The organism is Paracoccus tibetensis, from assembly GCF_900102505.1.
Taxonomy (GTDB): domain Bacteria; phylum Pseudomonadota; class Alphaproteobacteria; order Rhodobacterales; family Rhodobacteraceae; genus Paracoccus; species Paracoccus tibetensis.
Map to the genome: position 1 here is coordinate 54804 of NZ_FMVT01000006.1, position 55120 is coordinate 109923.

The following is a 55120-nucleotide window of genomic DNA, read 5'->3' on the forward strand; positions in this document are numbered from 1 at the left end:
TCGGCCTCATCGACGGGGGCGCCGGCAGTCTCGCCCGCGCGCTTCAGCTCGGCCCACTCGGCCGGTCGGAGTATCTTGAACAGCAGCATGGCTGCATTTGCCGCGTCGCGCGGCACCCGGTCAAGGGCAGTGTCACCTCGCCGTCACGCAATATGTCCGCACGTTTGACAGCGCCCTGCGCCCTGCGCCATCTTCGGCTCTGACTTCATCAGGGCCGAAAGGACATCCGCATGACCCGTCTTCTTGCCACCGCCTCCGCCTTTGCGCTGCTGGCCTCGGCCGCGCAGGCCGAAACGGTGCTGCACATCCTGCACACCAACGACGTTCACAGCCGGATCGAGCCGATCAACGCCTCGGACAGCACCTGCAGCCCCGAGCAGATCGAGGCGCAGGAATGCTTCGGCGGCATGGCGCGGCTGGCCACCAAGGTCGCCGAGATGCGCGCCGAGATCGAGGCGGCGGGCGAGCATGTGATCCTGCTGGATGCCGGCGACCAGTATCAGGGCTCGCTCTTCTACACGACCTACAAGGGCGAGGAGGTCGTCGAGTTCATGAACCTTCTCGGCTATGACGCGATGGCGGTCGGCAACCACGAGTTCGACGACGGCCCCGAGGGGCTGGCGGTGCTGCTGGACGGCGTCGATTTCCCGGTGATCTCCAGCAACATCGACGTCTCGCAGTCGAACGTGCTGGGGGACCGGGTGCAGAAGCACGCGATCCTCGAGCTGGGCGACACGCGCGTCGGGATCGTCTCGGCGCTGGCGATGGACACGCCGGAAACCGCCTCGCCCGGCCCGAACGTGATCTTCCAGGACGACGCGGACAGCCTGGCCGCGGCGGTCGAGGAGCTGGAGGCCGAGGGCGTGGACAAGATCATCGCCCTGACCCATGTCGGCTATCTGCGCGATCAGGACTTCGCGGCCGAGGTGTCCGGCCTCGATGCGGTCGTCGGCGGCCATTCCCACACGCTGCTGGGTGACATGGAGGGCGCGCAGGGCACCTATCCGACCATGGTCGAGGGACCGGACGGGCGCGAGGTGCCGGTCGTGCAGGCTTATGGTTACGCGAAATATCTCGGCCACCTGAAGCTGACCTTCGACGATGAGGGCAACGTCACTGCCGTCGAGGGCCAGCCGACCCTGCTCGATGCCTCGGTCGCCGAGGACGAGGGCGTCGCCGCGCGTGTGGCGGAAATGGCCCAGCCCATCGAGGAGCTGCGCGCCGAGGTGATCGGCCAGGCGAACGGCCCCATCGACGGCAGCCGCGAGACCTGCCGGGCGCAGGAATGCGAGATGGGCAACCTCGTCGCCGATGCCATGCTTGACCGCGTGGCGGGGCAGGGCGTCACCATCGCGATCCAGAACGGCGGCGGTCTGCGCGCCTCGATCGACGAGGGCGAGGTGACGATGGGCGAGGTCTACACCGTCCTTCCCTTCCAGAACACGCTGGCGACCTTCGAGCTGACCGGCGCGGGCGTCATCGAGGCGCTGGAGAACGGCGCCAGCCGCATCGAGGAGGCCGCGGGCCGCTTCTCGCAGGTGGCGGGGCTGCAATACACCGTAGACACGTCGGCCGAGGCGGGCGCGCGCGTCTCGGACGTGATGGTGCGGAACGGCGAGGAATGGGTGCCCATCGACGAGGCGGCGACCTATCAGGTGGCCACCAACAACTACATGCGCGGCGGCGGTGACGGGTATGACGTCTTCGCCGAGCAGGGCGAGAACGCCTATGATTTCGGCCCGGATCTGGCCGAGGTGGTGGCCGACTTCATCGCGGCGCAGGATGGCGGCTACACGCCCGCGCTCGACGGCCGCATCACGGTCAACTGAGCCGCGCATCTGGCCGGTTGGCGGGCGACCGCCAATCGGCTAAGCGGCGGGGATGGGACCGCACTTCCCCCTCGCGCCGCCCGGCGCCACCATCGGCCTTCTGGGCGGGTCCTTCGATCCCGCCCATGCGGCGCATCTGGCGATCAGCCGCACCGCCCTGCGGCGGCTGAAGCTGGACCGGGTGTGGTGGCTCGTCTCGCCCGGCAACCCGCTGAAGGCGCACGGCCCCGCGCCGCTTGCCGCCCGCATGGCGGCAGCACAGGCCCTTACCCATGACCCCCGCATCGTCGTCACCGACATCGAGGCGCGGCTCGGCCTGCGCAAGACCGCCGACACCATCGCGGCCCTGCAGCGCCTTTATCCCGGCGCGCGCTTCGTCTGGCTGATGGGCTCGGACAACCTCGTGCAGTTCCACCACTGGGACCGCTGGCGCGAGATCGCGGCGGCGGTGCCGATCGCCGTGATGGCGCGCCCCGGCTCGCGCCTTGCGGCCCGCGGCGCCCCGGCCGCGCAGGTCCTGCGCCGCGCGCGCCTGCCCGAACACCGCGCGGCGCTGCTGGCGCGGATGGCGCCGCCCGCCTGGACGCTGCTGAACATGCCGATGTCGCCGCTCTCCTCGACCCAGATCCGCAACGGGGGCCGCCATGCTTGACCGCCGCATGTTCCTGGCCGCCGCCGCGGCCACGCTCGCCACCCCCGCCCTGGCCGAGCGCCGCCCGCCGCCGAAGCCCGCGCCCGATGCGCGGCGGCTGACCGCCCGGGTGCAGCTGCCGGGGCAGGTGGCCTTCGCGCTGCTGGGCCCGGACGGGCAGGCGGGGCCGCAGGACCTGGCGCTGGCGACGGCCGCCATTGCGCCGGCCTCGACGATGAAGGCGATCACGGCGCTCTACGTCCTCGACCGCGTGGGGCCGGAGCGGCGCTTTCAGACGCAGGTGATCCGCGCAGGCGACATGCTCATCCTTGCCGGCGGCGGCGATCCGGTCCTCTCCACCGACGATCTCGGCGCGCTGGCCGCCCAGCTTGCCGCGCGCGGCGAGGCTGCCCCGGCGCGCTTCGGGGTCTGGGGCGGCGCGCTGCCCACTATCCCCCGCATCGCGCCCGAGCAGGCCGAGCACCTGCCCTACAACCCCGCCCTTTCGGGGATGATGCTGAACTTCAACCGCGTCCATCTGGGCTGGACCCGCGCCGGCGAGATGAGCGTCGAGGCGCGCGGCGCCGCCGCCTCGCCCCGCGCCTTTACCATCACCGCCGCCGCTGCCAGCCAGCCGCAGCTCTTCGCCTATCGGCAGGAGGCGGCGCTGGAGCATTGGACGGTGCAGCGCGCCGCGCTCGGGGGCGGCGGCAGCCGCTGGCTGCCCGTCCGCCTGCCCGAGCTTCACGCGGGCGATGTCTTCCAGACCCTCTGCCGCGCGCGCGGCTTTGCCTTGCCCGCGCCCGAGGTGCTGGACCGCCTGCCGCAGGGCGAGGTGATCGCCCGCCATGACAGCCCGCTGGTCGGCGAGCTGATCCGCGACATGCTGCGCTATTCCACCAACATCACTGCCGAGGTGCTGGGCCTCCATGCCAGCGGCGCGCCGGACCTGCCGGCTTCGGGGCAGCGGATGCTCGGCTGGCTGAACGCGGCGGGCCTCGGGCAGGGGATGGTGCTGGCCGACCACTCCGGCCTCGGCGCGACGAGCCGGATGAGCGTCCTCGAGATGGCGCGGGTCATGGCCGGGCCGGGGCGCGAGATGAACCTCGCCTCGCTCCTGCGCCAGAACCCGCTCGAGGGCGACCCGAGCGGCGGGCCGATCCGCGGCGAGGTCGCGGCCAAGACCGGCACGCTCAACTTCGTCTCGAACCTCGCCGGCTTCGTCACCTCGCCCTCGGGACGGCAGGGGAGCTTCGCGATCTTCTGCGTCGATCCCGCCCGCCGCGACGCGGCCATCGGGCAGGAGATGCCTGCGGGCGTCAGCCAATGGACCCGCAGCGCCAAGGCGGTGCAGCGCGACCTGCTGGCGGCCTTTGCCGCGCGGCTGAGTTAAAGCGTCAGGTGCCGCACGCGAGATGAAAGCTCGATCGCGGCGGCATGGAGGCGCCCGACGTTCAGCTGGTCACGGATCTCGGCCAGCATCTCGATCTCGTTTTCGTAAAGCCGCCCGTCCGCCGCCGCCACGTCGCAGGCCAGCGCGTAGGCGGTCTCGTAGAGCTTCTCGGGCAGCGCGTCGCGGATCAGCCCGAACAGGGCGTCCAGCCCGTCCTCTTCCTCGAAGAGGGTGATGACCGTCTGGCTGACCGCGCGGATGCGGTCCACGTCATAGGCGGCGAAGACCGGCGCGTGATCGACCATGCGCTGGATCGCGACCAGTTCCGACGTTCGCATCGTGCTGTCCGAGGCGGAAACGGCCACCATCACCGCGACCAGCGCGTCGCAGGGAGAGAGGGAGGGCAGGTCGATGGTCATGGGTCGCTCCGGATCGGTTCGGGCGCAGATTATTGACGATCCCCGGGGCATTCAATAAGCGGGCAGGGCTTTCACGAAGGAGAAGCCCATGACCACCCTGCGCGACGCCGCGATTCAATCGAAGGCCTGGCCGTTCGAAGAGGCGCGCCGGGTGCTCAAGCGCTACGAGAAGGCGCCGCCGGAAAAGGGCTATGTGCTGTTCGAGACGGGCTACGGCCCCTCTGGCCTGCCGCATATCGGCACCTTCGGCGAGGTCGCGCGGACGACGATGATCCGCCGCGCCTTCCAGTTGATCAGCGACATTCCGACGCGCCTGATCTGCTTTTCCGATGACATGGACGGGATGCGCAAGGTCCCCGAGAACGTGCCGAACCAGGAGATGCTGCACGCGCATCTGCAACTGCCGCTGACGGCGGTACCGGACCCGTTCGGCACGCATGACAGCTTCGGCGGGCACAACAACGCCATGCTGCGCCGCTTCCTCGACACCTTCGGGTTCGACTACGAGTTCGTCAGCGCAACCGAATACTACAAGAGCGGCCAGTTCGACGCCGTCCTGCTGCGCGCGGCCGAGAAATATGACGAGATCATGGCCGTCATGCTGGCGAGCCTGCGCGAGGAGCGGCAGCAGACCTATTCCTGCTTCCTGCCGATCAGCCCCAAGACCGGCCGCGTGCTCTACGTCCCGATCAAGAACGTGGACGCGAAGGCCGGCACGATCACCTTCGACGAGGACGGCGAAGAGGTCACGCTGCCCGTCACCGGCGGCAACGTGAAGCTGCAATGGAAGCCCGATTTCGGCGCCCGTTGGGCGGCGCTGGATGTCGATTTCGAGATGTATGGCAAGGACCACAGCACCAACACGCCGATCTATGACGGGATCTGCAAGATCCTGGGCGGGCGGCCGCCCGAGCATTTCACCTATGAGCTGTTCCTCGACCAGCACGGGCAGAAGATCAGCAAGTCCAAGGGCAACGGCTTGTCCATCGACGAATGGCTGACCTATGCGTCCACGGAAAGCCTGTCCTACTTCATGTACCAGAAGCCGAAGACCGCCAAGCGGATGTATTTCGACGTCATCCCCAAGGCCGTGGACGAATATCACCAGCAGCTGCGCGCCTATCCGGACCAGTCGCCCGAGCAGCAGCTGGCCAATCCCGTCTGGCACATCCACGGCGGCGACGTGCCCGCCTCGGACATGGTGGTGCCGTTTCAGATGCTGCTGAACCTCACCTCGGTCGCGGGCGAGACGGGCAAGGACGGGCTTTGGGGCTTCATCCAGCGCTATGCGCCGGACGCATCGCCCGAGACGCATCCGGGCCTCGACGCCGCAGCCGGCTTCGCGCTGCGCTACTATGCCGACTTCGTGGCCCCCGCCCGCGAGTTCCGCGCGCCGACGGACAAGGAGCGCGCGGCGATGGAGGATCTGGAGGCGCGGCTGGCGGCATGGGACGAGCCGGTCGAGGCCGAGGCGCTGCAGACCATGGTCTTCGCGGTGGGCAAGGATCACAGCTTCGAGCCGCTGCGCGACTGGTTCGGCGCGCTCTACCAGGTGCTGCTGGGCGCCGATCAGGGGCCGCGCTTCGGCGGCTTCGTGGCGCTTTACGGCGTGGACGAGACGCGCGACCTGATCCGCCGCGCGCTGGCCGGCGAGATGGCGGCCTGAGGCGCTGTTGCGCGGCCCCGGCCGCGCAACGCACGCCCCGTTCAGCGCCCGTTAAAGGTTCATCAACTATTTCCTAACGGTCACGCGCAGGAGGTGCCCCCCTCCGGTGCCTTGGAAACGGCCGAGGGAGATGGACCGATGAACATAGCGATCACGAACGGCCTGCTGCTGATGCCGCCCGCCTTCCGGGCCGGCCTCGCCGCATGGTCCCGCAGCACCGGCGCGCCCGGCACGCCGACCTGGGCGCAGGCGCAGAACGCGGCCCTGGTGCCGGCCGACCAGGATTTCGGTGCCTGCCTCGAGATCGTCAAGCAGCAGACCACCACCAGCATCCGCTTCATGGGCGAGACGCCGATGATCCCCGGCGTCTACCTGCGCGTCTCGGCGCGGGTCAAGGTCGTCGCGGGCGCGCTGGCGAGCGTGCGCATCGCGGGCTGGACCGGGGACGCGCAGCGCGCCGAGGTGACGGGCCTGACGACGACGGGGCGCACCATCGCGCTGCAGAACTATGGCGAGGTGGTCGAGGTCAGCGCCATCGTCGGCGTCGGCTCGCGTGCGGGCGTCGACATGAGCTGGGGCGTGCGTCCGGTCTACGGCCATTTCGGGCTGGACCTCGTCGGCGCCAATGGCGGCGCCTTCCGGATCGAGAGCGTCCGCATCGAGGACATCACCGCCGCCTTCGTCCCCTCGCTGCTGGACTGGGTGGACGTGCGCGACTTCGGCGCGGTGGGCGACGGGGTGACGAACGACCGCTCGGCCTTCCTCGCGGCCGACCAGGCCAGCCGCGGCGGCTCGGTCCTCGTGCCCGAGGGGAACTTCTTCATCTCGGGTGATCTGTCGATCAGCAGCCGCATCCGCTTCCGCGGCCGGATCACCACCCCCGCAGCGACCCGGGTGGCCTTCCTGCAAAGTTTTGACTTTCCGACCTATGCCGACGCCTTCGGGGACGAGACCCTCGGGATGCAGAAGGCGCTGCAGGCGCTTCTGGGCTTCACCGACCATATCTCGCTGGACCTGCGCGGGCGCCGGGTGGACCTCGACGGTCCGCTGATGATGTCCGAGCTGGCGCCCAACATCACCGGCTTCTCGAACCGGCGGGTGATCCAGAACGGCTCGATCCAGGCCAAGCCCGGCCCGAACTGGGACACCGGCCGCTGGAGCAGCGTGGCGACCTACAACCCGGCCAATCCCGACGTGCTGACGAACGTCGCCAACGTCGCCGCGATCGAGGTCGGCAGCCGCGTCGTCGGCAATGGCGTCGGGCGCGAGGTCTACGTCAACGCCCGCAACATTGCCGAGCGCACGTTGACCCTGTCCCAGCCTCTGTTCGGGGGACCGGCCACGCGCACCTACACCTTCGAGCGCTACCGCTATCTCATCGACTTCTCGGGAATGAGCCAGATGGACCGGCTCAACTTCGCCAGCATCGACTTCGGCTGCGAGAGCATCGCCAGCGGCGTCATGCTCTGCGCCAAGGGCGAAATGATCCAGTTCACCGACTGCTACTTCACCCGCCCACGCGACCGCGGCATCACCTCGATCGGGCGCGGCTGCCAGGACCTTCTGGTGGACAACTGCCAGTTCCTGTCCAACGACATGAGCGTGCCCGCCCAGCAGCGCACGACCATCGCGATCAACGTGAACGCGAACGACACCAAGATCCGCAACAACCGCTTCGTGCGCTTCGCCCATTTCATGGTCGCCTGCGGCGGCGGGCACATCATCAGCGGCAACCACTGGTTCCAGGGCGACGGCTCGGGCGAGGGGCTGCGCTTCGCGGGCCTCGTGCTGACGCAGCCGAACGTGCAGACCACCGTCAACGGCAACTACATCGACAACGCCTCGATCGAGTGGACGAACGAGCACAGCGCCTATCCCGCCTTCACCGGCACCGAGTTCAGCTTCGGCGGCCTGACGCTGACGGGGAACACCTTCCTCTGCTCGAACACCGTGCCGTGGTTCTCGTGGATCGTGGTGAAGCCCTACGGGCCGAACCACTTCATCCACGGGCTGAACGTGGTCGGCAACGTCTTCAAGGCGCTCTACGGCAGCATCACCCGGATCGACCGGGTGGACAGCTCGATCGCGGATCTCGACTACAACAACATGCGCAACCTGCAGTTCGAGGCAAATACCTTTAACGGCATTCAGACCTATGTCGCCAACCCGCTGATGATCCAGCACACGCAGAACACGGCGGCGGCGACCTGGACCATCCCCGTGATCGAGGGGCTGCCCTTCCAAGGCTGGACGAAGTCGGTGCAGTCGGTGGTGAACGAGACGGCGCTGACGACATCGAGCGGCGCGCGGCAGGACGTCGCGCCGGTGGTCAACGTGCAGGTGGGGGCGTCGCGGCGGCAGATCAGCCTGTCCTACGGCACGGCGCTGCGGGGGCGCGTCTGCCTCTACGTGCGGATGGACCGCCCGCAATAACGCCCTCCGGTTGAACCCGAAACGGCCCGTCGCGGAGCGTCCCGCGGCGGGCCTTTTGCGTCGGCTGTGAAACGTTGACATGATCAGGCCTTTTCCTGTCAATTTGTTCACAAAAAAATTGTTTGCGTTAAATTACTTAACGCGCGTCGCCGAATGTGCTTAACATTCCTCCAGAGGCAGCTGTTCAAGCAGCAGGCCGACAGATGGCACGACCTGGGCCGGGGGCCCGGAGAGGGGGAAAGATGTGTTCAGAAACGGTTGAGAAACACGCAATTCCGGAAGGGTTCGGCAACGCGCATGTCGGCCCCGAGGACTACGCAAGGCTCTACGCCGAATCGATCAACGATCCCGAGACGTTCTGGGGCCGCGAGGGCAAGCGGCTGGACTGGATCAAGCCCTACACCAAGGTCAAGGACACCGATTTCACGCTCGGGCAGGTCAGCATCAAGTGGTTCGAGGACGGCGTCCTGAACGCCTCGGTCAACTGCATCGACCGACACCTGCCGACCCGCGCGAACCAGACCGCGATCATCTTCGAGCCGGATGATCCGAAGACCCCGGCCCAGCACATCACCTATGCCGAGCTGTCCGAGAAGGTGAACCGCTTCGCCAACGTGCTTCTGAGCCAGGGCGTGATGCGCGGCGACCGCGTCGTCATCTACCTGCCGATGATCCCCGAGGCCGCCTATGCGATGCTGGCCTGCGCGCGGATCGGGGCCGTCCATTCCATCGTCTTCGCCGGTTTCTCGCCCGACGCGCTTGCGAATCGGATTAACGACTGCGGCGCCAAGGTCGTCATCACCGCCGACACCGCCCCGCGCGGCGGGCGCCGCACCGGGCTGAAGTCGAACACCGACGCGGCCCTGCTGCACTGCTCGGACAAGGTGCGCTGCCTCGTCGTCAAGCACACGGGCGACCAGACGACCTGGGTCGAGGGCCGCGACATCGACGTCAAGGAACAGATGAAGCATGTCAGCCCCGACTGCCCGCCGCGGCCGATGGGGGCCGAGGACCCGCTGTTCATCCTCTACACCTCGGGCTCGACCGGCAAGCCGAAGGGCGTCGTGCACTCGACCGGCGGCTACCTGCTCTATGCGGCGATGACCCACCAGATCGTCTTCGACTACCACGAGGGCGACGTCTTCTGGTGCACGGCCGACGTGGGCTGGGTCACCGGGCACAGCTACATCGTCTATGGCCCGCTGGCGAACGGCGCGACCACGATCATGTTCGAGGGCGTGCCGACCTGGCCCGACGCCGGCCGCTTCTGGGAGGTCTGCGCCAAGCACAAGGTCACGCAGTTCTACACCGCGCCGACCGCGATCCGCAGCCTGATGGGCAAGGGGCCGGAATTCGTCGAGGGGCATGACCTGTCGAGCCTCCGCATCCTCGGGACCGTCGGCGAGCCGATCAACCCCGAGGCCTGGAACTGGTACAACGAACATGTCGGCAAGGGCCGCTGCCCGATCGTCGATACCTGGTGGCAGACCGAGACCGGCGGCCACCTGATCACGCCCCTTCCGGGCGCGACCGAGACGAAGCCCGGATCGGCCACGCTGCCCTTCTTCGGCGTCAAGCCCGTGGTCCTCGACCCGACCAGCGCCGAGGTGCTGGAGGGCAATGGCGTCGAGGGCGTTCTGTCCATCGCCGACAGCTGGCCGGGGCAGATGCGGACCCTCTGGGGCGATCATGCCCGCTTCGAGGAGGCCTATTTCCAGCAATATCCCGGCACCTACTTCACCGGCGACGGCTGCCGGCGGGACGAGGACGGCTATTACTGGATCACCGGCCGGGTCGACGACGTCATCAACGTCTCGGGCCACCGCATGGGCACGGCCGAGGTGGAATCGGCGCTGGTGGCTCATGAGAAGGTCGCCGAAGCCGCGGTCGTCGGCTATCCGCACAGCCTCAAGGGGCAGGGCATCTATGCCTATGTGACGCTGATGAACGGCGTCGAGCCCTCGGACGAACTGCGCGCCGAGCTGGAGAAATGGGTCCGCACCGAGATCGGCCCCATCGCCAAGCCCGACCTGATCCAATGGGCGCCCGGCATGCCGAAGACCCGCTCGGGCAAGATCATGCGCCGCATCCTGCGCAAGATCGCCGAGAACGACTACGGCAGCCTCGGCGACATCTCGACCCTGGCCGAGCCAGAGGTCGTGGACGATCTCATCGCCAACCGCATGAACCGCGGCTGACGATAGGGGGGCGGGCCGTCATGGCCCGCCCCCGCAACGCGTCCGGTCCCGCCGCAGGCCGAGACGCAGACAAGCAAGTGCGGCACGAGGGACGTGTCTGACGATGGGGAGGACCACAGGACATGAGCGATCGACAATCATCCAACGCCTACTGGCAGGCCAATCTTAAGATCATCTACATCTGCATCGCCATCTGGGCCATCGTGTCCTATGGCTTCGGCATCATCCTGCGCCCGATGCTGGCAGCGATCCCGATCGGTGGCACCGACCTGGGTTTCTGGTTCGCGCAGCAGGGCTCCATCCTGATCTTCATCGTGCTGATCTTCTGGTACACGGCGCGCATGAACAAGATCGACGCCGAACACGGCGTGGACGAGTGAGGAACGGATCATGAGTCAGTTTACCCTCAACCTCATCGTCATCGGCGCCTCCTTCGCGCTGTATATTGGCATCGCCATCTGGGCGCGCGCCGGCTCCACGGCCGAGTTCTACGCCGCCAACCGCGGCGTCGGCCCGGTCATGAACGGCATGGCCACGGCGGCCGACTGGATGTCGGCGGCCTCGTTCATCTCGATGGCCGGCCTCATCGCCTTCACGGGCTATGACAACTCGACCTACTTGATGGGCTGGACCGGCGGCTACGTGCTGCTGGCGCTGCTGCTTGCCCCCTACCTGCGCAAGTTCGGCAAGTTCACCGTGCCCGAGTTCATCGGCGACCGCTTTTATTCCAGCTCGGCCCGGATCATCGGCGTCGTCTGCCTGCTCATCGTCTCGATCACCTACGTGATCGGCCAGATGACCGGCGTGGGCGTCACCTTCTCGCGCTACCTGGAAGTGTCGAACTCGACCGGTCTGTGGATCGGCGCGGCGCTGGTCTTCTGCTACGCCGTTCTCGGCGGGATGAAGGGCATCACCTACACGCAGGTCGCGCAGTACATCGTGCTGATCACCGCCTACACCATCCCGGCGGTCTTCATCTCGCTGCAACTGACGGGCAACTTCCTGCCGCAGCTTGGCCTCTTCGGCACGCATGACGCGTCGGGCCTCGCCTTCCTGTCCAAGCTGGACCAACTGGTGACCGACCTCGGCTTCCGCCAGTACACCGGCCACCACAACTCGACCCTCGACATGGTGCTGTTCACCCTGGCGCTGATGATCGGCACCGCGGGCCTGCCGCACGTGATCATCCGCTTCTTCACCGTGCCGAAGGTCTCGGATGCACGGAAATCGGCGGGCTGGGCGCTGGTCTTCATCGCGCTGCTCTACACCGTGGCGCCTGCCGTCGGCTCGATGGCGCGCTTCAACCTGACCGCGACCATGTGGCCGGGCGCCGAAACCGGCGAGACCTTCAGCGCCGAGCCGATCACGCTCGAGGCGATCGAGACCTCGCCCGATCTGGAATGGATGCGCCGCTGGCAGCTGACCGGCCTTCTCAACTGGGAAGACAAGAACGGCGACGGCTTCATCCAGTACTACAACGAGGCGAATGCCGCGAACGCGCCGGTTGCCGCCATCGTCGAAGAGCAGGGCCTCGTCGGCAACGAGCTGACCACGGTGAACAACGACATCATGGTTCTCGCGAACCCTGAGATCGCCAACCTGCCGGGCTGGGTCATCGCCATCGTCGCCGCCGGCGGCCTTGCCGCCGCGCTCTCGACCGCCGCGGGCCTGCTGCTGGCCATCTCGGGCGCCGTGTCGCACGACCTGATCAAGGGCACGCTCATGCCCAACATCAGCGAGCGCGGAGAGTTGAACGCCGCCCGCATCTCGATGGCGGTCTCGATCCTGGTCGCGACGCTCCTGGGTCTGAACCCGCCGGGCTTTGCGGCGCAGACCGTGGCACTGGCCTTCGGCCTTGCCGCCAGCTCGATCTTCCCGGTGCTGATGATGGGCATCTTCTCGAAGCGGGTGACCAAGGAAGGCGCGATCGCCGGCATGATCGCCGGGATGCTGACGACCATCCTCTACATCTTCACCTACAAGGGCTGGTTCTTCATCGCGGGCACCAACATGCTGCCCGACACGCCCGACGCCTGGATGTTCGGCATCTCGCCGGCCTCTTTCGGGACGATCGGCGCGGTGATCAACTTCGCGGTGGCCTTCATCGTCTCGCGGATGACGCAGAAGCCCCCGGTCCACGTGCAGGAGCTGGTCGAATCGATCCGCGTCCCGCGCGGCGCCGGTGGCGCGATCGCCCACTGAGCCTGAAACGCCGCGTCCCCTTTCTGGGGGCGCGGCAACCGCAACCGTCCGGGGGCCGCAGCGTGATGTCCGACATCGCAGATTTCATCGCCACGGTGCATCCCTATGACAGCCTGCCGCGGGACGAGCTGGCGCATGTCGCCGGCTTCTTCAGCCGCAGGAGCTACCCCGCCGGCGCGACCGTCTATTCCTATGGCGACCGCCTGCCGGGGCTCTACCTAATCGAGACCGGCGCGATCACCGTCAGCGACCGCAACGGCGACAGCGTCTCGCAACTGGGACCCCGCAACAGCTTCGGCGAGCGCGGGCTGCTGCGCGACGGCCTGGCCGTTACCACTGCACGGGCGGAGGCGGACAGCACCGTCCTCATGCTGCCGCGCGACGAGGTGCGCCGCCTCATCGAGGCGCATCGCGCCGTCGCCCGCTTCTTCGACCGTGGCCGCGGCCCGGCCGATCGCGCCGCGCCCGTGGCGACGCTGAAGGTCGAGGACCTGCTGACCGCGCGCCCCCTGGCCTGCGCGCCCCACACCCCCGTGATCGAGGCGGCGCGGATGATGCGCGCGGCCCATGCCAGCAGCCTCGGCGTGACCGAGGCGGGGCGGCTGGTCGGGCTTGTGACCATCCGCGACATGTCGAACCGCGTCGTGGCCGAGGGGCTGGACCTGACCCGGCCCGTGCGGGACGTGATGACGCGCGATCCGGTCACGCTGGCGCCCTCGGCGCTTGGCTACGACGTGCTCAACATCATGCTGGAGCGGCGCGTCAGCCACCTGCCGGTGGTCGAGGGCGGGCGCTTTCTCGGCATGATCAGCCAGTCCGATCTGACGCGCGTGCAGGCGATCTCGGCCTCGGGGCTGATCCACGAGGTCTCGCGCGCCGAGGACAGCGCCCAGATGGCCCGCGCCACCGCCCGCATTCCCGAACTGCTGGTCCAGCTCGTCGCCGCCCACCAGCGGCACGAGGTCGTCACGCGGATGATCACCGACATCGCCGATGCCGTGACGCGGCGTCTGATCGTGCTGGCCAAGGCCGAACTGGGGCCGGCCCCCGCGCCCTGGCTCTGGGCTGCCTGCGGCAGCCAGGGCCGGCAGGAGCAGACCGGCGTCAGCGACCAGGACAACTGCCTGATCCTGGCCGATGGGGCGGACCCCGCTGATCCGTGGTTCCGCGACCTGGCGCGGATGGTCAGCGACGGGCTGGACGCCTGCGGCTATGTCTACTGCCCCGGCGAAATGATGGCGACGAACCCGCGCTGGCGGCAGCCGCTGGACGTGTGGCGGCGCTATTTCCGCGACTGGACGCGCCAGCCCAGCCCCGAGGCGCAGATGCTGTCCTCGGTCATGTTCGACCTGCGCGCGATCGGCGGCGAGGCCGCGCTGCTCGAGGACTTGCAGCGCGAGACGCTGGAGGCCGCCTCGCGAAACTCGATCTTCGTGGCGCACATGATCTCGAACTCGCTCAAGCACCGGCCGCCGCTCGGCCTCATCGCGGGTTTCGCGACGATCCGCTCGGGCGAGCACCGCCACCACATCGACATGAAGCTGAGCGGCGTGGTCCCGGTCACGGACCTCGCGCGGGTCTATGCGCTGAAGGGCCGGATCACCGCGGTCAATACCCGCGCCCGCCTGCAGGAGGCCGAGAGCCGCGGCGTCGTCTCGGCCTCGGGCGCGCGCGATCTTGTCGCGGCCTATGACATGATCCAGACCATGCGCCTCGAGAACCAGGCGCATCTGGTCAAGGCGGGGCGCAAGCCCGACAACTACCTGTCGCCGGGCGATCTGCCCGACTTCGAGCGCAGCCACCTCAGGGACGCCTTCGTGGTGGTGCGCTCGATGCAGTCGGCACTCGGACATGGAAAGGGAATGCTGGGATGAGCGGGATCGGCGTCGAGATCTTGGGGGTCGTGGCCGTGGGCATCGGCATGGCCGCGGTGCTCTATGCGCTGCGCCACGCCGCGCAGCGCGCCGGCTGGAAGCTGCCGCTTTGGCTGCTGCCGGCAGGCATCGGCGCGGCGATGGTCATGTATTCGGTCTGGAACGACTATGCCTGGTACGACCGGGCCGTGGCGCGCCTGCCGGCGGGGACCGAGGTGCTGATGGTCGGCACGGCCCGGCAGGCCTGGGCGCCCTGGACCTTCCTCGCGCCGGTCGAGGTGCGCTTCGCCGCGCTCGATCCGTCGGCCGTGACCGAGGCCGCCGAGGGCAGGCGCCATGCGCAGATCATGCTGGTCGAGCGGCGTGGCCAGACGCTGCTGGTCCCGCAGGAATTCGACTGCGCCGGCGGCATGATCCGCCCGGCGCGCGGGGACTGGGCGCCGGCGGCGGCGGGCGATCCCGCCTTCGCCGCCGTCTGCGGCGAGGGAGGCGCGTGATGGCCGAGATCCTTGTGATCGAGGACGAGGACAACATCGCGGTCGCGCTGGACTTCCTGCTGACCCGCGACGGCCATTCGCACAAGCGCATGGCCACGGGCGCGGGCGCCGTCGCGCGCATCCGCGAGACGCATCCCGACCTCGTGCTTCTGGACGTGATGCTTCCCGATGTCTCGGGCTACCAGATCGTGCAGGACGTGCGCGCCGATCCCTCGCTGGCCGATGTCCGCGTGCTGATGATGACGGCCCGCGGCTCGGTGGTCGAGCGGCGCAAGGGGCTGGCGCTTGGCGCGGACGGGTTCATCGCCAAGCCCTTCGAGCTGTCCGAGCTGCGGGCCGAGATGTCGCGCCTGCTGCAAGGGCCGTGCTGACGCGGCTGTCCCTGCGGGTCCGGTTCCTGCTGCTCTTCGCGGCACTGGCGGCGGCCGGCCTTGTGCTTCTGGTGCTGGCGCTGTGGCTGGCGGCCGCGCGGCTGGCCGGCCAGGGCGTCGCGCCGGCGCAGATGCTGGACGGGCTGGTGCAGGCCGGGCTGGTTCTGGGCTTCGGGCTGGTGGGCGCGATCACCGCGCTCTGGCTGCTGATCGACCGCCACGTGGCCCGGCCGATCGAGGCGCTGGCGGGCGGGCTGCGCACGGGCCAGGCGCCCGACCCGGAGGCCGCGCGCTATCTTGCCGACTTGGGGCCCGCGGCTGCCGAGGCCGCCGAGGCGCGGGCGGCCTCGGCCGAGGCGCTGGCGGCGGCGGTCAACGAGCACGCGGCCGACCTGGCGCGCGAGAAGGCAAGCCTCGAATCGATCCTTGCCGATTTCGGCGCCGGCGCGGTGATCTCGGACGCCTCGGGACGGGTCGTCTTCTACAACGCTTCTGCCGCGCGGCTGCTGCCAGGCCTTGGCCTCGACCGGCCGCTCGACCGGCACCTGCTGCGCGGCGCGCTGGAGGCGGCCGAGGCGCGGCTGGCGGCGGGCGCGGGGGCGACGGACCTCATCTGCATGACGCCCGAGGGCCAGCGCCTGTCGGGCCGGATGCGCCGGGTCGAGGACGGCACGCTCCTGATCCTGCGCGACCGACCGGCCGAGCGACCGGCCCCGCGCGCGACGCTGGAGGCGCTGCGCCGGCACGCCGCGACGCTGGTGCCGATGCTGGACGCGCTGGACGGCCCGATCCCGCCGCAGCTCGCCCGGGCCATCCGCGACGAGGGGCAGGGCCTTGCCCATGCCACCCGCCAGCTTTCCGAGATCCTGGCGGGCGACGCGCCGGCGGGGATCGCGGGGCTGGACGAGCTGGGCGCCGGGCTGGAGCTGGCCGCGGACCTGCCGCGCGGGCTGCGCTTCCAGGCCGAGGCCGGGCCGCTGAACGCGCTGCTGCGCCATCTCGACCGCTGCCTGCGTGGGCAGGGCCTTGCCCCGCGCCTGTCGCTGGAGGCCGCCGGGGCCGAGGCGCTGCTGGCGCTGGATTGGGACGGCCCGCCTTTGGCGATGGACGCGCTGGAGGGCTGGCTTGCCGCCGCGCCCGACCAAGGCCAGCCCGACATCACCGGGACCGAGATCCTCGCCAGCCACGGCACCGGGCTCTGGCCCGAAGCGGCCGGGGATCGCGCGCGGCTGGTGCTGCCGCTGCGGCTGGTCGTCGGGCTGGCCGACAGTGCCGGGGTGACCTACGACTTCGCGCTGACCACCCGCGGGGCGGCGTCCTCTCGGCTTGCCGATCTGACCTGCGTGGTCTTCGACACCGAGACGACGGGGCTGGAGCCGACGGACCGGATCGTGCAGATCGCGGGCCTGCGCATCGCCCGCGGCCGCCTGACCGGCGAGCGGTTCGAGACGCTGGTCCATCCCGGCCGCCCGATCCCGCCCGCCTCGACCGCGATCCACGGCATCGATGACGCGATGGTGGCCGAGGCGCCCGACATGACGCGGGCGCTGGCGGCCTTCCACCATTTCGCGGAAGGCGCGGTGCTGGTCGCGCATAACGCGCCCTTCGACATGGGCTTCTTGCGCCGCGCCGCGCCCGAGACGGGCGCGCATTTCGACAATCCGGTCCTCGACACGGTGCTGCTGTCGGCGATGGTCTGGGGCCAGTCGGCGCCGCACAGCCTCGACGCGCTGACCGAGCGGCTCGGCATCGCCATCCCGCCCGAGGCGCGGCACACGGCGATGGGCGACACGGTGGCGACGGCCGAGGCCTTCCTGCGCCTGATCGCGGCGCTCGAGGCCAAGGGGATCGAGCGGCTGGAGCAGGCCCTGGCCGAAGGGCGCAAGCACCGGCGGCTGGTCCGCGACGCCAACTTGCCGACGCAAGGCGCGGGCGGCGGCTAGATGTCCAGCTCGGGCTGCGAGGGATCGCGCAGCGGCGCCGGGCGGCCGGGCAGCGCGGGACCGGCTTCGGGCAACAGCCGCTGCAACCCCTCGCCAAGGGGCGGGGGCGGGGGCGCCTCGGCGCGGCGGCGGATGAGGATGTCGCCATTCGCCAGCCGCTCGGGGGGCTCGTAGTTGCGGATGTCGTCCACGAGGGCCGCAAGCTCCTGCAGGGCCGGGGCCATCCGCTCGAGCGCGCCGGCCATGTCGCGGCCAAGAAGGTCCAGCTGGGGCGCGGCTTCCTCGCGGAACTGCCGGAACAGCAGCCCCATGCCGCGCTCGATGAGGCTGAGGCCGTCCTCGGCCTCGGGTGCCGGGGCAGAGGGCTCCTGCGCGGCCAGCGGCAGCGGCAGCGGCAGGGCGAGCGCGGCGAGAAGGGCGAGGGTCGGGATGCGATGCGTCATCGGCAGGATCTGGGAAGCCCGCGCGGGCTTCGCAAGGCGCCGCGTCAGGCCGGGCTCTGCCGGCCGCCGCCATGCATGGCGCGAAAATTCTCCCAGGCCTCGTTGATGCGGCGGGTGCGCGCCTCGGCCATGCGGATCGCCTCGGGCGGCAGGCCGCGGGCGATGGCGCGGTCGGGATGGGCCTCGCGGATCAGCTCGCGCCAGCGCCGCCGCGCCTCGGGCAGGGGCGTCTCGGGCGCGACGCCCAGCACCTCGCAGGGGGGGCAGCCCGCGGCGGGGTCGTGGCGCAGGCGGATCTCGGCCAGGCGGGGGGCCGGGATGCCGAAGATGCGCCCGACCTCGTCGAGGAACTGTGTCTCGGCCTCCTGCAGCGCGCCGTCGGCCACGGCAATGATGTAGAGCCCCTCGATCACGTCCTCGAGCACCGTGTCGCCCGGCTGGAACATGGCGGCGATGCGCCGCGCCCAGGCATCGAAGCCCGCCACGTCCTGCCGCGCCAGGTCGAAGACGCGCGCGGCATTTTTCTCTTCGGCGCGCGGGATGATGAAGACGCGGCGGAAGGCGGCGACCTCGGACCGGGCGACGGTGCCGTCGGCCTTGGCAAGCTTCGCGCCGAGCGCGATGATCGCGATGGTGAAGGCCACCGAGCGTTCGGGCGGCGGGGCGGGGCGGTTCGTCCAGAGGAAGGCGACCACGCGGTCGGTCATGCGCTGCCAGAAGCTGCGCGGCTTCGGCAGGGCCGGGCAGGTGCGCCCGCAGGTCGAGGGATCGTCGCAGCATTCCATGGCGCGACGTTAGCGCCGTTCAAGGGGGATGTGTAGGGGCCGGTTGTCGCGCTTAGGCCGGCGCAACGGGACCGGGCGCAAGGTCCTTGCCCATCAGCACCAGATCGTGGAAGGCGCCGAATTTCCAGCCGGCCGCCGGGATGCGGCCCCACTCGCCATAGCCGCAGGCCGCGTGGAAGGCGACCGAGGCCGTGTTCGAGCCGGTGATCGCGCCGATCATCAGCCGGTGGCCGACGGCGCGGGCGTGATCCTCAATGGCCGTCAGCATCCGCCGGCCGAGGCCGCGGCCGCGGGCGGCGGGGGCGGCGTGGATGGTGTGCTCCATGCTGCGCGCATAGCCGGCGCCGCCGCGGAACTGGCTGTAGGTGGCAAAGCCGAGGATGGCGCCTGCGTCCTCGGCCACGAGGAAGGGGTGGCCCTCGGCCGCGCGTTGGCGGATCACCTCGGCGATCTCGGCCTCGCTGCGCGGGGTGGGCCAGAAGGTGATGACGGTGCCTTCGACGATGGGGTTCCAGATCGCGCCGATGCCGGCGGCGTCCTCGGGGCGCGCCGGGCGCAGGATCACAGCGTCACCTCGCCGGCCGGACCCGTCAGCGTCAGCTGCATCGGCGTGCCGGTCCCGGTCAGCATGATCCGGCGGTCGGCGATGTCCAGCCGCTCCAGCGGGACGGCCAGCCGGGCGAGGCGCAGGCCGCGATCGCGCAGGTGGTGCCCGGGGTGGTCGTCCCCGTCCCACGCGATCCGCATCGGCTCGGCCCCGCCGCGCGGCATCTGGCCGCTGTCCGGCAGGGTGATGCGCCAGGCGAGGCTGCCGCGCGTGGCCGCGGCGATGGTGGTGCCCGGTGGCGCCTGCAGCGGCGACTGCCGGACCGCCCAGCCCGCCACGCGCGGCGGGCCGTCGAAGCTGTCGAGGCCGAACCAGCGCGGCCGGTCCAGGGCCGGCGCCTCGGGGTCGATGGCGATCAGCTCCAGATACTCATGGGGGCCGAGCGAGAGCAGCAGGTTGTGCGTGCCCATCAGCGGGTGCTTGCCGCCGGGCTCGGGGCGCAGGCCGAGCCGCGCCTCCAGCCAGTCGGCGCCCTCGTCGAGGCTGCGGGCGGCAATGGCGACATGGTCGAACTGCATCGGCTCAGCCGCGATGGGCACCGGCGGCCAGGTCGCGCACGAAGGCCAGAACTTCGGGGACCGGCCGGCCCTCGCCGATCAGCTTGACGATGGCGCTGCCGACGACGCAGCCGTCGGCGACGCCCGCGATGGCCTCGGCCGCCTCGGGGGTCGAGATGCCGAAGCCGACGACCACGGGCAGGCCGGCGCTGGCGCGGATGCGGGCGACCTCGGGGGCGACCTCGGCGGCGTTGGCCGCGGGGCCGCCGGTGATGCCGGTGACGCTGACGTAATAGACGAAGCCCGAGGTGTTCTTGACCACGGCTGGCAGGCGGCGGTCATCGGTGGTCGGCGTGGCAAGGCGGATGAAGTTCAGCCCGGCCTGGGCGGCGGGCAGGCACAGCTCGTCATCCTCCTCGGGCGGCAGGTCCACGACGATGAGGCCGTCGATGCCGGCCGCCTTGGCCTCGGACAGGAAGCCCTCGACGCCGCCGGGGCGGGCGTAGATCGGGTTGTAGTAGCCCATGAGGACGATGGGCGTCTCGTTATCGCCCTCGCGGAAGGCGCGGACCATGTCCAGCGTGCGGCTGACGCTGCCGCCCGCTGCCAACGCGCGCTGGCCGGCGGACTGGATCGTGGGGCCATCGGCCATCGGGTCGGTGAAGGGCATGCCCAGCTCGATGATGTCCACCCCGGCGGCGGGCAGGCCGCGCATGATCTGAAGCGCGGTCTCCTGATCCGGATCGGTCGCCATCATGTAGGCGACGAAGGCCTTGCCGTTCTGCTGCTTCAGCGCCTGGAAACGCGCGTCGATTCTGGTCATGGCTGCCCTCGTCCGTTGTCCGGGCAGCACTAGCCCGCAGAGGGCGGCCGTGCAACGCCGTATGGCTGGACTTGCCGGTCGGGGGGGCGTAACAGGCGGCGATCATTCAGGACGGGAAGGACGGGGCGATGGGCTTTCGCATGGGGATCGTGGGACTGCCGAATGTCGGCAAATCGACGCTGTTCAACGCGCTGACGCGGACCGCCGCCGCGCAGGCCGCGAACTTCCCCTTCTGCACCATCGAGCCGAATGTGGGCGAGGTCGCCGTGCCCGACCAGCGGCTCGAGACGCTGGCCGGCATCGCCGCCAGCAAGCAGGTCATCCCGACGCGCATCACCTTCGTGGACATCGCCGGTCTCGTGAAGGGCGCGTCCAAGGGTGAGGGCCTCGGCAACCAGTTCCTGGCGAACATCCGCGAGACGGACGCCATCGCCCATGTACTGCGCTGCTTCGAAGACGGGGACATCACCCATGTCGAGGGCCGGGTCGATCCCGTCGCCGACGCCGAGGTGATCGAGACCGAGCTGATGATCGCGGACATGGAATCGATCGAGCGACGCCTGGCGAACCTCGCCCGCAAGCTGAAGGGCGGCGACAAGGAGGCCGCCGCGCAGGAGGGTCTGCTGAAGCGCGCCCTCGCCGCGCTGGAGGAAGGCCGCCCGGCCCGCACCGTCGAGGTGGCCGAGGACGACCGCAAGGCCTGGTCCATGCTGCAGCTGCTGACCGCGAAGCCGGTGCTCTATGTCTGCAACGTCGCCGAGAGCGACGCCGCCAGCGGCAACGCCCTGACCGAGAAGGTGCGCGAGATGGCCGCGGCGCAGGGCGCCGGCCATGTCGTCATCTCGGCGCGCATCGAGGAGGAGATCAGCCAGCTCGATGCCGAGGAGGCCGAGATGTTCCTCTCGGAGATGGGGCTGGAGGAGGCCGGGCTCGACCGGCTGATTCGCGCGGGCTACACGCTGCTCGGGCTTCAGACCTACTTCACGGTCGGCCCCAAGGAGGCGCGCGCCTGGACGATCCGCAAGGGCACGCTGGTCCCGCAGGCCGCCGGCGTGATCCACGGCGATTTCGAGAAGGGCTTCATCCGCGCCGAGACCATCGCATATGACGACTATGTCGCCGGCAAGGGTGAGGCGGGTGCGCGCGAGGCCGGCAAGCTGCGCGTCGAGGGCAAGACCTACGAGGTCAAGGACGGCGACGTCCTGCATTTCCTCTTCAACGGCTGAGGGCGCTGCGGCGGGAACCGAACCGCCGCGTCATCGTTCCAACATCAGGATGTCATGCGGCCGCCATCTGCGGCCCATAGAAAAGGCCGCAGCTTTCGCTGCGGCCCCTGCGCCGTTGGTCGCGCAATCTCCCTGCCGGACTGGCCGGTCATCATTGCGTGCCACGCTAGTCGCGACGTCGTGATCCGTCAACTGCCCATCTGTGCCCGCCGATCACGTTGCAGCCAGCGGAGCGGCCTGCCTGAGGCAAGAAAAAAGCCGCGCCCGAGGGCGCGGCAGTCCAACAGGGAGGAAGGTCCGGGCTACGGCATGTGACCCGGACAAGAACAGGATGACACAGCCGGGTTAACATTGTCTTGAACAACCGCGCGTTGCGTGCGGATTGTTGCCAAGAGGCGCGTCCGCCCGGTCACAGCGCGAGGCGCTGCGCCGGCGCGCTGTCCACCGCCGCGCGCATCTCGGCCAGGATGGCGATGACCAACAGGACGTGCCGCTGCATGTGATACTCGGCCGCGCGCGCGAGGCGCAGGTCGTTCTGCACCGCCTCCTCGGCGCGCAGGCGCGACAGGCAGCGGCCGGGGGCGGGGCAGCTGTCGGTGCGCAGCAGGGCGGGCAGATCGCGGCTGCGTTTCCAGCCGGCCTGCCCCTCGCGAGCGGCGCGGATCAGGGCGGCGGGGCGGCGGAGAGGCCCGTCGCTGCTGCGCGGGCGGAAGACGATCACGTTGCTGGTCTGGGTCATGGCGCAGGGTCTCCTGACATGTCTCCCTCGCAGCTTTGCACAATCTTGGGTTGTGTTGCCGATCCGGCCCATGCAGCGCGCGCTCGAGCAATGGTTCTTTAGGGATTGTTAGGGATTGTTGCGCCTATGTGCAGAAACCCCCTGTTAACCAAGGGGCGCAAACATCAACCCAGGGTAGTCTTCTGCCGGGCTGCCCGAGGACGACAAGGGACCTGACATGACGGTATTGACCGGTGATTTCGCACTTGGCACCTTCGCAGCGGAGCACCGTCCGGACGGGGCACCTTCGGCCCCGATCCGCCTTGATGCCAGCGGGGACGCGCAGCTCTATCTCCGCCATGTCGAGCAGGGCGTCACCATCCGCGCCCTGGCGCGCGAGGCGGGCTGCCATGCCTCGACCATCCTGCGGCGCATCCGCCGCTTCGAGTCGCGCCGCGACGATCCCCTGGTGGACGGCGCGCTGGCAGAGCGTCCCGCGGGGCGCGCCGAGCGCCCGGACGACCGGCAGGTGCTGCGCGTCCTGCGCCGCCTGTCCGAGCCGGGGGCGGTCATGGCCAGCGCGCCGGGCATGGAGAAGGCGATCGTCACGCGAGAGGACATCCGCACCGCGGTTCTCGAGCGGCGGTTGGCCGAGATGATGGCGCTGCGGGGTTGGGTGATCCAGATCGGGCAGGGCGGGCGGCTCCAACGCTACGTTCTGGCCCCGGCGGGGCGCGAGGCGCTGCGCCAGATGCTGCGCTCGCCGCGCCAGCGCAGCGCGGTGCCCGGCCCGGAGGCCTTCGCCGAGGCGACCCCGGTCGGCACCGACGCCGAGCCGGCGCCCGGCATGGCAGAGGCCGCCCCCGCCTTCGATCATGCCGAGCGGCACCGGGTCTGGGACGCCCGGGTGATCGAGGATCCCGAGGACGGTCGCCGGCGCCATGCCCGCGTGAACATCGCCGAAAGCCCGCTTCTGCTGCTGGCCCGCCGGCGCGAGGCGAACGGCCAGCCCTTCCTCAGCCCCGGCATGGTGACGGCGGGCGAGCGGCTGCGCGAGGATTTCGAGCTGGCGCAGATGGGGCCGCGGGTGACGCAGAACTGGGACGGGTTCATGACCTCGGGCATCGACGTCTCGCGGCAGGGCGGAGGCTATCGCGGCGGCTCGGAATCGGCGCGGGACCGCGTGGCCTTGGCGCTGCGCGAGCTGGGGCCGGGCATGGGTGACATCGTGCTGCGGGTGTGCTGCTTCCTGGAGGGGATCGAGATGACCGAGCGGCGGCTCGGCTGGTCCGCGCGCTCGGGCAAGATCGTCCTGCGCCTCGCCCTGATGCGGCTGGAGCGGTACTACGCCGAGACCTATGGCCGCGGCAGCCCACTCATCGGCTGAAATCCGGCCCGGCGAAACGAAAAAGGGGGCGCCTTCTGGCGCCCCCTTCGTCAACTGCAACTCTGCAAACCGCGACCATTTGAACCGTTGACGATCCAGTCACGGATGGCGGGCGTGATTCACTCGGCCGCTTCAACGTGACGTTGCGACATTTCGGCACGCGCCGCGCGGATGCCGGCGCCGTAGGCCGGGCTGATGCGGTCGAAATGGACCAGCGCCCGCTCCAGCACCGCCTCGTCCGCGCCCTCCATCGCCGCGGCGATGTTGCGGTAGAGACGCGCCCGCTCCTCGGCCGTCAGCACGATGTCGTGCAGCGCGCGGGGCTGGGCGTAGTCGTCGATCTGCTGCTGGTGCGGATGACGACCCGCGAGCCCTGAGATCTTCAGCGGCGGCTCGGCGAAGGACGGATCCTCGACCGGCCCGCCGAAGCTGTTCGGCTCGTAATAGGCATCGGCCGTGCCGGTCTGGTGGCCGAAGAAGTTCATCTGGCCGTCCTTGTGGTAGTGATGCACCGGACACTTCGCCGCGTTCACCGGCAGATGCTCGTAATGCGTCCCAAGCCGGTAGCGATGCGCGTCGGCATAGGAGAAGACCCGCGCCTGCAGCATCTTGTCGGGCGAATAGCCGATCCCCCGCACCTTGTTCGATGGGCTGAAGGCCGCCTGCTCGATCTGGGCGAAGTAGTTGTCGGCGTTGCGGTTCAGGGCGAACTCGCCCACCTCGATCAGCGGGTAGTCGCCATGCGGCCAGACCTTGGTCAGGTCGAACGGGTCATAGGGCGTCTTCTCGGCGTCGAGTTCCGGCATGACCTGCACGAACATCTTCCAGCGCGGATGCTCGCCGCGCTCGATCTTGCCGAACAGCGCCTCCTGGTAGCCCTCGCGGGTGTGGCCGATGATCTCGGCGGCCTCGCCGTTGGTGTAGAAGCGATGGCCCTGCTGGGTCTTGAAGTGGAACTTCACCCAGAAGCGCTCGCCGTCCTTGTTCCAGAAGGAATAGGTGTGGCTGCCATAGCCGTTCATGAAGGTCGGGTCCTGCGGCAACCCGCGGTCCGACATCAGGATCGTGACCTGATGCAGCGATTCGGGCTGCTGGCCCCAGAAGTCCCACATCGCGGTCGCGCTGCGCAGGTTGGTGCGCGGGTGGCGCTTCTGCGTGTGGATGAAGTCGGGGAACTTCAGCGGGTCGCGGACGAAGAAGACGGGCGTGTTGTTGCCCACGACGTCCCAGTTGCCCTCGTCGGTGTAGAACTTCAGCGCGAAGCCCCGCACGTCCCGCTCGTGATCGGCCGCGCCCTGCTCGCCGGCGACGGTCGAGAAGCGCGCCAGCATCTCGGTCGTCTTGCCGACCTGCGCGAAGATCGAGGCGCAGGAATACTGCGTGATGTCGTTCGTCACCGTGAACGTGCCGAAGGCGCCCCAGCCCTTGGCATGGACGACGCGCTCGGGGATGCGCTCGCGGTTCTGGTGGGCGAGCTTCTCGAGCAGCTGGTAGTCCTGCATCAGAAGCGGACCGCGCGGCCCCGCCGTCTCGCTGTTCTGATTCGAGGCGATGGGCGCCCCGGCGGTCGTGGTCATGCGCGGGCGTGTCGAATCGTATGGCTGGCTCATGGCATGGGTCCCCTGTGGTCGTTGTTCCTGCTCGATATTCGCGCGGTGGACTGATAAACACAAATCGGGTTTTCTGCTTGATCCGATAAGGAAGCTTGATGAACATCACCCTGCGCCAGCTGCGCTACTTCCTCGCCTTGGCCGAGCAGGCGCATTTCACCCGCGCGGCCGAGCAGATCAACGTGACGCAGCCCGCGCTCTCGATGCAGATCCGCCAGCTGGAGGCGGTGATCGGCGCGCCGCTGGTCGAGCGGACGCCGGCGGGCGTGGTGCTGACGCCGCAGGGCCGGGCGCTTCAGGCGCAGGCGGCGGGGGTCATGGCGGCATTGGCCGAGCTGGAGCATGCGATGCGCGCGCCGGGGCAGGGCGGGCGGCTGATGCTGGGGATGATCCCGACGGTCGCCCCTTACCTGCTGCCCGTGGCGCTGCCGCTGCTGCGCGCCCGCGACGTCGGGCGCGACCTGCATCTGCGCGAGGCGCAGACCGAGCGGCTGCTGGACGAGCTGGCCGGGGGGCGGCTGGACGCGGTGGTCATCGCCTCGCCGCCCGAGGGCGAGGGCTTCCGGGCCGAGCCGCTGTTCACCGACCGCTTCCTGCTGGCCGGCAGCGCCGCCCGGATCGCGCAGCTGGACGAGCGGGCGATCGAGCCGCGCGCGCTGGACCCCGGCCAGCTGCTGCTGCTGGACGAGGGGCATTGCTTGGGCGATCAGGCGCTGGAGGTCTGCGGCCTGACGCGGCAGGGGCGGCGGCTCGATCTTGGCGCGGCCTCGCTGGCGACGCTCTGCCGGCTGGCCGCGCAGGGGATGGGCCTGACCTTCCTGCCCGAGATCGCCTTGGCGCAGGAGCGCGCCGCCGCGCCCGGCCTGACCGCGATCCGCTTTCCCGCGCCCCAGCCTGCCCGGCAGGTGCTGCTGGTCCGGCGCGCCGCGACCCAAGGCGCGGGCTGGTTCGACGAGCTGGTGCAGGTCCTCTCGGACGCCGGCAGGACGCTGACCGAGGCGGCGAGAGGCCAAGGGCGCGGCAATCGGTCGCGGAACATGGCGCGGCGGGGGCGGTTGGGCCGGCACATCAGTCACCAACCGGGAGAAGACACATGACGACCCTTCTGCGCGCCGCCCTGACATCCCCCGTCGCCCTTGCCTCGCCCTTCGCCCTCGCGCTCGCCCTGCCTGCGGCCGCTGAGTATGGCCCGGTCGAGAGCCAGTTCTACACGCTGGAGGTCGAGACGGTCGCCGAGGGGCTGGAACATCCCTGGGGAATGGCTTTCCTGGACGAGGACCGCTTCCTCGTCACCGAGCGCAACCCCGGCACCGTGCGCCTCGGCACCCGCGAGGGAGGCATGGGCGAGGTGGTCTGGCAGGCCGAGGACCTCTTCCGCCCCGAGGGCGAGACCGAGCGCAGCCAGGCCGGCCTCTTCGACATCGTGCTGCATCCCGACTTCGACGAGAATGGCTGGGTCTATCTCAGCTATTCGCGCGAGACCGACCGCGGCGCCGCCCTCGTCGTCGTCCGCGGCACGGTGACGGGCGAGGGCGAGGACGCCCGGATCGAAGAGGTCGAGGACATCTTCGTGATGAAGGAAGAGGACCAGGACTCCAGCGGCCTGCATTTCGGCGGCCGGATGGCCTTCGATCCTTCCGACAACGCGCTGTTCCTGACCGTGGGCGAGCGGCGCAACATCTCGCGCGCTCAGGATGCGAGCGATCAGGCGGGTTCGGTCCTGCGGATGACGGATGCGGGCGAGCCGCATGGTGACAACCCGACCTTTGCCGTGGACGAGGATGACCAGAACGACAGCCCCGACGATTATCTCTTCTCCATCGGCAATAGGAACGTGCAGGCGCTTGGCATGCATCCGGTGACGAACGAACTGTGGGCCTCGGATCACGGCCCGCTCGGCGGGGACGAGATCAACCTGATCGCCGCCGGCAACAATTACGGCTGGCCCTTCACCACCGGCGGCGACGACTATTCCGGCGCGCCGATGGGCGTTGGCGAGACGATGGAGGGGATGACCCCGCCGGTCCACATCTTCGGCGAAACCGTCGCCCCCTCGGGCCTGACCTTCGTGCCGGACGGCGCGGAAAAGGCCGAATGGGCGGGCGACATGCTGATCGGCGGCCTCGTGACCGAGGGGCTGATGCGCGTGCGGCTGGAAGGTGGCGCGGTCGCCGAGGAAGAGGCGATCGAGATCGGCCGCCGCATCCGCGACGTGCAGGTTGGACCGGACGGCATGGTCTGGCTGCTGACCGAGCACGAGGACGGCGAGGTGCTGCGCCTCGTGCCGCAGGTGAACTGATCCGCACGGCTTGATATGATCGCCCCGCGGCCCCCGCGTTGCCAAGCGGGGCGATCTGTCCTATCTCTGGCGGGACCGCCAGCAAAAGGACCGATGCCTTGCGCGACCTGCGAATCCCGGACCAGCGCCACCCCGAAAAGGCCCACCGCCCCGACCAGGCGCAGCCGAAGAAGCCCGCCTGGATCCGCGTGAAGGCGCCGACCTCGGAAGGCTACAAGCAGACCCGCGACCTGCTGCGCGAGAACCGCCTGTCCACCGTCTGCGAAGAGGCTGGCTGTCCGAACGTCGGCGAATGCTGGAGCCAGGGCCACGCGACCATGATGATCATGGGCGAGATCTGCACCCGCGGCTGCACCTTCTGCAATGTCGCGACCGGCAAGCCGAACGCCCTCGACGTGTTCGAGCCGGGCCGCGTCGCCCATGCGGTCCAGAAGCTCGGCCTCAACCATGTCGTCGTCACCAGCGTCGACCGCGACGATCTGGACGATGGCGGCGCCGAGCATTTCGCCCAGACCATCCGCGCCATCCGCCACCGCTCGCCCGGCGCCACGATCGAGGTGCTGGTGCCCGACTTCCTCAAGTCGAAGCCCGGCGCGCTGGAAACCGTGGTCGAGGCGCGCCCCGACGTCTTCAACCACAACCTCGAGACCGTGCCGGCGCTCTACCCGACCGTGCGGCCGGGCGCGCGCTACTTCCACTCGCTGCGGCTTCTCCAGCGGGTGAAGGAGCTGGACCCGGCGATGTTCACGAAGTCCGGCATCATGGTGGGCCTGGGCGAGGATCGCCAGTCGGTGCTGCAGGTCATGGACGACATGCGCGCGGCCGATATCGACTTCATCACCATCGGCCAGTATCTGCAGCCGACGCCCAAGCACCACCGCGTCGACCGCTTCGTGACCCCGGAAGAGTTCGCCAGCTACGAGAAGTCGGCCTATGGCAAGGGCTTCCTGATGGTCTCGGCGACGCCCCTGACGCGGTCCTCCTACCATGCCGGCGACGATTTCGCCCGGCTGCGCGACGCGCGTCTGGAAAAGCTGGGCCGCGCCTGAGCTGCCACTTGCCAAACGCCCCGGCCGGATTTACGGCAGGGGCATGACCTCGTCAGGGGTCTCGCCGTAAGAGCGCCGGCAGGTCCGGGGGTGTGGCGGAATGGTAGACGCGACGGATTCAAAATCCGTTTCAGCAATGAGTGTCGGTTCGAGTCCGACCACCCCTACCACGCTCTTGGGAAGTTATGGCAGTGGCTTTGATGTCAGCTTGCGCGACGGGGAATGATCCTGCGGACGCTGTTTTTCAATGCGTTCACAGCCTTCATCTTGATCCTGTCGCTTGCCGTCCATTGCCGGTGGCCGATCTTCCAGAAGGCAGTATCGGTCAGTTGAGATATCCGGTACCCCTTGTTCTGTATTTGCTTAGATAATCCAATCTCGCATGAAACGGCTTCGATGTAGCTTTCACCCATGAGCGGGAAGCCATTCACCTGCTCCAGAATTTCTCTGCTTGTGAACAGAATGATGCTGACGAGGTGAGTTCCCGTGTCGCCTGGATCGACGCCGAACGCCGAAAGATTGGCTTGATACTTGTCGATCGTGTTCGCAACTCCGGAGGCGGCTCCGAGATCAAGCTCCGTGCACTTTCTTATGTAATCCCAGGTCATGGCGTTCCACATGATGTGCTCGCCGAGAAGACCGATTCCCTGATCCGTCTGGAAACGGTGGACATACCGCCTGAGCCAATCCTGCTCCTTGATGAAGCATTCTGCCTGAAGGAACAGATAGTAGTCATAGCCGGGCCGTTCTTTCCATCCGGCCTGCCATGCTCCCAAGTTCCAGCCCTCATTCTTGCGGTTGATGACCTCGATCCGAAGGCCCTGAAAGCCCGCTGGAACTTCTAAGGGTTTTTCGTCTCCCCCGTTGCAGACGATGAGCACGTCGAAAGGTTCGTTCGCCGGATATTTCTCCATCTGAGCAAGAAGTCGAAGGAGCGCCTTAGGCGATCTACCAATCCAGTAGCAAATTACGACGCAGACACTCGGTTTCATCGGCAACACCTCAACATTCTGACATCGTTTGAACGGCCAGATCCACACGGTTGGCAGATCTTCGTGATTTAGGTGAAATGCTTTCGCTCGGACCGCGAACGGAACTTCTGCTGTGCCTTGATAATAACCTTTTGCTTCATTCTTGATGAAGGCAAGGAAAGTGCAGGCCCGCCTCGGTCTGCCGAATATTGCATGGCATTTACAAGCTCCACGTCCTCCAGAGCCGCACGAGGCGGATATGGTGGAACGCCGGCAAACCTCACCACATCAGCCATGGCTGACACGAGTTGTCCTACTGCGATCTGCTGATCATCCAGCCGGTGTCCGAAGAACGGGTTGACCCAGTCAACGATACCGTCTGGCGTGTCGATCCATGCGCGGGTGAGATCGCCGTCCTCCACCTCGCGCTGGACAGGCGATGTCATCGGCTTCCGCCTGCCGCAGTCGAAGCGGGCCGCGCCCGGCAGCAAGGTGCCTTTGCTGCCATAGACGCAGAACTTGCTTGGAGGCCTGTGCAGAATCGCGTCGCCTTCCGACGAGAAGCGGTGGAGCAACAGACCGCCATCCTCACAGGTCACGGTACCTGACAGCCACCGCTCGGATGTCCGTCCAATGCGGTGCCAGTTGCCCTGCGTGTGAATTGCGCGGCGATGGCGGCCCATAAGCGTCCTCGCCAAGGCAATTCCATGGTAGTCATAAATGGCAAAATCGTTCTCAACCGCTTCGACGTGTCCGATGAGGCCGAGTGCGATTATCCTGCGCATCAACTGCGCCTCGGGCATGAAGGGAAACTGTTCGGCCACGCTCACCATCAGGCGTCTGGTATCGATCTCCCTCAGTATCTTGCGCCCGCTGTTCTCGTTCCAACAGAACGGCGTCTCGAGAAGCAGCGGAATGCCGAAAGTGAGCAAACCGGGATACATGCTGTCGTTCGTGCCTGGAGGCGTTGCGACGATGAGAACCTCGGGACGTGCGCGAGCGATCATCTCCTCGGTATTGGTACCTGCCGACCATCCGGTCCTGGACGTGATGCGATCAGCGCCTTCCTTACTGCGGGTCGCGACACCGCAGACCTCGGCAACGTCAGACAACGCCTGCATCACCGGAGCGTAAACCGTCTCGACACGGTGGCCGCCGCCGATGAAGCCAAAGCGGACGCGCCGACTGTCTGCGTGCGCTCGATCCAAAGGCTGTGCCGCCACTCGAGGCGTCAGGTCGTCGCGGATATGATCCGCAAGCCTCATTGCCAATGCAACGAGGGTCTGCGTCGGGTTCATGTGGCCGTTGCTCGCGAAGACCGAACTGCCTGCAACATAGAGTCCGGCTACGCCGTGCACCTGACAGGTGGCGTCGACGACACCATGTGCGGGATCATTGGACATTCGAGTCGTGCAAGACGGATGGGCCAGATCGATCAGATCCTGCTTCCAACCTTCGAAACTTCCGTTCACCCAGTCAGGGCGATCATAACGCGCTTCGCCGAGCCGCTGTGCTTCCGTACGAAAAGCTTCCTCGACGACCTTGACCGTGGCGAATTCGCGCTCTGAGATCCGCCAGTCGATCTGTGCCAGCGGCCTGCCAAACCTGTCGCGCTTGCTGGATAGGGTTACGCGGCTCTCGGGGATCAACTCCTGCTCGGATACGCAGCCGATGACGCTGTGGGACGGCCTGTTCAGCGGAGGCCGCTTGACGAGCATCCGATCATACGCGGCTTGCGACAGACCTAGGGGCTTGCTTATTCCTTGCCAGAAGTCTCGCAGAGCCTCGCGTCTTTCGCCTGATCGGAACTGGCGCGCAGCCTTGGCAACGGAAGACAGGGGATTAGGCGTCGAACCATATTCAACAAGGTGTATGGAAGCGTTGAGGACCTCATGATGCCGTTGCATCTCCTCGGAGAGCCTCAGTCCCAGGACATGCCCTCTGGTCGTGCCAAACTGAGGATGCCACCTGCTGCCCAATCTTCGGCGGATATTGATCCCGGCATCGCCGACAAAGGTCGCCACCGGAGTGAAGGTGTGATCGCACAGGTAGCGGCCGACCTGATCGTGCTTGTTGCCAAGACCGGCAGGATTGGTGCTGCGTGAGGCAAGCAGAAGCCGCGCATTCTGGATGCCTCCACAGGCCAGGACGACACGCCGCGCCGTGAACGTAAGCTGCGTGCCGTCTTGCGTAAGGACCGCTGCGCCTGTGACCGCGCCGGTCACCGGATCGGCGTTCACCTCGGCAACGGTGGCCGAGGTGAAGATGTGGACGTTCTCGCTGCTCTGAAGTGCCGCCCTGCATCGCCTTCCAACATGGACCGGTGTCGAGCCTCCGGTGTGCTGCAGAAGGTCCTTCGGCCCTTGCCCTTCCGGCGTGAAGTCCTGCACCACAGGTGCGTGATCCTCTGGCGACCGGCTGAATTGCCACAGGACTGGCTTGAACAGTCCCTCGTCGACGGGAACATGATCGAAGCTCTGCCTTAAGTCGATGGATCCCTGCTCGGCCGGACGAGTGGGCGCTATGCCCAAGAACGCCCCGGCGCGCTGATAGAAGGGCGCAAGATCCGCCGGCCGGACCGGCCAGCCACTCAGCGGCACCCAAGGGCGCGCGTGAAAATCCATATCGTCCAGAGTGCCGCATCGTCCGGTCCAAAGGGCCGAGGAGCCCCCAAAGACGCGACATCCCACATCGCCATGTGCCGCGCGACGATGACCAATGGACACGTGCTCGTTCAGAGCGTCGGCTTCCTCCTGACGCTCGTCCCCGCCGCTTTCTAGAACTGCCACCTGCAACCCGCTCGGCATCAGTTCGGTCGCAATGGCAAGCCCGGCTGGCCCCGAACCCACGATGAGGACGTCGAAGTCGCGTAGATCAGACGTACCTGCATCCAGGTTGACGATTGTCATAAACAACTCCGCAAATCAGCAACCTTGAACGCTCGGAGAACAACCCGCTTGAAGGACCATAACCGCACGCGAGTGCTTTGACCATACGTGGGTTAGCTGATGCTGCCTGATCCACGAGTGATTTGCCGGAGGCTTATTTCGATTCAGCGGAACACGACTTTGTTTTCAATGCCATCGTTAGAAGCCTTGCCTTCGGAATAAATGCCGCCAACCATCTTCGTGCAAATAGAGGTTGTTGATCGGCTCACTTTATCAACTTACAATGTATTGCGTGCTGTCGCGTTGACATAACAATAATATCATATCCAAACGCCGAGCGTCTCCAGCCACGTTAGTTTCAAGCAATGTTGCCTTCGTTCGAGCAGGTCTCTGACGCGCAAGTAAACATGCATACCAGACGTCTGTGACAACTTGTCTTCACATCGTCGATCCGCACCGCTGAGCCCCTTACCGATGTCAGATACCGATGTCAGAGCATTGGAAAGCCCCACGTGCAGCGGGGCCTTCCAGCAACATTGATATTGCGCCTACTGAACGAGCGCGCCCTTGTTCTGCAGATGGCGCTGCGCCATGCGCCGGCCGGTGCGGCCAGTCGCAAGCGTTCGTGCCGCAACCGCGTCGAAGCTGTCATCGGCCAGCTGCGGGAAGAGGGTCAGAATCTCTTCGCGCGCGGCGGGTCCGACGGCTTTCATCGCCTCGGGGCCGGTGAAGAGCGACTCCGTCTCGGCTCCGTTCGCAACGATCACCTCGTGCCGGTCGAACATAATGTGGAAGTACTCCACGCTGTCGATGTCCTCGGCGACGTCGATGCCGTCCAGCAGCACAAGCTGTTTCGCCGCGACCAGCACCTCGATGGTACCGAACATCTTCTGCGCGATCTTTGAGCGAACGAGGATGCGATGCTGCGGCGATACGATCAGGTCGGTCGTTGGCATGTTGTCCCCAAGCGCGCCTGCCGAAATGCGGATCGGGCGGAGGTTGGGGTGCGTCCTCAGTAGCTGCGCGGACAAGAACTGGCTGCCCATCCAGCGGATGGGTTGCGCACCGTGGTCCTTCGTCAGAACAAGATCGTCCTTCTGCAGATCCTCGATGGCACGCAGGCCGTGCACGGTTTCAATCATCGTCCCTCGTGCGAAGCAGACAATGCCAAAAGCGGGGCTGTAGCCATTGTCGTTGCGAAGGCGCAACGTAATTTCTAACGTCCCTGTCACACCTTGAAGGAAACCTGGCGCACCTTCCGGATAGATCAGCGTCGTGACTGTCTGGCCGAGGGCGTTCGTCCGCCTTACCAACATGACCGGGTAGGTAACTCCTACCACAGCTTCAGCAGTCCCAACGCCAATTACAACAGCATTATTAAAATCGTTCGGTCCAGTGATGCCCGTGGACGTTCGGTCATAGTCGAGGGTCTCCCCCGGATTGATGGAGCCATTCCCGTTCTGATTATCGCCAGTAACGGTGCCGGTGGAGGGGAGGAGGTTAGTCAGGTTCAGCACCAAAGCAGATGTAGAGGAGTTATCGGCGCCGAATGTAACGTTGAGCACGGTGCTTGTGTTGACAAGGTAGGCGTTGGGTACGGTGACCATGTCGCGGTGTTCTCCATTCTATCGACAAATTTCACCAGCACCGGCCGAAATGGCCGGAACAAAAAAGCTTCGCGTTGAGCTGGGGAATGAACCAACGGTCACATCACCCGGCAGACAGGCCTACGGACCTGATCGAGGGACGGAGCCACCCAGGCTCCGAATGTGATTCGCCGGCTCGGCCGACGACTCCAAGATGTCATGATCGAAATGCCCAATCAATCTAAAATTGTATTTACAATGACAACTCGCCCAACGTGTCCGGGCGGCATTGATCGCATATTAACTGAACTGCCAGTGGTCAGGTGACAGCTGCGGCCTTCAAATCTGCAACCGGGGGTGGCGCGAACGCGAGCTTTGTGACGCATCCAGTGGGAGCGTGATAAAGCGAGCTTTCTCCAGACCATAGCCTGCGAGATTCCGGGCCGGCCTGCGGAACAAACCTCGGCGGACAGCCGTTAGTCCGCCGAAGGTGACATCGCACCCGGAAAGGAACATCACATGGCACAGAACCCCACCGTCGACCAGATGAAGAACGACGCCAAGTCCGGCGCGAACGAGGCCAAGCGCGACCTGGAAAGTGGCGCCCGCAACATCGCGGACGAGGTCAAGACCACCGCGAACAAGCTGGCAGGCAACTCGGGCGCCGACCGCCTGATGGATCGCGGCTCGGAGCTGGCCGACGAGGCCATCGCCACCGGCCGTGAATATGCCGACCGCGCCCGCGCCGAGGCCGAGCGTCTCTACGAGACCGGCCACCAGAAGGCGCAGGAAGTCGCGCATTACGCCGAAGAGCGTTACGACGAGGTCTCCGAGATGGTGCGCCGCAACCCGGGCCAGGCGCTCGGCATCGCGGCCGGCATCGGCTTCCTGTTCGGCCTGCTGCTGTCGCGCCGCTGACAAGGGGGGCGGGCATGTTCGACTTCGCGCATAACCTGAAGCTCGCGGTGTCGGACCGCGTCAAGGGGGTCGGGCTCAAGGCCGCGGGCGGCGTCATCGCCGCCGTGGCCGCCGGCTTCCTGATCGCCGCCCTCTGGGCCTTCCTCGCCCATGAGCTGGGCTGGGGATCGGCCCTCGCCTCCCTGGCGATCGCCGTGCTGCTGCTGGTGGTGGCGGCGATCCTCTTCGTGGTGTCCAAGCCCAAGCACCGGATGCCGACCACGGACGATCTGAAGCGCGAGGTCGAGGCCCGCGTGACGCTGGCCTCGAACGCCGCCGCCGATCGTGCGCGGGCCGAGGCGGCGCGGGTCATGGACATGGCCGAGAACAAGGCCCATTCGCTGATGGACCAGGTCAGCTACCGGGCGACGAAGCTGGCGGACGACGCCGAGCGGAAGGTTTTCGGCACCGTGCGCCAGGGCGCGGTGGCCATGGGCCTCACCAGTGAGAATGTCCGCGACGTCAAGCGCCAGGCGGCCCATGGTCAGGCGGCGGTCAGCCGCGCGGCCAACAGCAATGCGGGCAGCATGGCGAAGCTGCTCGGCGCCTTTGCGGTCGGCGTGACGCTGGCGGCGAAGCTCTCCGAGCGGCGCGACGACGACGAGGATGACTACGATTACGAGTTCGATCCCGACGACATCATCTGATGGCGTCACATGGACAGGCCGCGGCAGTCGCCGCGGCCTTTTTCATGCGCGCCGCAGGGCCTGACGGGGCAATTCCGCGAGCAGTTCCTCGACCATCTGCATCAGGTCGGGGCGGGTGAAGGGCGAGGGAAGGGTGAGCCAGCCGCGCGCCGCGACCGCCTCGGGCGGGTCCAGATCCAGCCGGACGACCACGGGCCAGTCATGCCGTTCGGCCAGCGCGCCAAGGCCGGTCGCATCGATGTCGGACAGCGACTGCTTGGTGATGATGACGGGCAGGGCAGGGAGGGACGGAAGCGTCTCGGCCGTGTCAAGCAGCGCCTCGATCGATGCGTATCGGCGGGACAGGCAGTCGGGGCTGGCCTCGGCAAGACCCTCGGCCATGTCCTGGGCGATGAAGCTGTCGCGCTCGATGATGAGGAAGCAGAAGGGCGTATGGGCCATGGGGATAGTCTTGCATCCCATAGCCCATCTGGCAAACCAACATTTGTTCAGGCAAAAACCCGCCGGTCAGAGCCGCGGCAATGCTGTCAGGCGTTCGCTTCGCGGATCTTCTCGGCCGCGGCCTTGTCGAAGGCGATGCTCTTCTGGTCCAGCAGCTGGTCCAGTTCGCCCGAGAGCGTCATCTCGGTGATGATGTCGCAGCCGCCGACGAACTCGCCCTTGACGTAGAGCTGCGGGATTGTCGGCCAGTCGGAGAAGTCCTTAATGCCCTGACGGATGTCGGCGTCCTTCAGCACGTCCACGTCCTGGTAGGGCACGCCCATGTAGTTCAGCACGCCCGCGACACGGCTGGAAAAGCCGCATTGCGGCATCTCGCGCGTGCCCTTCATGAACAGCACGACGTCGTTGCTGTCGATCAGGTCCTGGATGCGGGTCTTCGCGTCGCTCATCGGGTGGTCCTTTCAGGTGCGGCCGGCCCCGCGGGGCGGCCGTGTCGGTGCGGGCTCAGTCAGGGGCCTTGGTGGTCAGCGCCAGCGCGTGGAGGGCGCCGGAGGGGCCGTCCATCTTGCCTTGCAGCGCGGCATAGACGGCACGCTGCTGCTGGACGCGGTTCTGGCCTCGGAAGCTCTCGTCGATGACCTCGGCGGCGTAGTGGTTCCCGTCGCCGGCCAGGTCCGTCACCGTGATCCGGGCGCTCGGGAACGCCGCGCGGATCAGGGCCTCGATCTCATGAGCTTCCATCGCCATGGGCAAATCCTTCCATCCGTTCCGTTGGATGTAGGCCATGCCGGAAGGGCCTGCAAGGGCAGGCAGAGGCGGTGTGGGGCAACGCCTCCGCCGCTGGTGCCTGATCAGGGGCTGGTCGCCGCGCCCACGGTGCCGCCGACCACGGCGCCGGCAGGACCGGCCAGGACAGCGCCGCCGAGACCGCCGGTCGCCGCCCGCTCGGTCGGGGTGTTGCCGCAAGCGGCGAGGACCGCAAGAACGCCGCCGCAGAGCGCAAATTTCATCGTCTTCATCTGGATATCCTTTGATAAAGCGCCGGTGCTGGCGCAGGGGGACAGGGGAAGAAGCCTCGAGAACGTGATCGGTTCCCCCTTGACAGAACGGGAAGGGGCGGCGCCCGGAGGTGCCGCCCTTTCTTGCCGCCAGATCGGGCGATCACATGCCGACTTGGGCCTGCGCGCTTTCCGACTGAATCACCTGCCCGGCCGTCGAGATGTCGCGACCGGCGCCCTGCACCGTCTCGCAGGCCGCAAGGCCCATCACCGCCAGAACCGCGCCGAGGCCGAGAAATTTCTTCGCCATGTCCTGCTCCTTGAGGTTGATATGGCAGAAGAACGTGGGCGCGCCCGGTGGGTTCCGCCTTCCGAAGGCGACGCCGGAGCGGAGGCAGATTTCGGCAGAGACGGCGCGCCCGCCTGCGCGCTCACTCCGGCAGGACCTCGCGCAGATAGGCCAGCATGTTGCCGCCCATCACCTTGGCGATCTGGCTTTCGGTGAGGCCCGCGTCCAGCAGCGCCTGTGTCAGCGCCGGCAGATGGGCGGCGTCAAAGGGCGTGTCCACCGAGCCGTCCCAGTCAGAGCCGAGCGAGACGTGATCCTCGCCCACCAGTCGGGTCGCCGCGACGATGGCGCCGGCGACATCGGCGGGCGTGCGGCCGCAGACGACGTCGGACCAGAAGCCGATGCCGATCAGCCCGCCCGACGCCGCAATGGCCTGCACCAGATCGTCGGGGATGTTGCGCGGGCTGGGGCAGTGGCTGTGGATGCCGGTATGGGACAGGACCGGCCGCGTGCCGGGGATCTCCAGCACGTCGCGCACGATCTGCGGCGAGGCGTGGGTCAGGTCGATGATCATGCCCCGCGCCATCATCCCGTCGACGATCTGCCGGCCGAAATCCGTCAGCCCGTCGCCCGAGCCGCCCTCGCCATGCAGGCTCCCGCCCAGCTCGTTGTCGAAGAAATGCGTGAGGCCCATTAGGCGGAAGCCGGCATCGTAAAGGACCTGAAGGTTCGCGATGTCGCCTTCCAGCGGATGCCCACCCTCGCTGCCCAGCAGCGCGCCGAGCTGCGGCGTGCCCGCGGCGCGCGTCTCGATCAGCGCCTCCAGATCGGCGCGGCTGCGGATGATGCGGACCTCATCCGGCGCGCGCTCGGCGGCGCGGGCGAGGGCCTCAGCCTGAACCAGCGCCCGCGCGCGCAGCGAGAACCAGGCGCCGGGCGGGCGCAGCTGGCCGATGAAGAGGGGGGTGATGTTGTCGCGCGCCTCGGTTTCGTTGTGCTCGTAGTTCTGCCCGCGCGGGCTTTTCGTGACCGTGGTCAGCACCTGCAGCGCCACATTCCCCTCGCGCAGGCGCGGGATGTCGGTATGGCCCTGCGCGACGCGGCGCAGCGGGTCGCGGCCCCAGAGCAGCATGTCCGAATGCCAGTCGCCGATGAAGAGGCGTTCGTGCAGCGCCTCGGCCTCGGGGCTGACCGGCCAGCCGCTCTCGGGCATGGTCACGGGGTTCAGGTCGCGCTCGACCCAGGCCGGCGCGAGGCTGAAGAAGGCGATGGCCGCAAGGACGAGGAGGGCCGCGAGCCCCCAGAGGATGCGCCGGATCATGCTGTCTCCCGTTTTACGGGCAGCATAGCGCGCCCGCGCCCTGATGGAACGGGCGTCAGGTGCGCGTCTCGCGGATCAGGCGCAGGATGTCGGCGGCGGCCGAGGGGATGTTGGTGCCCGGCCCGAAGATCGCCTTAACCCCGGCCTTCTTCAGGAAGTCGTAGTCCTGCTGCGGAATGACGCCGCCGCAGATCACCAGGATGTCCTCGGCCCCCGCCGCCTTCAGCGCCTCGATCAGTTTCGGGGCCAGCGTCTTGTGCCCCGCCGCCTGGCTGGAGATGCCGACGACATGCACGTCGTTGTCCACCGCGTCCTGCGCCGCCTCCTCGGGCGTCTGGAAGAGCGGCCCCACATCGACGTCGAAGCCGATGTCGGCGAAGGCGGTGGCGATCACCTTGGCACCGCGGTCGTGTCCGTCCTGACCCATCTTCACGACCAGCATCCGGGGGCGGCGGCCTTCTTCCTCGGCGAAGGCCTCCACGTCGCGCTGGATCTGGGCGAAGCCCTCGTCGCCCTCGTAGGCGGCGCCGTAGACGCCGGCGAGGGTGCGGACCTCGGCGCGGTGGCGGCCGAACTCGTCTTCCATGGCCATGCTGATCTCTCCGACTGTGGCGCGGGCGCGGGCGGCCTCGACGGCCGCTTCCAGAAGGTTGCCGCCCATCCGGGCGCGGCGGGTGATCTCGGCCAGGCTGGCCTTGACCGCAGACTCGTCGCGGGCCTCGCGGATGCGCTCGAGCCGGGCGATCTGGCTGTCCCGGACGGCGACATTGTCGATGTCGAGGATGTCGATCGGGTCTTCCTTGTCCTTGCGGTACTTGTTGACCCCCACGATCACGTCCTCGCCCCGGTCGATCAGCGCCTGCCGGCGGGCCGCCGTCTCCTCGATCCGCAGCTTCGGCATCCCCGAGGCGACGGCCTTGGTCATGCCGCCCATCTCCTCGACCTCCTCGATCAGCGCCCAAGCCTGCTCGGCCAGCTGCGCGGTCAGGCTTTCGATGTAGTAGCTGCCCGCCAGCGGATCGACGACATGCGTGATGCCCGTCTCCTCCTGAAGGATCAGCTGGGTGTTGCGGGCGATGCGGGCGCTGAACTCGGTCGGCAGGGCGATGGCCTCGTCCAGCGCGTTGGTGTGCAGCGACTGCGTGCCGCCAAGCGCCGCCGACATCGCCTCATACGCGGTGCGAATGACGTTGTTGTAAGGGTCCTGCTCCTGCAAGGAGACGCCCGAGGTCTGGCAATGCGTCCGCAGCATCAGGCTGCCGGGCTTCTTGGGCGAAAACTCGGTCATGATGCGGTGCCAGAGCAGGCGCGCGGCGCGGAGCTTGGCGATCTCCATGAAGAAGTTCATGCCGATGGCGAAGAAGAACGAGAGCCGCCCGGCGAAGGCGTCCACGTCCATGCCTGCCGCGATCGCGGCGCGGACATATTCGCGCCCGTCGGCCAGCGTGTAGGCCAGTTCCTGCACGAGGTTCGCGCCGGCCTCCTGCATGTGGTAGCCCGAGATCGAGATGGAGTTGAACTTCGGCATCTCGGTCGCCGTGTACTCGATGATGTCCGCGATGATCCGCATCGAGGGCTCGGGCGGGTAGATGTAGGTGTTGCGGACCATGAATTCCTTGAGGATGTCGTTCTGGATGGTCCCGGACAGCTGGGCGCGGGAATGGCCCTGCTCCTCGCCCGTCACGATGAAGTTCGCCAGGATCGGGATGACGGCGCCGTTCATCGTCATCGAGACCGAGACCTGATCCAGCGGGATGCCGTCGAAGAGGATCTTCATGTCCTCGACGCTGTCAATGGCGACGCCGGCCTTGCCCACGTCGCCGACGACGCGCGGGTGGTCGCTGTCATAGCCGCGATGGGTGGCGAGGTCGAAGGCGACGGACACGCCCTGCTGCCCCGCGGCTAGGGCGCGACGATAGAACGCATTCGATTCCTCGGCCGTCGAGAAGCCGGCATATTGCCGGATCGTCCAGGGGCGGCCGGCATACATCGTCGCGCGCGGGCCGCGGGTGAAGGGCGCAAAGCCGGGCAAGCTGCCCAGATGGTCCAGCCCAGCAAGGTCGTCCTCCGTATAGAGGGGCTTCACCGGGATGCCTTCCAGCGTCGCCCAGGTCAGCTCGGCCGGATCACGGCCCTTCAACTCGCGGCTCGCCAAGGCCTGCCAGTCCTGAAGCGTCGGTTTTGTCATGATCCGTCCTTTCCCGCGAGGCCGCTTGCCCTATATTCTAGACAGCAAGAGGTGCCGATGAAGTTGAAATTCCTGCTATTCGCCACGCTCGTGGCCGCGATGGGGCCGGGGCGGGACGCGCCGCCGCCCGATCCCGACACCGTCGGCGAACCCGCGACGGCGCCCCAGGCCGCCTCGCGCGCCGAGCCCGCGCGCAATCCCGCCCGCCTGCCGCCGGTCACCGCCGAGCCCGCGCCGCCCGCCGCCCCGCAGGAGCCGCCGACCGAGGCCAGCGCGACGCCCGAGCTGACGGTTCTCACCGCCGCGGATGCCGAGCCGGCCCAGTTCCTCTGGCAGCAGCGCCCCATCGTCGTCTTCGCCGACACGCCCGGCGATCCGGCCTTCAACGAGCAGATGCGGATGCTGACGCAGGGCGCGGCGACGCTGATCCAGCGCGACGCGCTCGTCATCACCGACACGGACCCGGCGGCCAACAGCATCTGGCGCCAGCAGCTGCGCCCGAGTGGCTTCTCGCTGGTGATCCTGGACAAGGACGGGCAGGTCAAGCAGCGCAAGCCCTCGCCCTGGACCGTGCGCGAGATCGGGCGCGCCATCGACCGCTTCCCCCTGCGCCGGCAAGAGATGGGGCGCGCGGCGGTGTTGCCGTAACCAGTCCGGCGAAACTTGTGGAATTGCGGCGCGTTTCCTATATCCTTGACAGGCGCGGGCAAGGGGCCTGCGCGATGGAGGAGATGGGCCATGGCCAATTCGACCGCAGCAGAGCGCCGGACGATCCGCCCGGTCACCGCGTCCGAGCCACGGCCCGAGACGCGCCTCGACAGCCGCAGCCCGTCCGAGCCGCAGAAGAAGCCGAAGCTCCTGCGCGCCAACGAACTCGTGCGGGCCATCGGTCTTCCCCCCATCACCGGAAGCTCCGGTCCGAAGCTCTGGTACTGAGCCCCGAACTTCCCGCGCCTGAGCCGCCAAGCCCCGCGCGCAGCTGATCCAGCTCGGCCGGCAGGCGCTGCGCGATTTCGCGCGCCCGTGCCTCGCGGCCCTCGGCGATCATCCTCTCGAGCGTTTCCCCTGAGCCTTGCAGGCTGACCGTCAGCACGGTGATTGCCTCGAAGCCCGCGTCGCGCGCCTGTGCTGAGAGCGACAGGTAGTCCTCCATCATCCGCGCCGCCTTCTGCGAGTCCTGGCGCACGATCCGCCGCAATTCGCGCGCCAGCGCCGACATGACGGACAAAAGCCGGTAATAGATGACCACGGGGTCGATGACCGGGGCGGGCAGCACGTGGATCTCGGCGATGAGGGCGGCGAAGATCCGGTCGTTCACCTCCTGCGGCAGGATCGGGACGACGGCGCCGCTGCGGACGCTCTCGATCAGGCTTGCCGCGTCCTCGGGGCTGGGCACCTGCAGCTCCAGCGCGACGACATAGGCGCGGATCTCGGCCAGCAGGGCGCGCTGGATGTCTTCTTCGCGCGAGCGGCGCAGGCGGTCGTCCCGCCGGCGGTTCTGGGCGGCGGCGACCAGCCAGCCGGTGGCGACCACCACGCCCGCGACCACCGCCTGCAGCACCTGCGGGCTGACAAGGTTTTCCAGCGGGATCATGCCGGGCCCCACACGTCCCGCGGGAACCGATGCCGCGCCTGATGCGTCACCCTGACTGCGACACGGAGGACGCCATGCGACTTGCCCGATTGACCGCACTTCTGGCCGGGGTGATGCCCGGCCTCGCCCAGGCCGTCCAGCCGGGCGATCTGTCGCCGCAACCGCTGCAGGAAGGCACGCTGGAGAGCCTGCGCTGGCAGGCCCGGCCCGTCGTGATTCTGGGCGAGGGCGCCGAGGTCGAGGCGCAGATCGGCGCGCTGATGGCCGAGGCCGGCGCCCTGCGCGAGCGGGACGTGGTGCTGCTGACCGACGGGCCGGGCGCCGCGCCGCTGCGCGAGCGGGCGGGCGAGGGGTTCATCGTCATGCTGATCGGCAAGGACGGGGGCGTGAAGCTGACCCAGAACAGCATGATCGACCCGACCGAGATCGTCTCGCTGATCGACACCATGCCCATGCGCCAGCAGGAGGCGCGCGACTAGGCCGCGCGCCGCAGTTTCCGGATGGCGCGCGGGGCGCGTCACTCGAACTCCATGATGACGTCGTCGACCTTGAGGCTCTGGCCCGGCTCGGCATTCACCGACTTGACGGTGCCGTGCCGCTCGGCGCGCAGGATGTTCTCCATCTTCATCGCCTCGACCGTGGCGAGGGCCTGACCCTCCTGCACCTCGTCGCCCGCCGCCACGTTGATCTTCACGACCAGCCCTGGCATCGGGCAGAGCAGCAGCTTCGAGGTGTCCGCGGCCTCCTTCACCGGCATCAGCCGCGCCAGTTCGGCCGCGCGGGGGCGGCGCACATGCACCTTCAGATCAGCGCCCCGCGTCCGGAGGCGATAGCCCGCCGCGATCCGGTCCACCTTCAGGACCAGCGGCGCGGCATCCACGACCAGCCGCGCAAGGCTGCTGCCGGGCTTCCAGTCGCTCTCCACCCGCAGCTCCTCGCCGTCGATGCTGACGGTCGAGCCGTTCTTGTCGGCGCGGATGCGGACGGGAAACTCCTCATCGCCGACGAAGACGACCCAGTTCTCGCCCACGTGGCGCTCGTGGTGGTCCAGCCGGCCGCTGATGCGGGTGCGGCGGATCTCGGCGACGCGGTGCATCGCCGCCGCCGCCGCCGCGATGCGGCGCAGTTCGGCATGGGGCAGCTGGGCGCCGGTGAAGCCCTCGGGGTACTCCTCGGCGATGAAGGCGGTGGTGATGTCGCCCGAGACGAATTTCGGGTGGTCCATCACGGCCGAGAGGAAGGGCAGGTTGTGGCCGATCCCCTCGACCTCGAACTCGTCCAGCGCCTGCCGCATCCCCTCGATGGCACCCTCGCGCGTCGGCGCCCAGGAGCAGAGTTTCGCGATCATCGGGTCGTAGAACATGCTGATCTCGCCGCCCTCGAAGACGCCGGTGTCGTTGCGGACAGCCGTCTCGCCGGGCTGCGCGTCCTCCAGCCACTTGCCGTTCGCCAGCATCGGCCCCGCAGCGACCTCGGCCGGGGGACGGTAGCGGGTCAGGCGGCCGATGGAGGGCAGGAAGCCGCGATAGGGGTCCTCGGCATAGAGCCGGCTCTCCATCGCCCAACCGTTGATGGTCAGGTCGCTTTGCGCGAAGGGCAGGGCCTCCCCCGCCGCCACGCGGATCATCTGCTCGACCAGGTCGACGCCGGTGATCAGCTCGGTCACCGGATGCTCGACCTGAAGGCGGGTGTTCATCTCGAGGAAGTAGAAGTTGCGCGCGCCGTCCACGATGAACTCGACCGTGCCGGCGCTGGTATAGCCGACGGCCTTCGCCAGCGCGACGGCCTGGCTGCCCATCGCGGCCCGCGTCTCGGGGTCGAGAAAGGGCGAGGGCGCCTCTTCGATGACCTTCTGGTTGCGGCGCTGGATCGAGCATTCCCGCTCGTGCAGGTAGACCGCATTGCCGTGCTGGTCGGCGAGGACCTGTATCTCGATGTGGCGGGGCTGGGTGACGAACTTCTCGATGAAGATGCGGTCGTCGCCAAAGCTGCTGGCGGCCTCGTTCTTCGAGGATTCGAAGCCCTCGCGCGCCTCGGCCGCGGTCCAGGCGATCCGCATTCCCTTGCCGCCGCCGCCCGCGCTGGCCTTGATCATCACCGGAAAGCCGATCTGCTCGCTGATGCGCGCGGCCTCCTCGGCATCTGCGATGAGGCCCATGTAGCCGGGCACCGTGGAGACCCCCGCCTCGGCGGCGATCTTCTTCGAGGTGATCTTGTCGCCCATCGCCTCGATCGCGCCCGAGGGGGGGCCGATGAAGGCGACGCCCTCGGCCTCCAGCGCCTCGGCGAAGCGCTTGTTCTCGGACAGGAAGCCGTAGCCGGGATGGACCGCCTCGGCGCCGGTCTGGCGGATGGCGTCCATGATGCGGTCGATCACGATGTAGGACTGGTTCGCCGGGGGCGGGCCGATATGAACGGCCTCGTCGGCCATCTTCACGTGCAGCGCACCGCGGTCGGCATCCGAATAGACCGCGACGGTCGCGATCCCCATGCGCCGCGCCGTCTTGATGACGCGGCAGGCGATCTCGCCCCGGTTCGCGATCAGGATCTTCTTGAACATGGCCCCTCCCGACCGATGGACATGAAAAAGCCGCCCCGAGCCGGAAGGCCGGGGGCGGCTTTGTGAGAACGGCCCGCGCAGGATGCGCGGATCAGGCCATCACTGGCAGAGACGGAAGTCGTCGCAGAGCGCGCCGGCCGCGCCGCCGATGGCCGCGCCGCGCAGGCGGTCACCGCCGCTCTGGCCGCGGACGGTCTGCACGGTGTAGCCGGTCGCGGCGCCGATGATGGCGCGGTCGGCATCCGTCGGGTTGATGTTCTGGGTGCAGCCGGCCAGCGCGGTGGCGCTGAGGACGGCAGCGATGGCGAAAGCCTTCGACATGTGTCTAATCCTTTGAATGACGTGACGGGGGCAGAACGTGCCGCCCGCCCGTGAAGTTCAGGCGCAAGGCCGTGATCAGTAGCGGCGCTGGCAGACGCCGAAATCGTCGCAAAGCGCGCCGGCGGTCGCGCCGACAGCCGCGCCGGTGGCGACGTTCTCGTTGAGGGCCTTGGCGACCACGGCGCCGGCGACGGCACCGCCAGCGGCACGCTGCGCGTCCGGCGACAGGCCGGTCTGCATGTTCGGATCGCAAGCCGCGAGGCCGAGAACCAGGGCCGAAACACCGCCGATGCGGAAGAGGACGGATTTTTGCATATCAACTTGCCTGTATTTGGGGCCCGCTTCGGGACCGATTGTCGACAGGGTCCGGTTATCGCATGGCGGTGCCCCACGTCAAACTGACATGCCCGTGACATCAAGGGGTTCAGCACCAAGTCGCGCATTATTGCGCATCCTCATCATCTTCCTCATCACTGTCCCAGCCGTCGTCGTCGCCCGCGAAATCGGGGGCGTCCGAGGCGAAGATCTCGGGGAAGGCGGCCTCGGCGGCGGCCATGTCGACCTGAAGAAGCTGCTCGTAATCGGCGGGGTCGAAATCGCCGACGGGCTTCACCTCGCGCCCGATCAGCCAGGACAGCCGACCCGCGTCCAGATTGCCGCGCTCGAAGGGTTCTTCGCCGAAATGCCGGATCAGCGCCGCCAGGAAGCCCGCGTCGGCGCGGCGGTCGGCGGTCTTGCGGTCCTTGTAGCGCTCGCGCCGCGTGATCGGGGTCGCGCCCTTCTTGCGGTTCTCGCGCCGGATGACGAACTGGAAATCAGTGCCGGGCAGGCGCCCGGGAAAGCCGCGATGCTTCAGCATGCTGTGCCTCTTGCGCTGTGGCGCGCCGAGGCGGCGGCTGCGTGCGGGCAGACGGGCCGCCCGCGCGCGTGGGTCAGGCGGACGGGATCAGCCGAACTTGCCTTGGTAGACGGGCTCGGTCGTGACCGGGTTGCCCATGGCCGGGGCGGTCGGGACGAAGACGTCGTTGGCCGGCTGCTGACGCTGGCAGGCGGCGAAGGCGGACACCAGCACGAGGCCGAGGACGATTTTCTTGGACATGGTCTGAAACTCCTGTGAAGCGGGCGCTTTTGCACCCGGCTGCTCGATCGAAGGCCGGCATCTTTAGCGGCCGGCCCGCGCGCGATGATAGCCGGGCCCCGCCCATCCAGACAGGCACCGCATTTTGCCTCGGCGATCCGGCGCCGACCCTGTGGCGCGGCTGCATCATTCACAAGCTTGTGCATCTTCCGCATGGCCGGGCAATTACAGGGGGATATTGTCGTGCTTCTTCCACGGGTTCGCCAGGCTCTTGCCGCGCAGGCTGGCGAAGGCGCGGGCGACGCGGCGGCGGGTCGAGCGGGGCTGGATCACCTCGTCGATGAAACCTTTCTCGGCCGCGACGAAGGGATTGGCGAAGCGGTCCTCGTAATCCTTGGTGCGGGCGGCGATCTTCTCGGGCTCGCCCAGCTCGCCGCGATAGAGGATCTCGACCGCGCCCTTGGCGCCCATCACGGCGATCTCGGCCGTGGGCCAGGCGTAGTTGAAGTCCCCGCGCAGGTGCTTGGAGGCCATGACGTCGTAGGCCCCGCCATAGGCCTTGCGGGTGATGACCGTGACCTTCGGCACCGTCGCCTCGCCATAGGCGAAGAGCAGCTTCGCGCCGTGCTTGATGACGCCGCCATATTCCTGCCCCGTCCCCGGCAGGAAGCCCGGCACGTCGACCAGCGTCAGGATCGGGATCTCGAAGGCGTCGCAGAAGCGCACGAAGCGCGCGGCCTTGCGGCTGCTGTCGATGTCGAGGCAGCCGGCCAGCACCATCGGCTGGTTGGCGACGACGCCGACCGTCTGCCCCTCCAGCCGGATGAAGCCGATGATGATGTTGCCGGCGAAGTCCTTCTGGATCTCGTAGAAGTCGCCCTCGTCCGCGATCTTGGCGATCAGCTCCTTCATGTCGTAGGGCTGGTTCGGGTTCGCGGGGATCAGCGTGTCGAGGCTGGGCTCGACGCGGCGCGGGTCGTCGAAGAAGGGCCGCGTCGGCGCCTTCTGGCGGTTGTTCAGCGGCAGGAAGTCGAAGAGGCGGCGGATCTCCGACAGCGCCTCGACATCGTTCTCGAAGGCGCCGTCGGCGACCGAGGACTTCTTGGTATGGGTCGAGGCGCCGCCCAGTTCCTCGGCCGTGACGACCTCGTTGGTGACGGTCTTCACGACGTCGGGGCCGGTCACGAACATGTAGGACGTGTCGCGGACCATGAAGATGAAGTCGGTCATTGCCGGCGAATAGACCGCGCCCCCCGCGCAGGGGCCCATGATGACGCTGATCTGCGGCACCACGCCCGAGGCCATGATGTTGCGCTGGAACACCTCGGCGTAGCCGGCAAGCGAGGCCACCCCCTCCTGGATGCGCGCGCCGCCCGAGTCGTTCAGCCCGATCACCGGGGCGCCGTTCTGCATCGCCATGTCCATGATCTTGCAGATCTTCTGCGCATGCGTTTCCGACAGCGAGCCGCCGAAGACGGTGAAGTCCTGCGAAAAGACATAGACCATGCGGCCGTTGATCGTGCCCCAGCCCGTCACCACCCCGTCGCCATAGGGCCGGTCGTCCTCCATCCCGAAATCGGTCGAGCGGTGGGCGACGAACATGTCGAATTCCTCGAAGCTGCCCTCGTCCAGCAGCAACTCCAGCCGCTCGCGGGCGGTCAGCTTGCCCCGCGCATGCTGCGCGTCGATCCGGCGCTGCCCGCCCCCAAGCCGCGCCTGATCGCGCCGCCGCTCAAGCTCTTCAAGGATGTCCTTCATGCGCTGCCTCCCTGGCTTCAGCGAAGGTTAGACGCGCGCGGCGGCAGGCAAAAGAAGATTTCGGAACATTTGCAAACTATGTTCCGGGCGCACCGTGGAAACTGCGAACCTGCAATCCCGTCAGATCAGCCCCGGCAGCCGCAGCAGCAGCCCGGCCGCCGCGCAGCCTGCCAGCACCGTCACCGGCGACAGCTTGAAGCGCAGCACCGCGACCAGCGCGGCGACCGTCAGCAGCGCCGCCCAAGGATCGAGGCTGGCGAGGACCGGCAGCTCCAGCGCCAGCACCGCGGGGCGCAGCTCGGCGAAAAGGACGTGGAGGCCGAACCACACCGCGAGGTTCGCGATCACGCCCACCACCGCCGCGGTGATAGCGGTCAGCGCGGCCGAGAGCACCTGGTTGTCCCGCAGCCGCTCGATGAAGGGCGCGCCGAGGAAGATCCACAGGAAGCACGGCGCGAAGGTGACCCAGGTGGTCAGCAGCCCCCCAAGCGTGCCTGCCAGCAGCGGCGGCAGGGCGCCCGCGTCCCGCAGCGCGCCCATGAAGCCGACGAATTGCGTGACCATGATCAGCGGGCCGGGCGTCGTCTCGGCCATGCCGAGCCCGTCCAGCATCTCGCCCGGCGCCAGCCAGCCGAAGTTCTGCACCGCCTCCTGCGCGACATAGGCCAGCACCGCATAGGCGCCGCCGAAGGTCACGACGGCCATGACGCTGAAGAAACCCGCGATCTGCGCGAAGACGTCTTGGGGGCCGAGCATCAGGAACAGCAGCGCGACCGGCACCAGCCACAGCGCCAGGATCACGGCCGAGACGCGCAGCGCCCAAGCCCGGTTGACGCGGGTATGTTCGGGCGTCTCCTCGCCCAGCAGCGTGTCGGCGTCCGCCACCTGCTTGGCGCCCACCTTGCCATGCCCGCCGCCGCCCCTGAAGGCGGGCAGGCCGGCGCGGGCGCCGAAGAAGCCGATCAGCCCGGCGGCCAGGATGATCAGCGGGAAGGGCAGGCCGAAAACGAATATCGCCACGAACGAGGCGACGGCGATGCCGATCATCGCGCCGTTCTTCAGCGCCCGGCTGCCGATGCGGATCACCGCCTGCACCACGATGGCGAGGACGGCGGCCTTGAGGCCGAAGAACAGCGCCTCGACCGGACCGGCGTCGCCCCAGATGGCATAGACCCAGCTGAGCGCCATGATCGCGACGACGCCCGGCACCACGAAGAGCAGCCCCGCCACGATCCCGCCGATCGTGCGGTGCATCAGCCAGCCGATATAGACGGCCAGCTGCATCGCCTCGGGTCCCGGCAGCAGCATGCAGTAGTTCAGCGCGTGCAGGAACCGCTTTTCGCCCAGCCAGCGCTGCTCCTCGACCAGGATGCGGTGCATCAGCGCGATCTGACCCGCCGGCCCGCCGAAGCTGAGAAGGCCGATGCGCGCCCAGATGCGGGTCGCCTCGGCAAGGGTCGGGTAGGGGCGGTCGGTCATGGGCGCGCTCCGAATGATCTCTCGAGGTCTAGAGCATGAAGCCGGCCGTCCCGGCAAGCGCCGCCGCGCAAGCCGAGGCTTGACGCGGCGGGCGGGCAGGGGCACTTCCTCCGGCATGGGACTTCAGATCGAACTCGGGGCCGTCACGGCCAACTGGAAGGCGCTGGCCGCCCGCGCGCCCGGCGCGGCTTGCGCGGCCGTCGTCAAGGCGGATGCCTACGGGCTGGGGGCGGCGTGGGTGGCGCCCGCGCTCTACGCGGCCGGGGCGCGCGAATTCTTCGTGGCGCTGGCGCGCGAGGGGCAGGCCCTGCGCCCGCATCTGCCCGATGACGCGGTGATCAACGTCCTGTCGGGCCACATGGAGGGGGCAGACCTCCGCGGCCTCGTGCCCGTCCTGAACAGCCCGGCGCAGTTCTTCCGCGACCGCGCGCTGCGACCCGGCCAGCCCTTCGCGATCCAGCTGGACAGCGGCATGAACCGCCTCGGCATGGAGGCCGCTGAATGGGAGGCCATCCGCGCCGAGGCGTTGGCCGCGCGCCCGCGCTTCGTCATGTCCCACCTCGCCTGCGCCGATGAGCCGGAGCATCCGGCCAATGCGGCGCAGCTTGCGGCCTTTCGCAAGATGACCGAGGGCGTGGACGTGCCGCTGTCCCTGTCGGCGACAGGAGGCATCCTGCTGGGGCCGGACTACCATTTCGACCTCGTGCGGCCGGGGATCGGCCTCTATGGCGGGCTACCTTTTGCCGAGGCGCAGCCTGCGGTGCGTCTGTCCCTGCGCGTGATCCAGACCCGCGACGTGGCGGCTGGCGAGTTCGTCGGCTACGGCGCCGGCTGGACCGCGCCGCGGCCGAGCCGCATCGCGACGGTCGATGCGGGCTATGCCGACGGCGTCCTGCGCGCGCTCTCGGGCAAGGGCGCGCTGCTCTATGCGGGCGAGACGGGCTGCCCCATCGTCGGGCGCGTCTCGATGGACCTGATCACCGTCGATGTCAGCGCGCTTCCCGATGTGCCGGCGGCGCTGGAGCTGATCTGCCCGGCCCAGCCCATCGACCGGCTGGCGGACCTTGCCGGCACCATCGGCTACGAGATCCTGACCTCGCTGCGCGCCCGCTACGACCGGACCTATCTGTGAGGGCCATCCGCGCCATCGGCCGCCCCGCCCTGCGGGGGGTGCGGGGCGTCGGTGCCGTCGCGCTGTTCGCGCTGCGCGGCTTGACGGCGCTGCGGCCTATTCCGGCGCGGGCGCTGGCGGTGCAGCTGGTGCAGATCGGCTGGCTGTCGCTGCCCGTCGTTGGCTTGACCGCGCTCTTCACCGGCGCCGCGCTGGCGCTGCAGATCCATTCGGGCGGCGCGCGCTTTCAGGCCAGCGACGTCGTCCCCGCCATCGTCGCCATCGGCATGGTGCGCGAACTGGGCCCGGTCCTCGGCGGGTTGATGGTCGCGGCCCGCGTCGCCAGCTCGATCGCGGCCGAGATCGGCACCATGCGCGTGACCGAGCAGATCGACGCGCTGGTGACGCTGTCCACCGACCCGATGCGCTGGCTGGTGACCCCGCGCCTCTGGGCCGCGATCCTCAGCGTGCCGGCGCTGGTCGCGGTGGGCGACATCATCGGGATCATGGGCGGCTGGCTGGTCGGGACCGGCTCGCTCGGCTTCACCTCGGCGCGCTACATCGCGGACAGCTGGGCCTATCTGGAGACGTGGGATGTCCTCTCGGGCCTCATCAAGGGCGCGTTCTTCGGCTTCATCGTCGCGCTCAGCGGCTGCTGGTTCGGGATGCGCTGCGCCCGCGGGGCGGCGGGGGTGGGGCGCGCCACGACCTCGGCCGTGGTCGCCGCCGCCATCGGGATCCTGGCCGCGAACTTCGCGCTGACCGGGCTCTTCTTCCGATGAGCGCGCTGATCGAGACGCGCGGACTGACCCGCCGCTTCGGCGCCAAGACCGTGCTGGACGGCGTGGACCTGTCAATCGCGCAAGGCGAGAGCCTCTGCGTCATCGGCCAGTCCGGCACGGGCAAGTCGGTGCTGCTGAAATGCATCCTCGGCCTCGTGCCCCCCGACGCGGGCGAGGTCCTGTGGCAGGGCGCCCCGCTGGCCCCCCGGCGCGAGGCCTTCCTTGCCCGCTTCGGGATGCTGTTCCAGGGCGCGGCGCTCTTCGACAGCCTCAATGTCTGGCAGAACGTCGCCTTCCGCCTGCGCCAGCGCATGCCGGCCCGCGCCGCGCGCGAGATCGCGGTGGAAAAGCTCGCCCGGGTCGGCCTGCCGCCCGAGACGGCCGAGCTGATGCCGGCCGAGCTGTCGGGCGGCATGGCCAAGCGCGTGGGCCTTGCCCGCGCCATCGCGGACGATCCGCAGGTGATCTTCTTCGACGAGCCGACGACCGGCCTCGATCCCATCCGTGCCCGCGCCATCGACGCGCTGATCCGGGGCATCGTCACCGAGACCGGCGCGACGGCCATCACCATCACCCATGACATGGCCTCGGTCCGCGCCATCGGCGACCGGGTCGCGCTGCTGGCCGGCGGGCGGATCGCCTGGTCGGGACCCGTGGCCCGGATGGATGACGCGCCCGAACTGGCGGGCTTTCTGGGCCGGCCCGTGGCCCAGAAGCCGTGATCTGCCGCGCGGACGTGCAACCAACGGCAGGGCTGGGCCGTTTTGCCGCTACGGGCAGCACCGTTGCCGCTTGGCTGTCCAAACACGGCTTGTGCGAATCCCGCGCGATTGCCACCATGAGGCGAGATGCCTGAGCAGGAGAAGAATTTGGGCCTATCCCCGACGCCCCCCGTTGCCACGCCTCCGGCCGAAACCCTGCTGGAATTTCCCGACAACCGGCTGCTGATCGACCTCTGCGGCGCCAATGACCGCCACCTGGCGCGGATCGAGGAGGCCCTTGGCGTCCACATCCTGCGCCGCGGCAACCAGCTGGCGGTCGTCGGCAATCCCGAGACCCAGGCCGAGGCCAGCCAGCTTCTGCGCGGGCTCTACGACCGGCTCGAGAAGTCGCGCCCGGTCAGCCTGTCCGAGATCGACGCCGCCCTCCGCATGGGGATGGAGCCGGGGCACGACACGACCCCGGCCGAACAGCTCGAGATGTTCGCGCAGGGCAATTACGAGCTGCGCACCCGCAAGAAGTCGGTCGAGCCGCGCACGGACGCGCAGAAGGCCTATGTCAGCGCGCTCTTCCAGCACGAGCTGGCCTTCGGCATCGGCCCGGCGGGGACGGGCAAGACCTATCTGGCCGTGGCCGTGGGCGTGACCATGCTGATCGGCGGGCATGTGGACAAGATCATCCTCTCGCGCCCGGCCGTCGAGGCGGGCGAGCGGCTTGGCTTTCTGCCCGGCGACATGAAGGAGAAGGTCGATCCCTACATGCAGCCGCTCTATGATGCGCTGAACGACTTCCTGCCGGCTAAGCAGATGCAGAAGCTGATGGAGGAGAAGCGCATCGAGATCGCGCCGCTGGCCTTCATGCGCGGCCGCACCCTCAGCCGCGCCTTCGTGGTGCTGGACGAGGCGCAGAACGCGACTACGATGCAGATGAAGATGTTCCTGACGCGGCTTGGCGAGGGCTCGCGCATGGTCATCACGGGCGACCGGACGCAGGTGGACCTGCCGCGCGGGATGCAGTCGGGCCTTGCGGATGCCGAGCGCATCCTGTCGGGCGTGAAGGGCATCAGCTTCAGCTACTTCACGGCAGACGACGTGGTGCGCCACCCGCTTGTCGCGCGCATCATCAAGGCCTATGACGCCGAGGATGCCGCGGCCCTCGCCCGCGGCGAGACAGAGGAGCCGCGCGGGCAATATGTCCCGCGGCGGCAGATGCGGAACGATGCCTGACGAGATCACCGTCGATTGCGTCATCGAGGATGACCGATGGGAGGCCGCCAGTCTTGAGGATCTGGCGGCCCGCGCCGTGACCGCGACGCTGGACTGGCACAAGATCGGGGGCGAGGTCGTGGTCCTTGGCTGCGACGACGCCCGCATCGCCGCGCTCAACGCCGACTTCCGGGGCAAGCCGCGCGCGACGAACGTCCTCTCCTGGCCGTCGGCCGATCCCGCCCCGCGCGCGCCGGGCGAGCTTCCCGTCCCGCCGGACGAGGAGGAACTGGGCGACATCGCCATCGCCCTCGAGACTTGCGCCGCCGAGGCCGAGGCGCAGGGCAAGCCCTTCGCCCATCACGTCCAGCACCTGCTGGTCCACGCGACCCTCCATCTTCTCGGCTACGATCACGAGACCGATCCCGACGCCCAGGTGATGGAGGACACCGAGCGCGCCATCCTGGACACGCTCGGCATCCCCGACCCCTATCACGAGACGGAAAGCTCATGAATTCCGAGTCCCGATTACCCGATACGCCCGACCCGGGCCCCGCCGATCCCGAACCCGAGCAGGGCAGCGGGCGCGGCTTCTTCGGCCGCATCTTCGGCCGCGCCGAGCCGACCGAGGAGCCCGCGTCCCCGGCCCAGCCCGCCCCCGGCATGGTGAACCTGCGGCGGATGCGCGTCCACGACGTCGCCATCCCCAAGGCCGAAATCATCGCCGCCCCGCTCAACATCACGCTGGACGACCTGGTGACCATGTTCCGCGAACACGGCTTCACCCGCATCCCGGTCTTCCGCGGCACGCTGGACAGCCCGCTCGGCCTGATCCACCTCAAGGACCTGGCGCTGAAGCACGGCTTTGGGGCGGGCGGCAAGTTCACGCTGCGGCCGATGCTGCGCCCGATGCTCTACGTCCCGCCCTCCATGCCCATCGGCATCCTGCTGCAGCAGATGCAGACCAGACGCATCCACATGGCGCTGGTGATCGACGAATATGGCGGCGTGGACGGGCTGGTGACCATCGAGGACCTGATCGAGCAGGTCATTGGCGAGATCGAGGACGAGCATGACGAGGACGAGGGCGGCCTGTGGGTCAGCGAGAAGCCCGGCCAGTGGCTCATCCAGGCCCGCGCGCCCCTGGCCGAGGTCGAGGCCGAGACCGGCATCCGCCTCGCGACCGACGAGGAGGGCGACGAGGTCGACACGCTCGGCGGGCTCATCTTCATGATGATCGGCCGCGTGCCCCTGCGCGGCGAGGTCATCGCCCATCCCTCGGGCGCCGAGTTCGAGGTGGTCGAGGCCGACCCGCGCCGCATCAAG

Annotated in this window: 55 protein-coding genes and 1 tRNA gene (2 of these 56 only partly in view); 29 read left to right on the forward strand and 27 right to left on the reverse strand. The window is 68.2% G+C overall.

The window, feature by feature from the left end; genetic code table 11:
- Positions 1 to 89: the 5' portion of a DUF952 domain-containing protein gene (locus BLP73_RS09740; RefSeq protein WP_090743296.1), read on the reverse strand. The gene continues 247 nt to the left of window position 1, outside the view; only the first 89 of its 336 coding nucleotides appear in the window; the start codon lies at positions 87 to 89; its stop codon lies off the left edge, out of view.
- 141 nt (positions 90 to 230) lie between these two features.
- Here BLP73_RS09740 and BLP73_RS09745 point away from each other — a divergent pair, with 141 nt between their 5' ends.
- From BLP73_RS09745 to BLP73_RS09755, 3 genes are read left to right on the forward strand one after another with little or no spacing between them, the layout of a single operon-like run.
- On the forward strand, positions 231 to 1829 hold the full coding sequence (locus BLP73_RS09745; protein WP_090743299.1) for a bifunctional metallophosphatase/5'-nucleotidase: 1599 nt from the start codon (positions 231 to 233) through the stop codon (positions 1827 to 1829).
- A 52-nt stretch (positions 1830 to 1881) separates the two neighbouring features.
- Positions 1882 to 2481, forward strand: a complete 600-nt coding sequence (locus tag BLP73_RS09750) for a nicotinate-nucleotide adenylyltransferase (RefSeq protein ID WP_090743302.1) — start codon at positions 1882 to 1884, stop codon at positions 2479 to 2481.
- Positions 2474 to 3853: a D-alanyl-D-alanine carboxypeptidase gene (locus tag BLP73_RS09755; protein ID WP_090743305.1), complete on the forward strand. Its 1380-nt coding sequence runs from the start codon at positions 2474 to 2476 to the stop codon at positions 3851 to 3853. Before BLP73_RS09750 ends, BLP73_RS09755 begins: the two co-directional genes overlap by 8 nt.
- On the opposite strand, the gene BLP73_RS09760 is transcribed toward BLP73_RS09755, so the two are convergent.
- Complete coding sequence (locus tag BLP73_RS09760) at positions 3850 to 4272, reverse strand: tellurite resistance TerB family protein (RefSeq protein ID WP_090743308.1); 423 nt, start codon at positions 4270 to 4272, stop codon at positions 3850 to 3852. The two genes, BLP73_RS09755 and BLP73_RS09760, sit on opposite strands and share 4 nt — an antisense overlap.
- An 88-nt stretch (positions 4273 to 4360) precedes the next feature.
- Here BLP73_RS09760 and BLP73_RS09765 point away from each other — a divergent pair, with 88 nt between their 5' ends.
- The 9 genes from BLP73_RS09765 to BLP73_RS09805 all read left to right on the forward strand — a co-directional run bounded on the left by BLP73_RS09765 (position 4361) and on the right by BLP73_RS09805 (position 17456).
- Entirely contained in the window at positions 4361 to 5938 is a 1578-nt protein-coding gene (locus BLP73_RS09765) for a lysine--tRNA ligase (protein WP_090743312.1), read from the forward strand.
- Positions 5939 to 6076: 138 nt separating this feature from the next.
- Positions 6077 to 8371 carry a glycosyl hydrolase family 28-related protein gene (locus tag BLP73_RS09770; protein ID WP_090743315.1) on the forward strand — a complete coding sequence of 765 codons (2295 nt, stop codon included), beginning with the start codon at positions 6077 to 6079 and terminating at the stop codon, positions 8369 to 8371.
- Positions 8372 to 8613: 242 nt separating this feature from the next.
- Positions 8614 to 10569, forward strand: coding sequence for an acetate--CoA ligase (acs, locus tag BLP73_RS09775; RefSeq protein WP_090743318.1), 1956 nt, complete (start codon positions 8614 to 8616; stop codon positions 10567 to 10569).
- Positions 10570 to 10691: 122 nt separating this feature from the next.
- Positions 10692 to 10949 (forward strand): DUF4212 domain-containing protein, encoded by a 258-nt coding sequence (locus BLP73_RS09780; protein WP_090743321.1) that lies wholly within the window; start codon positions 10692 to 10694, stop codon positions 10947 to 10949.
- 10 nt (positions 10950 to 10959) lie between these two features.
- Positions 10960 to 12771, forward strand: coding sequence for a sodium:solute symporter family protein (locus BLP73_RS09785; RefSeq protein WP_090743323.1), 1812 nt, complete (start codon positions 10960 to 10962; stop codon positions 12769 to 12771).
- 65 nt (positions 12772 to 12836) lie between these two features.
- Positions 12837 to 14645 carry a DUF294 nucleotidyltransferase-like domain-containing protein gene (locus BLP73_RS09790; RefSeq protein WP_090743326.1) on the forward strand — a complete coding sequence of 603 codons (1809 nt, stop codon included), beginning with the start codon at positions 12837 to 12839 and terminating at the stop codon, positions 14643 to 14645.
- Entirely contained in the window at positions 14642 to 15142 is a 501-nt protein-coding gene (locus BLP73_RS09795) for a hypothetical protein (protein ID WP_090743329.1), read from the forward strand. The genes BLP73_RS09790 and BLP73_RS09795 overlap by 4 nt, the downstream gene beginning before the upstream one ends.
- Complete coding sequence (locus BLP73_RS09800; RefSeq protein WP_090743331.1) at positions 15142 to 15513, forward strand: response regulator transcription factor; 372 nt, start codon at positions 15142 to 15144, stop codon at positions 15511 to 15513. The genes BLP73_RS09795 and BLP73_RS09800 overlap by 1 nt, the downstream gene beginning before the upstream one ends.
- A complete protein-coding gene (locus BLP73_RS09805; RefSeq protein ID WP_090743334.1) occupies positions 15507 to 17456 on the forward strand; it encodes a 3'-5' exonuclease in 1950 nt (649 codons plus the stop codon). Before BLP73_RS09800 ends, BLP73_RS09805 begins: the two co-directional genes overlap by 7 nt.
- On the opposite strand, the gene BLP73_RS09810 is transcribed toward BLP73_RS09805, so the two are convergent.
- Genes BLP73_RS09810 through trpA form a run of 5 tightly spaced genes read right to left on the reverse strand, consistent with a single transcriptional unit; the run spans position 17453 to position 20611 of the window.
- On the reverse strand, positions 17453 to 17899 hold the full coding sequence (locus BLP73_RS09810; protein ID WP_175453300.1) for a hypothetical protein: 447 nt from the start codon (positions 17897 to 17899) through the stop codon (positions 17453 to 17455). The two genes, BLP73_RS09805 and BLP73_RS09810, sit on opposite strands and share 4 nt — an antisense overlap.
- Positions 17900 to 17943: 44 nt before the next feature.
- A complete protein-coding gene (locus BLP73_RS09815; RefSeq protein ID WP_090743336.1) occupies positions 17944 to 18684 on the reverse strand; it encodes a J domain-containing protein in 741 nt (246 codons plus the stop codon).
- Positions 18685 to 18736: 52 nt separating this feature from the next.
- Positions 18737 to 19249 (reverse strand): GNAT family N-acetyltransferase, encoded by a 513-nt coding sequence (locus tag BLP73_RS09820; RefSeq protein WP_090743339.1) that lies wholly within the window; start codon positions 19247 to 19249, stop codon positions 18737 to 18739.
- A complete protein-coding gene (locus tag BLP73_RS09825; RefSeq protein WP_245686621.1) occupies positions 19246 to 19830 on the reverse strand; it encodes a VOC family protein in 585 nt (194 codons plus the stop codon). The genes BLP73_RS09820 and BLP73_RS09825 overlap by 4 nt, the downstream gene beginning before the upstream one ends.
- Positions 19814 to 20611, reverse strand: coding sequence for a tryptophan synthase subunit alpha (gene trpA / locus BLP73_RS09830; RefSeq protein WP_090743344.1), 798 nt, complete (start codon positions 20609 to 20611; stop codon positions 19814 to 19816). Before trpA ends, BLP73_RS09825 begins: the two co-directional genes overlap by 17 nt.
- A gap of 128 nt (positions 20612 to 20739) precedes the next feature.
- Here trpA and ychF point away from each other — a divergent pair, with 128 nt between their 5' ends.
- A complete protein-coding gene (gene ychF / locus BLP73_RS09835) occupies positions 20740 to 21837 on the forward strand; it encodes a redox-regulated ATPase YchF (RefSeq protein WP_090743347.1) in 1098 nt (365 codons plus the stop codon).
- A 409-nt stretch (positions 21838 to 22246) separates the two neighbouring features.
- Here ychF and BLP73_RS09840 read toward each other — a convergent pair whose 3' ends face one another.
- Positions 22247 to 22576 (reverse strand): DUF6477 family protein, encoded by a 330-nt coding sequence (locus tag BLP73_RS09840; protein WP_090743351.1) that lies wholly within the window; start codon positions 22574 to 22576, stop codon positions 22247 to 22249.
- Positions 22577 to 22793: 217 nt separating this feature from the next.
- Between BLP73_RS09840 and BLP73_RS09845 the strand changes: the two genes are divergently transcribed.
- Positions 22794 to 23942: a DUF6456 domain-containing protein gene (locus BLP73_RS09845; RefSeq protein WP_139165928.1), complete on the forward strand. Its 1149-nt coding sequence runs from the start codon at positions 22794 to 22796 to the stop codon at positions 23940 to 23942.
- 119 nt (positions 23943 to 24061) lie between these two features.
- Here BLP73_RS09845 and BLP73_RS09850 read toward each other — a convergent pair whose 3' ends face one another.
- A complete protein-coding gene (locus tag BLP73_RS09850) occupies positions 24062 to 25552 on the reverse strand; it encodes a catalase (RefSeq protein WP_090743354.1) in 1491 nt (496 codons plus the stop codon).
- 98 nt (positions 25553 to 25650) lie between these two features.
- Here BLP73_RS09850 and BLP73_RS09855 point away from each other — a divergent pair, with 98 nt between their 5' ends.
- From BLP73_RS09855 to BLP73_RS09870, 4 genes are all read left to right on the forward strand, one after another.
- On the forward strand, positions 25651 to 26649 hold the full coding sequence (locus BLP73_RS09855) for a hydrogen peroxide-inducible genes activator (protein ID WP_090743358.1): 999 nt from the start codon (positions 25651 to 25653) through the stop codon (positions 26647 to 26649).
- On the forward strand, positions 26646 to 27851 hold the full coding sequence (locus tag BLP73_RS09860) for a PQQ-dependent sugar dehydrogenase (RefSeq protein WP_090743364.1): 1206 nt from the start codon (positions 26646 to 26648) through the stop codon (positions 27849 to 27851). Before BLP73_RS09855 ends, BLP73_RS09860 begins: the two co-directional genes overlap by 4 nt.
- A gap of 98 nt (positions 27852 to 27949) precedes the next feature.
- Positions 27950 to 28900 carry a lipoyl synthase gene (gene lipA, locus BLP73_RS09865; protein ID WP_090743367.1) on the forward strand — a complete coding sequence of 317 codons (951 nt, stop codon included), beginning with the start codon at positions 27950 to 27952 and terminating at the stop codon, positions 28898 to 28900.
- 86 nt (positions 28901 to 28986) lie between these two features.
- A tRNA-Leu gene (locus tag BLP73_RS09870) sits at positions 28987 to 29070 on the forward strand.
- A 33-nt stretch (positions 29071 to 29103) separates the two neighbouring features.
- Here BLP73_RS09870 and BLP73_RS09875 read toward each other — a convergent pair.
- The 3 genes from BLP73_RS09875 to BLP73_RS09885 form a co-directional block, all read right to left on the reverse strand.
- Positions 29104 to 29814, reverse strand: coding sequence for a glycosyltransferase family A protein (locus tag BLP73_RS09875; protein WP_090743370.1), 711 nt, complete (start codon positions 29812 to 29814; stop codon positions 29104 to 29106).
- Between the two features lie 146 nt (positions 29815 to 29960).
- Entirely contained in the window at positions 29961 to 32780 is a 2820-nt protein-coding gene (locus BLP73_RS09880) for a GMC oxidoreductase (protein WP_090743373.1), read from the reverse strand.
- Positions 32781 to 33307: 527 nt separating this feature from the next.
- Positions 33308 to 34366 carry a Hint domain-containing protein gene (locus BLP73_RS09885; protein WP_245686622.1) on the reverse strand — a complete coding sequence of 353 codons (1059 nt, stop codon included), beginning with the start codon at positions 34364 to 34366 and terminating at the stop codon, positions 33308 to 33310.
- A gap of 498 nt (positions 34367 to 34864) precedes the next feature.
- Here BLP73_RS09885 and BLP73_RS09890 point away from each other — a divergent pair, with 498 nt between their 5' ends.
- A complete protein-coding gene (locus tag BLP73_RS09890; protein ID WP_139165929.1) occupies positions 34865 to 35263 on the forward strand; it encodes an ElaB/YgaM/YqjD family protein in 399 nt (132 codons plus the stop codon).
- Between the two features lie 14 nt (positions 35264 to 35277).
- Complete coding sequence (locus tag BLP73_RS09895) at positions 35278 to 35949, forward strand: hypothetical protein (protein ID WP_090743379.1); 672 nt, start codon at positions 35278 to 35280, stop codon at positions 35947 to 35949.
- 42 nt (positions 35950 to 35991) lie between these two features.
- Here the strand turns inward: BLP73_RS09895 and BLP73_RS09900 are convergent, their stop codons facing one another.
- The 7 genes from BLP73_RS09900 to scpA form a co-directional block, all read right to left on the reverse strand.
- Positions 35992 to 36390, reverse strand: coding sequence for a hypothetical protein (locus tag BLP73_RS09900; protein ID WP_090743382.1), 399 nt, complete (start codon positions 36388 to 36390; stop codon positions 35992 to 35994).
- A gap of 86 nt (positions 36391 to 36476) precedes the next feature.
- Complete coding sequence (gene grxD, locus BLP73_RS09905) at positions 36477 to 36839, reverse strand: Grx4 family monothiol glutaredoxin (RefSeq protein WP_090743385.1); 363 nt, start codon at positions 36837 to 36839, stop codon at positions 36477 to 36479.
- 55 nt (positions 36840 to 36894) lie between these two features.
- Positions 36895 to 37137, reverse strand: coding sequence for a BolA/IbaG family iron-sulfur metabolism protein (locus BLP73_RS09910; RefSeq protein ID WP_090743389.1), 243 nt, complete (start codon positions 37135 to 37137; stop codon positions 36895 to 36897).
- Between the two features lie 104 nt (positions 37138 to 37241).
- Complete coding sequence (locus BLP73_RS19380) at positions 37242 to 37409, reverse strand: hypothetical protein (protein ID WP_090743392.1); 168 nt, start codon at positions 37407 to 37409, stop codon at positions 37242 to 37244.
- Positions 37410 to 37551: 142 nt separating this feature from the next.
- Positions 37552 to 37698: an entericidin A/B family lipoprotein gene (locus tag BLP73_RS09920; RefSeq protein WP_090743395.1), complete on the reverse strand. Its 147-nt coding sequence runs from the start codon at positions 37696 to 37698 to the stop codon at positions 37552 to 37554.
- Between the two features lie 121 nt (positions 37699 to 37819).
- Positions 37820 to 38998: a dipeptidase gene (locus BLP73_RS09925; protein ID WP_090743398.1), complete on the reverse strand. Its 1179-nt coding sequence runs from the start codon at positions 38996 to 38998 to the stop codon at positions 37820 to 37822.
- Positions 38999 to 39053: 55 nt separating this feature from the next.
- A complete protein-coding gene (gene scpA / locus BLP73_RS09930; RefSeq protein WP_090743401.1) occupies positions 39054 to 41186 on the reverse strand; it encodes a methylmalonyl-CoA mutase in 2133 nt (710 codons plus the stop codon).
- A gap of 57 nt (positions 41187 to 41243) precedes the next feature.
- Here scpA and BLP73_RS09935 point away from each other — a divergent pair, with 57 nt between their 5' ends.
- Positions 41244 to 41834, forward strand: a complete 591-nt coding sequence (locus BLP73_RS09935) for a DUF4174 domain-containing protein (RefSeq protein ID WP_342672086.1) — start codon at positions 41244 to 41246, stop codon at positions 41832 to 41834.
- A 90-nt stretch (positions 41835 to 41924) separates the two neighbouring features.
- Positions 41925 to 42122, forward strand: a complete 198-nt coding sequence (locus tag BLP73_RS19015) for a hypothetical protein (RefSeq protein WP_139165930.1) — start codon at positions 41925 to 41927, stop codon at positions 42120 to 42122.
- Here the strand turns inward: BLP73_RS19015 and BLP73_RS09940 are convergent.
- Positions 42088 to 42780, reverse strand: coding sequence for a hypothetical protein (locus tag BLP73_RS09940; RefSeq protein WP_139165931.1), 693 nt, complete (start codon positions 42778 to 42780; stop codon positions 42088 to 42090). The two genes, BLP73_RS19015 and BLP73_RS09940, sit on opposite strands and share 35 nt — an antisense overlap.
- 74 nt (positions 42781 to 42854) lie before the next feature.
- Between BLP73_RS09940 and BLP73_RS09945 the strand changes: the two genes are divergently transcribed.
- Entirely contained in the window at positions 42855 to 43259 is a 405-nt protein-coding gene (locus BLP73_RS09945) for a DUF4174 domain-containing protein (RefSeq protein WP_175453301.1), read from the forward strand.
- A gap of 38 nt (positions 43260 to 43297) precedes the next feature.
- Here BLP73_RS09945 and BLP73_RS09950 read toward each other — a convergent pair whose 3' ends face one another.
- The 7 genes from BLP73_RS09950 to chrA all read right to left on the reverse strand — a co-directional run bounded on the left by BLP73_RS09950 (position 43298) and on the right by chrA (position 49976).
- A complete protein-coding gene (locus BLP73_RS09950; RefSeq protein WP_090743410.1) occupies positions 43298 to 45340 on the reverse strand; it encodes an acetyl-CoA carboxylase biotin carboxylase subunit in 2043 nt (680 codons plus the stop codon).
- 99 nt (positions 45341 to 45439) lie between these two features.
- Positions 45440 to 45661: a hypothetical protein gene (locus tag BLP73_RS09955; protein ID WP_090743413.1), complete on the reverse strand. Its 222-nt coding sequence runs from the start codon at positions 45659 to 45661 to the stop codon at positions 45440 to 45442.
- A gap of 75 nt (positions 45662 to 45736) precedes the next feature.
- Entirely contained in the window at positions 45737 to 45976 is a 240-nt protein-coding gene (locus tag BLP73_RS09960; protein WP_090743416.1) for a hypothetical protein, read from the reverse strand.
- Positions 45977 to 46103: 127 nt separating this feature from the next.
- Positions 46104 to 46520: a hypothetical protein gene (locus tag BLP73_RS09965; protein WP_090743419.1), complete on the reverse strand. Its 417-nt coding sequence runs from the start codon at positions 46518 to 46520 to the stop codon at positions 46104 to 46106.
- Positions 46521 to 46607: 87 nt separating this feature from the next.
- Positions 46608 to 46760, reverse strand: a complete 153-nt coding sequence (locus BLP73_RS19385) for a hypothetical protein (RefSeq protein WP_175453302.1) — start codon at positions 46758 to 46760, stop codon at positions 46608 to 46610.
- Between the two features lie 204 nt (positions 46761 to 46964).
- The gene (locus BLP73_RS09970) at positions 46965 to 48497 is read right to left on the reverse strand and encodes an acyl-CoA carboxylase subunit beta (RefSeq protein WP_090743421.1); all 1533 of its coding nucleotides are present in this window, start codon (positions 48495 to 48497) and stop codon (positions 46965 to 46967) included.
- A 120-nt stretch (positions 48498 to 48617) separates the two neighbouring features.
- A complete protein-coding gene (gene chrA, locus BLP73_RS09975; RefSeq protein WP_090743423.1) occupies positions 48618 to 49976 on the reverse strand; it encodes a chromate efflux transporter in 1359 nt (452 codons plus the stop codon).
- Between the two features lie 115 nt (positions 49977 to 50091).
- On the opposite strand from chrA, the gene alr reads away from it, so the two are divergent.
- From alr to BLP73_RS10005, 6 genes are all read left to right on the forward strand, one after another.
- The gene (gene alr, locus BLP73_RS09980) at positions 50092 to 51108 is read left to right on the forward strand and encodes an alanine racemase (RefSeq protein WP_090743426.1); all 1017 of its coding nucleotides are present in this window, start codon (positions 50092 to 50094) and stop codon (positions 51106 to 51108) included.
- On the forward strand, positions 51105 to 51869 hold the full coding sequence (locus BLP73_RS09985; protein ID WP_090743429.1) for an MlaE family ABC transporter permease: 765 nt from the start codon (positions 51105 to 51107) through the stop codon (positions 51867 to 51869). Before alr ends, BLP73_RS09985 begins: the two co-directional genes overlap by 4 nt.
- 5 nt (positions 51870 to 51874) lie before the next feature.
- Positions 51875 to 52591 (forward strand): ABC transporter ATP-binding protein, encoded by a 717-nt coding sequence (locus tag BLP73_RS09990; RefSeq protein ID WP_090743901.1) that lies wholly within the window; start codon positions 51875 to 51877, stop codon positions 52589 to 52591.
- Between the two features lie 126 nt (positions 52592 to 52717).
- Positions 52718 to 53815: a PhoH family protein gene (locus BLP73_RS09995; protein WP_090743432.1), complete on the forward strand. Its 1098-nt coding sequence runs from the start codon at positions 52718 to 52720 to the stop codon at positions 53813 to 53815.
- On the forward strand, positions 53808 to 54308 hold the full coding sequence (ybeY, locus tag BLP73_RS10000; RefSeq protein WP_090743435.1) for an rRNA maturation RNase YbeY: 501 nt from the start codon (positions 53808 to 53810) through the stop codon (positions 54306 to 54308). The genes BLP73_RS09995 and ybeY overlap by 8 nt, the downstream gene beginning before the upstream one ends.
- A protein-coding gene (locus tag BLP73_RS10005) for a transporter associated domain-containing protein (protein WP_090743438.1) crosses the window boundary here: on the forward strand, positions 54305 to 55120 show its 5' portion. It continues 84 nt past the right edge of the window; the window shows 816 of its 900 coding nt (coding positions 1-816); the start codon lies at positions 54305 to 54307; the stop codon falls past the right edge of the window. Before ybeY ends, BLP73_RS10005 begins: the two co-directional genes overlap by 4 nt.

Excerpts from the sequence above, each read along its gene's own strand:
- BLP73_RS09745 (WP_090743299.1), top strand. The coding sequence starts at position 231 with ATGACCCGTCTTCTTGCCACCGCCTCCGCCTTTGCGCTGCTGGCCTCG.
- BLP73_RS09750 (WP_090743302.1), top strand. The coding sequence starts at position 1,882 with ATGGGACCGCACTTCCCCCTCGCGCCGCCCGGCGCCACCATCGGCCTT.
- BLP73_RS09755 (WP_090743305.1), top strand. The coding sequence starts at position 2,474 with ATGCTTGACCGCCGCATGTTCCTGGCCGCCGCCGCGGCCACGCTCGCC.
- BLP73_RS09760 (WP_090743308.1), bottom strand. The coding sequence starts at position 4,272 with ATGACCATCGACCTGCCCTCCCTCTCTCCCTGCGACGCGCTGGTCGCG.
- BLP73_RS09765 (WP_090743312.1), top strand. The coding sequence starts at position 4,361 with ATGACCACCCTGCGCGACGCCGCGATTCAATCGAAGGCCTGGCCGTTC.
- BLP73_RS09770 (WP_090743315.1), top strand. The coding sequence starts at position 6,077 with ATGAACATAGCGATCACGAACGGCCTGCTGCTGATGCCGCCCGCCTTC.
- acs (WP_090743318.1), top strand. The coding sequence starts at position 8,614 with ATGTGTTCAGAAACGGTTGAGAAACACGCAATTCCGGAAGGGTTCGGC.
- BLP73_RS09780 (WP_090743321.1), top strand. The coding sequence starts at position 10,692 with ATGAGCGATCGACAATCATCCAACGCCTACTGGCAGGCCAATCTTAAG.
- BLP73_RS09785 (WP_090743323.1), top strand. The coding sequence starts at position 10,960 with ATGAGTCAGTTTACCCTCAACCTCATCGTCATCGGCGCCTCCTTCGCG.
- BLP73_RS09790 (WP_090743326.1), top strand. The coding sequence starts at position 12,837 with ATGTCCGACATCGCAGATTTCATCGCCACGGTGCATCCCTATGACAGC.
- BLP73_RS09795 (WP_090743329.1), top strand. The coding sequence starts at position 14,642 with ATGAGCGGGATCGGCGTCGAGATCTTGGGGGTCGTGGCCGTGGGCATC.
- BLP73_RS09800 (WP_090743331.1), top strand. The coding sequence starts at position 15,142 with ATGGCCGAGATCCTTGTGATCGAGGACGAGGACAACATCGCGGTCGCG.
- BLP73_RS09810 (WP_175453300.1), bottom strand. The coding sequence starts at position 17,899 with ATGACGCATCGCATCCCGACCCTCGCCCTTCTCGCCGCGCTCGCCCTG.
- BLP73_RS09815 (WP_090743336.1), bottom strand. The coding sequence starts at position 18,684 with ATGGAATGCTGCGACGATCCCTCGACCTGCGGGCGCACCTGCCCGGCC.
- trpA (WP_090743344.1), bottom strand. The coding sequence starts at position 20,611 with ATGACCAGAATCGACGCGCGTTTCCAGGCGCTGAAGCAGCAGAACGGC.
- ychF (WP_090743347.1), top strand. The coding sequence starts at position 20,740 with ATGGGCTTTCGCATGGGGATCGTGGGACTGCCGAATGTCGGCAAATCG.
- BLP73_RS09840 (WP_090743351.1), bottom strand. The coding sequence starts at position 22,576 with ATGACCCAGACCAGCAACGTGATCGTCTTCCGCCCGCGCAGCAGCGAC.
- BLP73_RS09845 (WP_139165928.1), top strand. The coding sequence starts at position 22,794 with ATGACGGTATTGACCGGTGATTTCGCACTTGGCACCTTCGCAGCGGAG.
- BLP73_RS09850 (WP_090743354.1), bottom strand. The coding sequence starts at position 25,552 with ATGAGCCAGCCATACGATTCGACACGCCCGCGCATGACCACGACCGCC.
- BLP73_RS09855 (WP_090743358.1), top strand. The coding sequence starts at position 25,651 with ATGAACATCACCCTGCGCCAGCTGCGCTACTTCCTCGCCTTGGCCGAG.
- BLP73_RS09860 (WP_090743364.1), top strand. The coding sequence starts at position 26,646 with ATGACGACCCTTCTGCGCGCCGCCCTGACATCCCCCGTCGCCCTTGCC.
- BLP73_RS09875 (WP_090743370.1), bottom strand. The coding sequence starts at position 29,814 with ATGGAGAAATATCCGGCGAACGAACCTTTCGACGTGCTCATCGTCTGC.
- BLP73_RS09880 (WP_090743373.1), bottom strand. The coding sequence starts at position 32,780 with ATGACAATCGTCAACCTGGATGCAGGTACGTCTGATCTACGCGACTTC.
- BLP73_RS09885 (WP_245686622.1), bottom strand. The coding sequence starts at position 34,366 with ATGGTCACCGTACCCAACGCCTACCTTGTCAACACAAGCACCGTGCTC.
- BLP73_RS09890 (WP_139165929.1), top strand. The coding sequence starts at position 34,865 with ATGGCACAGAACCCCACCGTCGACCAGATGAAGAACGACGCCAAGTCC.
- BLP73_RS09895 (WP_090743379.1), top strand. The coding sequence starts at position 35,278 with ATGTTCGACTTCGCGCATAACCTGAAGCTCGCGGTGTCGGACCGCGTC.
- BLP73_RS09900 (WP_090743382.1), bottom strand. The coding sequence starts at position 36,390 with ATGGCCCATACGCCCTTCTGCTTCCTCATCATCGAGCGCGACAGCTTC.
- grxD (WP_090743385.1), bottom strand. The coding sequence starts at position 36,839 with ATGAGCGACGCGAAGACCCGCATCCAGGACCTGATCGACAGCAACGAC.
- BLP73_RS09910 (WP_090743389.1), bottom strand. The coding sequence starts at position 37,137 with ATGGCGATGGAAGCTCATGAGATCGAGGCCCTGATCCGCGCGGCGTTC.
- BLP73_RS19380 (WP_090743392.1), bottom strand. The coding sequence starts at position 37,409 with ATGAAGACGATGAAATTTGCGCTCTGCGGCGGCGTTCTTGCGGTCCTC.
- BLP73_RS09920 (WP_090743395.1), bottom strand. The coding sequence starts at position 37,698 with ATGGCGAAGAAATTTCTCGGCCTCGGCGCGGTTCTGGCGGTGATGGGC.
- BLP73_RS09925 (WP_090743398.1), bottom strand. The coding sequence starts at position 38,998 with ATGATCCGGCGCATCCTCTGGGGGCTCGCGGCCCTCCTCGTCCTTGCG.
- scpA (WP_090743401.1), bottom strand. The coding sequence starts at position 41,186 with ATGACAAAACCGACGCTTCAGGACTGGCAGGCCTTGGCGAGCCGCGAG.
- BLP73_RS09935 (WP_342672086.1), top strand. The coding sequence starts at position 41,244 with ATGAAGTTGAAATTCCTGCTATTCGCCACGCTCGTGGCCGCGATGGGG.
- BLP73_RS19015 (WP_139165930.1), top strand. The coding sequence starts at position 41,925 with ATGGCCAATTCGACCGCAGCAGAGCGCCGGACGATCCGCCCGGTCACC.
- BLP73_RS09940 (WP_139165931.1), bottom strand. The coding sequence starts at position 42,780 with ATGATCCCGCTGGAAAACCTTGTCAGCCCGCAGGTGCTGCAGGCGGTG.
- BLP73_RS09945 (WP_175453301.1), top strand. The coding sequence starts at position 42,855 with ATGCGACTTGCCCGATTGACCGCACTTCTGGCCGGGGTGATGCCCGGC.
- BLP73_RS09950 (WP_090743410.1), bottom strand. The coding sequence starts at position 45,340 with ATGTTCAAGAAGATCCTGATCGCGAACCGGGGCGAGATCGCCTGCCGC.
- BLP73_RS09955 (WP_090743413.1), bottom strand. The coding sequence starts at position 45,661 with ATGTCGAAGGCTTTCGCCATCGCTGCCGTCCTCAGCGCCACCGCGCTG.
- BLP73_RS09960 (WP_090743416.1), bottom strand. The coding sequence starts at position 45,976 with ATGCAAAAATCCGTCCTCTTCCGCATCGGCGGTGTTTCGGCCCTGGTT.
- BLP73_RS09965 (WP_090743419.1), bottom strand. The coding sequence starts at position 46,520 with ATGCTGAAGCATCGCGGCTTTCCCGGGCGCCTGCCCGGCACTGATTTC.
- BLP73_RS19385 (WP_175453302.1), bottom strand. The coding sequence starts at position 46,760 with ATGTCCAAGAAAATCGTCCTCGGCCTCGTGCTGGTGTCCGCCTTCGCC.
- BLP73_RS09970 (WP_090743421.1), bottom strand. The coding sequence starts at position 48,497 with ATGAAGGACATCCTTGAAGAGCTTGAGCGGCGGCGCGATCAGGCGCGG.
- chrA (WP_090743423.1), bottom strand. The coding sequence starts at position 49,976 with ATGACCGACCGCCCCTACCCGACCCTTGCCGAGGCGACCCGCATCTGG.
- alr (WP_090743426.1), top strand. The coding sequence starts at position 50,092 with ATGGGACTTCAGATCGAACTCGGGGCCGTCACGGCCAACTGGAAGGCG.
- BLP73_RS09995 (WP_090743432.1), top strand. The coding sequence starts at position 52,718 with ATGCCTGAGCAGGAGAAGAATTTGGGCCTATCCCCGACGCCCCCCGTT.
- ybeY (WP_090743435.1), top strand. The coding sequence starts at position 53,808 with ATGCCTGACGAGATCACCGTCGATTGCGTCATCGAGGATGACCGATGG.